General features: G+C 58.4%; 34 protein-coding genes, 1 other RNA gene and 1 pseudogene (1 of these 36 only partly in view). 21 read left to right on the top strand and 15 right to left on the bottom strand.

Annotation, left to right across the window (positions count from 1 at the left end):
* On the top strand, positions 1–579 hold the 3' portion of the coding sequence (locus EO156_RS11040; protein ID WP_003481985.1) for a cellulase family glycosylhydrolase. The gene continues 408 nt to the left of window position 1, outside the view; only the last 579 of its 987 coding nucleotides appear in the window; its start codon lies beyond the left edge, outside the window; the stop codon is at positions 577–579.
* Between the two features lie 187 nt (positions 580–766).
* Here the strand turns inward: EO156_RS11040 and EO156_RS11045 are convergent, their stop codons facing one another.
* Together EO156_RS11045 and EO156_RS11050 are read right to left on the bottom strand one after the other, a co-directional pair.
* Positions 767–1,333: a response regulator transcription factor gene (locus EO156_RS11045; RefSeq protein WP_003481988.1), complete on the bottom strand. Its 567-nt coding sequence runs from the start codon at positions 1,331–1,333 to the stop codon at positions 767–769.
* Positions 1,330–2,556, bottom strand: coding sequence for an ATP-binding protein (locus tag EO156_RS11050; RefSeq protein WP_003481990.1), 1,227 nt, complete (start codon positions 2,554–2,556; stop codon positions 1,330–1,332). The genes EO156_RS11045 and EO156_RS11050 overlap by 4 nt, the downstream gene beginning before the upstream one ends.
* A 169-nt stretch (positions 2,557–2,725) precedes the next feature.
* Here EO156_RS11050 and ispG point away from each other — a divergent pair, with 169 nt between their 5' ends.
* From ispG to EO156_RS11065, 3 genes are all read left to right on the top strand, one after another.
* On the top strand, positions 2,726–3,991 hold the full coding sequence (ispG, locus tag EO156_RS11055; protein WP_003481991.1) for a flavodoxin-dependent (E)-4-hydroxy-3-methylbut-2-enyl-diphosphate synthase: 1,266 nt from the start codon (positions 2,726–2,728) through the stop codon (positions 3,989–3,991).
* Entirely contained in the window at positions 3,972–4,703 is a 732-nt protein-coding gene (locus tag EO156_RS11060; RefSeq protein WP_016851275.1) for a phosphatase PAP2 family protein, read from the top strand. Before ispG ends, EO156_RS11060 begins: the two co-directional genes overlap by 20 nt.
* A gap of 62 nt (positions 4,704–4,765) precedes the next feature.
* A non-coding RNA gene (locus EO156_RS11065) (sX9 sRNA) lies at positions 4,766–4,843 on the top strand.
* A 3-nt stretch (positions 4,844–4,846) separates the two neighbouring features.
* Here the strand turns inward: EO156_RS11065 and EO156_RS11070 are convergent.
* From EO156_RS11070 to EO156_RS11115, 8 genes are all read right to left on the bottom strand, one after another.
* Entirely contained in the window at positions 4,847–6,130 is a 1,284-nt protein-coding gene (locus EO156_RS11070) for an MFS transporter (protein ID WP_016851274.1), read from the bottom strand.
* 194 nt (positions 6,131–6,324) lie between these two features.
* Positions 6,325–7,029 (bottom strand): aspartate/glutamate racemase family protein, encoded by a 705-nt coding sequence (locus tag EO156_RS11075; RefSeq protein ID WP_016851273.1) that lies wholly within the window; start codon positions 7,027–7,029, stop codon positions 6,325–6,327.
* Between the two features lie 139 nt (positions 7,030–7,168).
* On the bottom strand, positions 7,169–8,080 hold the full coding sequence (locus EO156_RS11085; RefSeq protein WP_016851272.1) for a DMT family transporter: 912 nt from the start codon (positions 8,078–8,080) through the stop codon (positions 7,169–7,171).
* The gene (gene murB / locus EO156_RS11090) at positions 8,074–9,126 is read right to left on the bottom strand and encodes a UDP-N-acetylmuramate dehydrogenase (RefSeq protein WP_016851271.1); all 1,053 of its coding nucleotides are present in this window, start codon (positions 9,124–9,126) and stop codon (positions 8,074–8,076) included. Before murB ends, EO156_RS11085 begins: the two co-directional genes overlap by 7 nt.
* Complete coding sequence (locus EO156_RS11095; RefSeq protein WP_005923429.1) at positions 9,123–10,178, bottom strand: quinone-dependent dihydroorotate dehydrogenase; 1,056 nt, start codon at positions 10,176–10,178, stop codon at positions 9,123–9,125. Before EO156_RS11095 ends, murB begins: the two co-directional genes overlap by 4 nt.
* A gap of 5 nt (positions 10,179–10,183) precedes the next feature.
* A complete protein-coding gene (locus tag EO156_RS11100) occupies positions 10,184–10,951 on the bottom strand; it encodes a class I SAM-dependent methyltransferase (RefSeq protein ID WP_015472255.1) in 768 nt (255 codons plus the stop codon).
* 2 nt (positions 10,952–10,953) lie between these two features.
* Entirely contained in the window at positions 10,954–11,238 is a 285-nt protein-coding gene (locus EO156_RS11105) for a DUF4190 domain-containing protein (protein WP_026007260.1), read from the bottom strand.
* Positions 11,239–11,756: 518 nt separating this feature from the next.
* Complete coding sequence (locus tag EO156_RS11115) at positions 11,757–13,289, bottom strand: aldehyde dehydrogenase family protein (RefSeq protein WP_016851269.1); 1,533 nt, start codon at positions 13,287–13,289, stop codon at positions 11,757–11,759.
* Positions 13,290–13,785: 496 nt separating this feature from the next.
* Here EO156_RS11115 and EO156_RS11120 point away from each other — a divergent pair, with 496 nt between their 5' ends.
* From EO156_RS11120 to EO156_RS11160, 8 genes are all read left to right on the top strand, one after another.
* On the top strand, positions 13,786–14,136 hold the full coding sequence (locus EO156_RS11120) for a hypothetical protein (protein ID WP_005923438.1): 351 nt from the start codon (positions 13,786–13,788) through the stop codon (positions 14,134–14,136).
* 147 nt (positions 14,137–14,283) lie between these two features.
* On the top strand, positions 14,284–16,167 hold the full coding sequence (locus tag EO156_RS11125; RefSeq protein WP_206429694.1) for a P-loop NTPase fold protein: 1,884 nt from the start codon (positions 14,284–14,286) through the stop codon (positions 16,165–16,167).
* Between the two features lie 45 nt (positions 16,168–16,212).
* Positions 16,213–16,989, top strand: a complete 777-nt coding sequence (gene qatB / locus EO156_RS24370; RefSeq protein ID WP_303046226.1) for a Qat anti-phage system associated protein QatB — start codon at positions 16,213–16,215, stop codon at positions 16,987–16,989.
* Entirely contained in the window at positions 16,986–18,272 is a 1,287-nt protein-coding gene (gene qatC, locus EO156_RS11135) for a Qat anti-phage system QueC-like protein QatC (protein WP_005916301.1), read from the top strand. Before qatB ends, qatC begins: the two co-directional genes overlap by 4 nt.
* Entirely contained in the window at positions 18,269–18,997 is a 729-nt protein-coding gene (gene qatD / locus EO156_RS11140; protein ID WP_011269864.1) for a Qat anti-phage system TatD family nuclease QatD, read from the top strand. The genes qatC and qatD overlap by 4 nt, the downstream gene beginning before the upstream one ends.
* A gap of 556 nt (positions 18,998–19,553) precedes the next feature.
* Positions 19,554–20,213: a hypothetical protein gene (locus EO156_RS23970; protein ID WP_154666344.1), complete on the top strand. Its 660-nt coding sequence runs from the start codon at positions 19,554–19,556 to the stop codon at positions 20,211–20,213.
* A 43-nt stretch (positions 20,214–20,256) separates the two neighbouring features.
* A complete protein-coding gene (locus EO156_RS11150; protein ID WP_228885007.1) occupies positions 20,257–21,540 on the top strand; it encodes a DUF790 family protein in 1,284 nt (427 codons plus the stop codon).
* Positions 21,541–22,209: 669 nt separating this feature from the next.
* Positions 22,210–22,605: an H-NS family nucleoid-associated regulatory protein gene (locus EO156_RS11160; protein ID WP_016851266.1), complete on the top strand. Its 396-nt coding sequence runs from the start codon at positions 22,210–22,212 to the stop codon at positions 22,603–22,605.
* 76 nt (positions 22,606–22,681) lie between these two features.
* Here the strand turns inward: EO156_RS11160 and EO156_RS11165 are convergent.
* Positions 22,682–22,849, bottom strand: a pseudogene (locus EO156_RS11165) (endonuclease); the annotation flags it as partial.
* A 264-nt stretch (positions 22,850–23,113) separates the two neighbouring features.
* Here EO156_RS11165 and EO156_RS11170 point away from each other — a divergent pair.
* The 7 genes from EO156_RS11170 to EO156_RS11200 all read left to right on the top strand — a co-directional run bounded on the left by EO156_RS11170 (position 23,114) and on the right by EO156_RS11200 (position 31,774).
* Positions 23,114–23,338, top strand: a complete 225-nt coding sequence (locus EO156_RS11170; protein WP_026007257.1) for a hypothetical protein — start codon at positions 23,114–23,116, stop codon at positions 23,336–23,338.
* Between the two features lie 400 nt (positions 23,339–23,738).
* Positions 23,739–24,215, top strand: coding sequence for a DNA repair protein RadC (radC, locus tag EO156_RS11175; RefSeq protein ID WP_016851264.1), 477 nt, complete (start codon positions 23,739–23,741; stop codon positions 24,213–24,215).
* A 633-nt stretch (positions 24,216–24,848) separates the two neighbouring features.
* Positions 24,849–29,087, top strand: coding sequence for an RHS repeat-associated core domain-containing protein (locus tag EO156_RS11180; protein WP_230577948.1), 4,239 nt, complete (start codon positions 24,849–24,851; stop codon positions 29,085–29,087).
* Between the two features lie 9 nt (positions 29,088–29,096).
* Entirely contained in the window at positions 29,097–29,453 is a 357-nt protein-coding gene (locus tag EO156_RS11185) for an ankyrin repeat domain-containing protein (RefSeq protein ID WP_016851262.1), read from the top strand.
* Between the two features lie 105 nt (positions 29,454–29,558).
* The gene (locus EO156_RS11190; RefSeq protein ID WP_016851261.1) at positions 29,559–30,209 is read left to right on the top strand and encodes a hypothetical protein; all 651 of its coding nucleotides are present in this window, start codon (positions 29,559–29,561) and stop codon (positions 30,207–30,209) included.
* A gap of 170 nt (positions 30,210–30,379) precedes the next feature.
* Positions 30,380–30,613 carry a hypothetical protein gene (locus tag EO156_RS11195; protein ID WP_016851260.1) on the top strand — a complete coding sequence of 78 codons (234 nt, stop codon included), beginning with the start codon at positions 30,380–30,382 and terminating at the stop codon, positions 30,611–30,613.
* 93 nt (positions 30,614–30,706) lie between these two features.
* A complete protein-coding gene (locus EO156_RS11200; RefSeq protein ID WP_026007255.1) occupies positions 30,707–31,774 on the top strand; it encodes an ankyrin repeat domain-containing protein in 1,068 nt (355 codons plus the stop codon).
* A 58-nt stretch (positions 31,775–31,832) separates the two neighbouring features.
* Here EO156_RS11200 and EO156_RS11205 read toward each other — a convergent pair whose 3' ends face one another.
* From EO156_RS11205 to EO156_RS11220, 4 genes are read right to left on the bottom strand one after another with little or no spacing between them, the layout of a single operon-like run.
* A complete protein-coding gene (locus tag EO156_RS11205) occupies positions 31,833–32,564 on the bottom strand; it encodes a hypothetical protein (RefSeq protein ID WP_230577947.1) in 732 nt (243 codons plus the stop codon).
* A 15-nt stretch (positions 32,565–32,579) separates the two neighbouring features.
* Positions 32,580–34,778: a DEAD/DEAH box helicase gene (locus tag EO156_RS11210; protein WP_016851257.1), complete on the bottom strand. Its 2,199-nt coding sequence runs from the start codon at positions 34,776–34,778 to the stop codon at positions 32,580–32,582.
* A gap of 3 nt (positions 34,779–34,781) precedes the next feature.
* Positions 34,782–36,080: an ATP-binding protein gene (locus EO156_RS11215; protein WP_014089894.1), complete on the bottom strand. Its 1,299-nt coding sequence runs from the start codon at positions 36,078–36,080 to the stop codon at positions 34,782–34,784.
* Positions 36,077–38,758, bottom strand: a complete 2,682-nt coding sequence (locus tag EO156_RS11220; protein ID WP_230577946.1) for a TerB N-terminal domain-containing protein — start codon at positions 38,756–38,758, stop codon at positions 36,077–36,079. Before EO156_RS11220 ends, EO156_RS11215 begins: the two co-directional genes overlap by 4 nt.
* Before the next feature lie 711 nt (positions 38,759–39,469).
* Between EO156_RS11220 and EO156_RS11225 the strand changes: the two genes are divergently transcribed.
* Together EO156_RS11225 and EO156_RS11230 are read left to right on the top strand one after the other, a co-directional pair.
* Positions 39,470–39,769: a hypothetical protein gene (locus EO156_RS11225; RefSeq protein ID WP_014089896.1), complete on the top strand. Its 300-nt coding sequence runs from the start codon at positions 39,470–39,472 to the stop codon at positions 39,767–39,769.
* Between the two features lie 46 nt (positions 39,770–39,815).
* A complete protein-coding gene (locus EO156_RS11230) occupies positions 39,816–40,409 on the top strand; it encodes a hypothetical protein (protein ID WP_124632061.1) in 594 nt (197 codons plus the stop codon).
* The last annotated feature ends 260 nt before the right edge of the window (positions 40,410–40,669 follow it).

Genomic DNA, 40,669 nt, shown 5'->3' on the forward strand with positions numbered 1-40,669 from the left:
AAGGCGCTGATCGGCAACGAAGACCATGTGGTCATCAATATCGCCAACGAACCGTTCGGCAACAGTCTTGCTGCCAGCGAATGGGTCAACGGCCATGCCACCGCCATCGCCACCTTGCGCAAGAATGGACTGACCCACGCCTTGATGGTGGATGCGCCCAACTGGGGCCAGGACTGGAAATTCTACATGCGCGACAACGCCGCTGTTCTGCTGGCGCGCGACAGCCGCCGCAACCTGATGTTCAGCGTGCACATGTACGAAGTGTTCGGCAGCGATGCCACGATCAACAATTACTTGCGCGCCTTCAACGATAAAAAGCTGGCGCTGGTGATCGGCGAATTCGGTGGGGACCATCGCGGTGCGCACGTGGACGAAGCGGCGATCATGCGCCGCGCGCGCGACTACAACGTCGGCTACATGGGCTGGTCATGGTCGGGCAACGACAGCAGTACGAAGTCGCTGGACATCGCGATCGGCTGGAATGCGGCACAACTGAGCACCTGGGGGCGCAACTTGATCCTGGGCACCGATGGCATCGCAGCAACCTCGCGTCGGGCGAGCGTGTTCGGCCCGCTGTGAGATTGAAGTCCTGCAGTCGGCGCCTGTAGTTTTCCGAAACGCATTGAAGCGCACTGCAAAGCTGTCGAACTGCGGCCCGTTGCGGGGCCGGTGCCGGCACCTGGGCGCGTGACACGCGTGTACGCGCGTCCCTGCAGGCCCTCGCGCGGCATCCATGCGGCGTGGGGTCCGGCGACAGGGGAGACGGCTAGCGTAACGGCCCCGGGCTCGGGCGCTTGGTCAGCTTGCGCTGCAGCGAGCGGCGATGCATGCCGAGCAGGCGCGCGGCCGCCGACACGTTGCCGCCGGTTTCGTGCAGCGCCTGCTGGATGTGCTCCCACTGCAAGCGGCTGAGCGGCGTCATCATTTCCTGCGCGCTTTCTTCTTCGTCCGGCTCTGGCAGGTCGTCATCCTCTTCGCCCAGCGCCCGCATGATGGTGGGGATATTGGCCGGCTTGGGCAGGTAATCATCGGCGCCGAGTTTGATCGCCTCCACTGCAGTGGCGATGCTGGCGTAACCGGTGACCAGCAGAATGCGCATGTCGGCACGGATCTCGCGCAGCGGCTGGATCAGGCTCAAACCGGAGTCGTGGCCGAGCTTGAGATCGATCAACGCAAAATCCGGCAACGCGCTGCGTGCCGTGGACAACGCACTGGCCGCATCGGTGGCGGTGAGCGTTTCCACGCCGCGGCGTGCAAGGCTGCGTTGCAGCGTGCGCAGGTACAAGGTGTCGTCGTCGACCAGCAGGCCGGTACGGATCGGGGGACTTGTCATGCGAGTGCCTCGTGGTCGGAGAGCGGCAGACGGAAACCGACGCGCGCGCCGCTGCCTTCGGCGGGCAGCATCCACAACTCGCCCTGCAGGCGTTCGACGGTGGCATGCGAGAGCGCCAGCCCGACGCCCATGCCGTCGTGCTTGCCGCTATTGAATAGCGTGCCCGGCAGCATCGCTTGCGCGGTGTCGAAGCCGGGTCCGTAGTCGCGCACTTCGCCGCTGAGATGGTCGTGTTCCACGCGCAGGGTCAGGTCGATCTGCGGGCGTCCGGCGCGTTCGCCGGCATCGGCGGCATTGTTGAGCAGCACCATCAGCAGGTGGCTGACGCCGGGCTGCAGCATCAGGCGCATTGGCGCGTCCTCGTTGCGGCGCAGCTCGATGGTGGGCCGCACCAGGCGCCATTGTTCCAGCACTTCTTTCACGGCCACCTCGCGGCTCAGATGGCCGTTGTCGGCAGGTGCTGCCAATGCCAGCACGCGCTCGTGGCACTGCACCAGCAGCTCGCGCAAGGTGTCCAGGTCCTCGCGCAATTCGCCCTGCTCGCACTGATCGGCGATGTCGTCCACCAGCAGGGTCATGGTGGCCAGCGGCGTGTTCAATTCGTGCGCCACCGAGGCCGCATGCGTGGCCAGCGCGACGATGCCTTCGTTGCGCGCAAAGCGCTCACGCAAGGTCGAGATTTCGCGCTCGCGCTCGCGCATCGAAAGAGCCAGCCGTGTCGCGAACGCCAGCACCACCACGGTGGACAGCAGGAAGTTGGCCGCCATGCCCCACATGTGCAGGCTGAGCGGGTCGAAGCCGCCGTAGGGCAGCGGCAGACCGAACGCTGCGCTGATCACATAACCGGCCACGCACGATGCCGCTACCGCCATCGCCCAGCTCAGCGGCAGCGCCAATGCGGCCAGCGCAATCAGCACCAGGAATAACGAGCCGAACGGGTTGGCGATGCCGCCGCTCCAGCCCACCATCCAGGTCAGCACGGTCACGTCGACCAGGATGTGGCCGAACTCGGTGGCCGGGCTGACTGCGCCGCGGTGCGCCACGCGCAGCTGCGCATACAGGTTGAAGACCGCCAACGCGGCCACGCCGGCCCACAGGGGTTGCTGCGGCAGGTTCAGGCCCATCAGCCCGGTCGCGACCAGGATGGTGGCGGCCTGGCCGGCAGTGGCCAGCCAGCGCAGGCTGCAGAGGGTCCGCAGGAAGGAAGCGTCGGAGCTGTTCATCACGGCAATGCTATGCGCTTGGAAAGACGGTGGCCTGCGACAAACCGTCGCATCGGCCTAGAGCGTGTTATGCACTTCGCACTCACCTCAACGTACATCACACGCTCTAGAGATCGGTGCGCCTCTCGCTTCAGCTGTGAGCGCACGGCGGACAGGCTAAAATAGCGCGATGCATGATGCCGTGACCCGCCCAACCCCTCCCGCCGACGCCACCGCCTGGCCGCGTCGCATCACCCAGGCCGTCAAGATCGGCAGCGTGACCGTGGGCGGGGGCCATCCGGTCGTCGTCCAGTCGATGACCAACACCGACACCGCCGACATCGCCGGCAGCGTCAAGCAGGTCGCCGATCTGTGGCGCGCCGGCTCGGAAATGGTGCGCCTGACCGTCAACAATGCCGAGTCCGCTGCTGCCATTCCGCGCATCGTCGACAAGCTGCGCATGATGGGCATCGAAGTGCCGTTGATCGGCGACTTCCATTACAACGGCCATCAATTGCTCGCTGCCGAGCCGGCCTGTGCCGAGGCGCTGGCCAAGTACCGCATCAACCCGGGCAATGTCGGATTCGGCAAGAAGAAGGATCTGCAGTTCGGTCAGTTGATCGAGTTCGCCATCAAGTACGGCAAGCCGGTCCGGATTGGTGCCAACTGGGGCTCGCTGGACCAGTCGCTGGCAGCGCAGCTGATGGACGAAAACTCGCAACGCGACACCCCGTGGGACGCCGGCCGGGTGCTGCGCGAGGCGCTGATCCGCTCGGCGGTGGATTCGGCCGAGCGTGCGGTGGAGCTGGGCCTGCCGCGCGAGCGCATCATCCTGTCGGCCAAGGTGTCCGGCGTGCAGGAGCTGATCGCGGTATATCGGGACATGGCCAGCCGCTGCGATTTCGCGCTGCATCTGGGGCTCACCGAAGCCGGCATCGGCAGCAAGGGCATCGTGGCTTCGGCGGCGGCATTGAGCGTGCTGTTGCAGGAAGGCATCGGCGACACCATCCGTATTTCGCTGACCCCCGAGCCGGGGCAGTCGCGCACCCAGGAAGTGGTGGTGGCGCAGGAACTGCTGCAGACCACCGGCCAGCGCGCGTTTACCCCGATGGTCACCGCCTGCCCGGGCTGCGGCCGCACCACCTCCGAGTTCTTCCAGGAGCTGGCCGGCGTGGTGCAGAACCACGTGCGCGCCAAGATGCCCGAGTGGAAGATCACCAACCCCGGCGCGGAAAACATGACCCTGGCGGTGATGGGCTGCGTGGTCAACGGGCCGGGCGAATCGCGCCACGCCAATATCGGTATTTCGCTGCCGGGCACGGGCGAGGCACCGTCGGCGCCGGTGTTCATCGACGGCGAAAAGAGCGTCACCTTGCGCGGCGAAAACATCGCGTACGAATTCATCGAGTTGATCGATCAATACGTCGAACGCACCTATGTCCGCCGCGCCGGCTGAATCGCCGGCCGGGTTCAAGGGATGGTTGCGTAGCAATGCGTGGCGCATGGCGTTGCTGTTTGCCGGGGTGCTGCTCCCATTGGGCCTGTTCGTGGACCTGGCCGACGAAGTCCACGCGCTGGAAAATGTCTACTTCGACGAGCCGCTGCTGTGGAGCATGCGCAGCATCGCCACGCCGGGCCTGGATGCGTTCTTTGGCGCGATCTCCAAGGCCGGCTACCAGTACGGCGTGATTCCGGCCGATATCGCCATCGTGCTGGTGTTGCTGGTCTTGCAGCGCTGGCGCGAGGGCACGTTTGCCGCGCTGGGATTCGGTGGCTCGGCGCTGCTCAACATGGGCGCCAAGCAGTTTTTCCAGCGCGACCGCCCCAGCTTGTGGGAATCGATCGCGCCGGAGAGCACGTTCAGTTTTCCCAGCGGCCATGCGATGGGCTCGATGACGCTGGCAGCGGTGGTCATCGCGCTGGCCTGGAGCACGCGCTGGCGCTGGCCGGTGACCAGTGTCGCCAGCGTGTTCGCGCTGCTGGTGGGCATCTCGCGCATCTACCTGGGCGTGCATTATCCGTCCGACATCCTGGGCGGCTGGTCGGCCGCGCTGGTGTGGGTGGTCGGGCTGTATCTGGTGATGTTCCGCGGCGCGCGGCGGCCGCATTGGCGCACGCCGGCTGGAACGGTAGTAGAGCAGCCCGGGCGCGTGCCGTTTTCCGATTGAGAGCAGCTAACAAAACCACTGCACAGCTGCCAGGCTGGCGTGACCGGTGTTCGGAATCGAGCAGGTACCACTCGAACACTCCGGATCTAGGCGCGTCGTCCACGCCCACCTGACGACTGCCCGCCCCGGTTTTTTCAGCCGCTCTACCAGCGACTGATACGCTCCCGTTGCGATAGCCGGGCGCCAACGATGGCGCCGATGGAAGCCAGCAAGATCACGTAGTACGCCGGCCCCATCGGGTGCAGCTTGAGCAGCATCACCACCAGCAGCGGAGTCAGGCCGCCGAACACGGCATAGCCCAGGTTGTAGGCGAACGACACGCCGGACAGGCGAACCACTGGTGGAAACGCCTCGACCATCACGCGCGGAATCGCCCCCAGCACGCCTAGCGCAGCGCCGAGCAGGGCATACAGCGGGAACAGCAGGTACGGGTCGCCCGCAAGGCGGTAGAACAGCCATGCGCTGACGCCCAGAAGCACGCTGCCGGCCAGCAGCACACGCCCATTGCCCCAACGATCCGACAGTGCCCCGGCCACCACCGAGCCGACCGCCTGCAGCAGCACTGCCAGAAGATTGGCCTGCAACGCCACCGGTGACGGGTAGCCGTATGCGCTCTGCAGCAGCGTAGGTGTCATCAGCGACACCACCAGCACTGCAGCGGCGATCACCCAGGTCAGCCATAGCGACATTGCCAGACTGCGCGGGTGATCGCGCAGTACCACCTTCAATGGTGTTTCGCGTGCCAGCGCGCGCATGGCAATCAGTTCGGCGAACACCGGCGTTTCATGTAGCCAGCGCCGCAAGTACACCGACAGCAGCCCGAAGATGCCGCCGGCCAGAAACGGCAGGCGCCAAGCGTACTCGGCGATTTGGTCCGGAGAAAACGCACGATGCAGTGCGCCTGCACTCAGCGAACCAAGCAGCACGCCGGCAGCCAGGCCAGCGGTCAAGGTGCCGCAGGCCAGCCCTGTGCGCCGCGCCGGCACGTGCTCTGCCACGAACACCCACGCACTGGGAACTTCGCCACCGATGGCGGCACCCTGCAGCAGGCGCATCGTCAACAGCAGCAGCGGTGCGGCCACGCCGATCTGCGCGTAAGTCGGCAGCACGCCAATGGCCAATGTAGGCAGTGCCATCAATCCGATGCTCAGCGCGAACATGCGCTTGCGGCCAAGCAGATCGCCGAAGTGGGCCATCACGATGCCGCCCAACGGGCGGATCAGGTAGCCGGCCGCAAAGATGCCGAATGTCTGCAGCTGCCGCGTCCACTCCGGAATGCCTGGCGGAAAGAACAGCTCGCCCAGCACCTTCGCGAAAAAAATGAAGATGATGAAGTCGTAGAACTCCAGCGCGCCGCCCAGCGCGGACAAGCCCAGCGTCTTGTAATCGCTGCGGGTGAGCTGTGTTGGTGGGGCATGGGTCGTCATGCAGTCGCATCCTGTCGCGGGTGGCGCGCATTGCCATTGAAGCCTGCTGATGCGCCGAGCAGGCAATGCTAGCTGCCGGGCGTGGCCGTCGCTACGCCGTTTTCGGCGATGAAATGCCGATGGCACCTATCAGGCCTGGCGCGAACACGCCTGCGGGCGTCGGTTGCCGCAGGCGTCCGGGCCTTCGCTGCGAATCAGCCGGACACGCTCGCCAGCGCCGCTGCCTCGGCGTGCAGTGCGGTGGTGTCGAACAACGGCAGTTGCGCATCGGTGCTGCTCACCAGCAGCGAAATCTCGGTGCAGCCCAGGATGATCGCTTGCGCACCGTGCTGGCCGAGTTCGGTCATGACCTGGCAGACGTATTCGCGCGATTCGGGCTGGATCACGCCCTGGCAGAGTTCGTCGTAGATCACGCGATGCAGCTGCGCGCGTGCTTCGGCCGGCGGCACCAGCACGTCCAGGCCACGTGCCTGCAGGCGCTGGCGATAGAACGGCTGCTCCATGGTGAAGCGCGTGCCGAGCAATCCGATCCGGCTGAGGCCCGCTGCGACGAGCGCATCGGCGGTGGCATCGGCGATATGCAGCAGCGGCAGTGGCGTCGCGGCGGTAATCGCGTCGGCAACGCAGTGCATGGTGTTGGTGCACAGCACGATGAAGTCGGCGCCTGCTGCCTGCAGCGCACGCGCGGCGGCTGCCATCGCCTGGCCAGCGCCATCCCAATCGCCGGCGTGCTGCAGTCGCTCGATCTCGTGGAAATTGACGCTATACAGCAGCAGTTTCGCCGAATGCAGGCCGCCGCATGCATGGCGGACGCGCTGATTGATGATGCGGTAGTAGGGCAGCGTGGATTCCCAGCTCATTCCACCGATCAAACCGATCGTTTTGCTTGGAACCGGCATGCGAACTCCATGACAGGACAGCGGATGAGGTTGCACAGCGACGGCACGCAGCGTGCGTTGCGCTTGGGGACTGAAGTGTATGTCGGCCGTCCCGACCGGATACGTTCCAGATCGCGCTCCGGCAGCTCAGGATCTCGGCTCACTCGCCCGGCTTGGCGCCTTCAACCGGTGCATGCGTGGCGGCGCGGCGTGCCAGCACGGTTTCGCGATGGGCGATATAGACGTTGGCACCGATGATGATGGCCGCACCGATCACGGTGTGGCGTTCGATCGCCTCGCCGAACAGCCACCAACCCAGCAGCGCCACCAACGGCAGTTGCATGAAGCTGATCGGCTGCAGCGCAGAGACTTCGCCCAGCTTGAGTGCGCGCGTCCAGAACAACTGCCCGGCGGTGCCGAAGATGCCAGTGGCCACCAGCCATACCCAGCCGATGCCCTGCGGCCATGTCCATTGGAACAGCGCCGGGATCAGCGACATCGGCACCCAGAACACGTAGGTGTAGAACACCACCGTGTCGGAGTCGTCGCTGCGCGAGAGCTGTTTGATCTGGATCGCGACGATGGCGCTGATGACCGCAGCCAGCAGCGCAATCAGCAAGCCGGGCGTGAACGTGGACGAGCCCGGCCGCAGGATCACCAGCACGCCGATAAAACCGGCCGCCACCGCCAGCCAGCGCCGCAGCCGTACCTGCTCATGCAGCCACACCACTGCCAGCACCGTGACGAATAACGGCGTGGAGTAGGAGAGCGAGATGGCCTGCGACAGGGGCAGATGGCCGATCGCCCAAAACCCGCACAGCATCGAGGCCAGGCCGATCAAGGTACGGGCGAAGTATTGCGGCAATTGCCGCGTGCGCGGCAGCGGCTTGCCCGGCCGCAGGATCAACGGCAACAACGCCAGCAACCCGAACGCATTGCGGAAAAATGCGATCTCGGCGGTGGCAATGGTGCTCGAGGCCAGGCGGATGGTGATTGCCATCAGCCCGAAGGCGACGGTACTGGTGAGCATCCACAGCGCGGCTCGCCGCGAAACCTGCGCTGGCGTCACCAATGCGCCCCGATGATGCGCGGTTCCGGCTCCAGAATCACCGAATAGCGCTCGCGCACCGACTCGGCGATGCGTCGTGCGAAATCCAGCAACTGCGCGCCCGTGGCGGTGCCGTAATTGACCAGCACCAGCGCATGGTCGGGCGACACGCCGGCGTCGCCTTCGCGCTTGCCCTTCCAGCCGCATTGCTCGATCAGCCAGGCGGCCGACAATTTGCCCTGGCCGGCATGCTCGCCCGGATACACCGCCATGTCGGCAAAGCTGGCCTGCAACGCGGCAATCTGTCCGCTCGGCAGCAATGGGTTCTTGAAGAAACTGCCTGCATTGCCCAGCACATCCGGGTCCGGCAGCTTGCGGCGACGGATGTTGATCACCGCCTGCGCCACATCGGCCGCGCCTGCCAGCTCGGCGCCCATGCTTGCCAGTTCCTCGCGAATGCCGGCGTAGTCCAGCCGCAGTTCGTGCAGCAGCGGTAGATTGAATTCCACCGCCACGATCAGATAACGCTCGGGCTGCTGCTTGAACACGCTGTCGCGGTAGCCGAACGCGCAGTCGGCCGCATCCAGCCGCACGAACTGCTGGCTATGCCGGTCGAAGGCCTCCACCACGTGGATGAAGTCGCCCACCTGCGCGCCGTACGCACCGATGTTCTGGATCGGGCAGGCGCCCACGGTGCCCGGAATCAAAGCCAGGTTCTCCAGCCCCGACAAGCCCTGCTGCAGCGCGTACAGCACCAGCGCATGCCAGTTCACGCCGGCGCCGGCCCGCACGATGGCGTGGTCGGCACGGTGCGCGATGATGGAGGTCTCGCGGTTGTCGAAACACAGCACGCAGCCTGGCGGATCGCCGGCCAGCAAGACATTGCTGCCGCTGCCCAGCACCAGCAACGGTTGTCCGGCGATCTCGGGCGCAGCCAATGCCTGCGGCAATGCCTCAGGCGCGTGGACATTGAGCAACCAGCGCGCGGTGGCTTCGACATGGAAGGTGTTGAGCGTACGCAGCGGCGCCTGTTCGCTCAGCTGCCAGCCTGTCTGCACTGCATCGCTCATAACGGCGACACCGCACCGCCGCTGGGTGCTTCGCGGCGGCGTCGGATGGCGTTGACGCATTCGCCGATGAGCTGCGGGCCGCGATATACCAACCCGCTGTAGCACTGCACCAGGCTCGCACCGGCTGCCATCTTGGCCACCGCATCGGCGCCGGAGTTGATGCCGCCCACGCCAATCAACGGAATCGATTCGGGCAGGCGCGCGCGCAGGCGCCGCAGCACCAGCGTGGATTGCCCCAGCAGCGGCGCGCCGGACAGACCGCCGGCTTCGGCAGCTAGCGGGTGATTGGCCACCAGCGTGCGCGTCACCGTGGTATTGGTGGCGATCACGCCATCCACCGCCAGGTCGGCCAGCACGCGTGCGGCGGCATCGATGTCGCGGTCGTTGAGGTCCGGCGCCACCTTGACCAGCATCGGCACACGTTTGCCGTGTTGCGCGCTTAGCGCTTCCTGGGTTTCGCGCAAGTCGGAAATCAGGCGGCGCAGCGATTGTTCTTCCTGCAACTCGCGCAAGCCTGCGGTGTTGGGCGAGGAGATGTTGACCGTGATGTAGTCGGCCAGCGGATACACGCGCTCCATGCAGTAACGGTAGTCGCTGGTGGCCTCTTCGTTGGGCGTGTCCTTGTTCTTGCCGATGTTGATGCCGAGCAGGCCTCCCGTGCGGCGTGCGCGCTGCACGTTGGCCACCAGCGCATCCACGCCCAGGTTGTTGAAGCCCATGCGGTTGATCACCGCCTGGTATTCCGGCAATCGGAACATACGTGGCTTCGGGTTGCCCTCCTGCGCGCGCGGCGTCACCGTGCCGATCTCGACAAAGCCGAAGCCCAGCGCAAACAACGCATCGATGTGCTCACCGTTCTTGTCCAACCCGGCACCCAGCCCGACCGGGTTGGGGAACATCAGGCCGAAAGCCGGGGTGGGCAGCGGCACCGGGCGCCTGGCCAGCAACGCCGTGGTGCCGGTGCGGTAGGCGGTGTCGATGGAGCGCAACGCCAGCGCGTGGGCGCGCTCGGCATCCAAGGAAAACAGGAAGGGGCGGGCGAGCGAATACATGCGGGTCAGTTCAATCTCCCGGCGAACACGCGGGTTTGGTATTGGAAGTCGATCAGCCCATCGTGCGCATACGCATCGAACAACGTGCGTAGCGCGGCGAGCATCGGGGCATGACGTGGGTCGTGCGCAAGCGGGGCGTACGAGGACGATAGCAGGCGGCCGCGCAAGCTCTCGAAATCCAGCCGCTGCACATTCGGGAAACGCGCCATGGCGCGGAAACCCTCGCCGAACCACGCCTGCATGGTGGCATCGTCCTGATACCGCTCGGCCACTGCGGAATAGTCGGTGCCGTAATCCAGCAGCAACTGCTCGTAGCCGCGCAGGAACGCGGTGCTGTCCAGTTCGCGCGAATTCCAGTACACCACCGCCAGCCCACCGGGTTGCAGGATGCGCGCCCATTCGTCGCGCACGGCCTGCATGTCGAACCAGTGGAAGGCTTGTGCCGCAGACACCAAGCCCACGCTGGCATCGGCCAGCCCGGTGGCTTCGGCGGTGCCGTCGATCGCCTGAAACTTGGGAAATTCCGCCAGCCACTGCAGCGCCGCTTCGCGCATGGCCTGGTTGGGCTCCACCGCCGTCACCGCATATCCGGCTTCCAAAAACAGGCGGCTGGAAATGCCGGTGCCGGCGCCGATGTCGGCCACTGCCGTTGCGGGCGTCACGCCGAGTTCTCCGTGCAGCCAGCGCAGCAACTGCGGCGGGTAACTGGGCCGGTAGCGCACATAGGCCGCCACGCGGTCGTTGAAGCGCTGGGCGGAGGAGGGCGTGGCCATGCTCAACTGTTGGCGGCCGCAAGCCAGGCCATGCCGCCGAAGAACAGCAGGAAAAACGCGATCCCCACAATCCAGAGCGCCACCGCCAGCCAGCCCATGATGAGACCACCGATGGCCAGGCCGTCGCCGTCCAGGGCCTGTGGATTGCGGCGGATTTCCGCGCGGGCCAGATGCCCGGTAATGATGGCGCAGATGCTGCCCAGGAACGGGATCAGCGTCCAGCCGAGAATGCCGGCAACCAGGCTGACGATCGCCATGGCGCTGGTCTGTCGAACGACAACGTTCATCATGAACTCCTTGAAAGGCGGGCAGCCGAAGGCTGGCGTTGCACGATTATCCCAGAGCAGCCGGGCAAAAGGCGTGCCGTTTGCGGCCAAACGTCGTTGCGGGGCTGGTTTTGCGGGCGGGACCGGCTCCAATCGCCGCTCGTGCGGGCAGGGCATGGTCGGTCATGCCGGTCGAGACGCGTCCTGCAGTTCGCTGGTCTTCGGTGGTGCCGACCGGGCGCGGTGCGGGTCGGCGGGTTCAAGCCGGGCCGGTGCCATGTGGCGACAGCGTTGTGCCACCGGGGCGAACGCTCCGCCTCGCGCAGACGTGGCGTACTTGCACAGAGCCGGATTGCTGAGCGTCGCCTGCAGCCGCCGATGCTTCACTGGCTGCCACTGCCACTGCCACTGCTGCCGCTGCCGCGAAAGCGAGAACCGCCGGGTTGCGTGCGTCGGGTACGCCACGACGGCCGTTGCAGCAGGCCCGTTGCGACCACGCAGCGCGCCGAGCATGTGCCCGGCGCGCCATGCAACCTCGATCAAAGATCGAACTTGATGCCCTGTGCCAGCGGCAACGAATCGGAGTAGTTGATGGTGTTGGTCTGGCGACGCATATAGACCTTCCACGCATCCGAGCCGGACTCGCGCCCGCCGCCGGTTTCCTTCTCGCCGCCGAACGCACCGCCGATCTCCGCACCCGAGGTACCGATATTGACGTTGGCGATGCCGCAATCGCTGCCCGCCGCCGACAGGAACTTCTCGGCCGCCTTCAGGTTCTGGGTGAAGATCGACGACGACAGGCCCTGCGGCACGCCGTTCTGCAGCTCGATCGCCTCATCCAGCGTGCGGTACTTCATCACGTACAGGATCGGTGCAAAGGTCTCGTGCTGCACCACCGCGTCGCTGTTCTGCAGCCCCGTGATAATCGCCGGCAGCACGAAGTTGCCCGGGCGATCGATCGCCGTGCCGCCCACTTCGACCGTGCCGCCGGCCGCCTTGGCCTTGGCGATCGAGTCCAGGAACTGCGCAACGGCGCCCTGGCTGTTGAGCGGGCCCATCAGGTTTGCCGGGTCGGTCGGGTCGCCGATCTTGCTGTCGAGCTGCTTGTACGCCTTGACCAGCGTCGCCAGCACGGTGTCGTAGATGGAGGCGTGCACGATCAGCCGGCGGGTGGTGGTGCAGCGCTGCCCGGCAGTGCCTACGGCGCCGAACACGATGCCCGGGATGGCCAGCTTCAGGTCGGCGGTTTCGTCCAGGATGATGGCGTTGTTGCCGCCCAATTCCAGCAGGCAGCGGCCCAGACGACGGGCGACCTTCTCTGCCACCACGCGGCCGATCTGGGTCGAACCGGTGAAGCTGATCAACGGCACGCGGGTGTCTTCGACCAGCTTCTCCGACAGCGCCGTGCCGGCATCGTTGATCAGGAAGAAGATGTCCGGGAAGCCGGCATCCTTCAGTGCCGCGTTGCAGATCTTCATCGTGGCGATCGCGGTCAACGGCGTCTTGTTGGAGGGCTTCCAGATGCAGATATCGCCGCAAATCGCAGCCAAAAACGCATTCCACGCCCATACCGCCACCGGGAAGTTGAACGCACTGATGATGCCCACCAGGCCCAGCGGCTGGTACTGCTCGTACATGCGGTGGCCGGGGCGCTCCGAATGCATGGTGTAGCCGTACAGCATGCGGCTCTGGCCCACGGCGAAGTCGGCGATGTCGATCATCTCCTGCACTTCGCCGTCGCCTTCGGGCTTGCTCTTGCCCATTTCCAGCGCCACCAGCGATCCCAGCGCATCCTTATGCGCACGCAGCGCCTCGCCACATAGGCGTACGGCTTCACCACGGCGCGGTGCCGGCGTGGTCCGCCACACCTTGAACGCGGCCTGCGCACGCTGGACGATCAGCTCGTAGTCTTCCGGCGTGGTGGCCTGCACCTCGGCGATCACCGCATTGGTGGTCGGATTGAGCGGCTGCAGCACCCCGGCGCCGCTGGCCTGCGACCAGGTCGCCTCGCCAAGATAGGTACCGGAATTGGACGCGGCGAGGTCGAGCGCCTTGAGCAGGTCAGCGGACATGGGATCTCCTGGAAACAGTGGCGGTCGTGGTGGCAGAGCCACCCGCAACACGGTAGCCGCCGATTTTAGCAGGCTCCGCCGGCCGCCTACCGCCACCGGCTTGGCAATCGCAACGATCGTGCGACAATGCCGCCCTTGGCCCCGTAGCTCAGCTGGATAGAGCGTCCCCCTCCTAAGGAAGAGGGGAAATTGAGGGTCTACCTTTATCTGGTCTAACCTACTGTTTCATAAGGCCTACGGCTGACCACTCAATGGGCGCGACGCAGGTCTAGACAACCTAAAGCAGCTTCTAACAGCGCTTGTTCGCCACAGCATTGCCACGGCTTCCAAGGTCTCCTAGGCTGCGCTATAAGACAGTTGTAATGAGTCTAGGGATGGCCCATCGCACATGTCTGCAAGCGCGCTTCAAACGCTTCGAGAGTTGTATCCGCAGCGATATGCACTTCGGCCCGAAGAGGTCGCACATGTGCTTCGTGGTCAGAGCACGAGAGGGGTGGTGCAGCGCGTGCGTGAAGGGATGCAGTCAGGGCGCTATCCGGGCGCCCGCAAGATCGACGGATTGATCCAGATGCCCCTTGAAGCGTTGGCCGAGATCTTGGATCCAGCGCCCGCACCTCAGCCGGTTGCCCCCATCATCACTCCTTCATCCTCGCGACGACGATCCGCCATTGGGCCGCGTCTGGGTTTCGTGCGGGCGGCAGGTTTCTGGGAACAAGTGATGGGGGCCATTGGCGAGCAGGCATTGGCCGATGAGCTGGGGGAGGCTACGGCGCGGGTGCTGAGGGAACTTCGCTATCAGGAGGCTGAGGCCAGATCACGCGCTCAACGCTATGAACTTATGCGCTAGCAAGGTCATCATCTTTCGTACGCACATTTACGCCTGCGCGAACTTGAATCGTCTGTCTGACGCTTGCTTGCATGCAAGACGATCCGCAAGTTGAAGCAGTAATTTGCGAATAACAGGAAGGGTTGTCTCGCCAATTTCCAATAGTCATTGAACATCTTTGAATTTTCTAAGGTTGAGGTGGACATGTGGGCTGACAACGAGACAGAGAGAGATTTTCTTAACTTCTCTGGAATCGCAGATACGGTTGCAGAGATCATCGCGCAGGCCAACGGGCGCCCAGTATCGATTGGGGTATCGGGATCATGGGGTGTGGGCAAGTCTTCTATGATTAAGCTTACCCATGCCTCGCTCTCCGCCCGGCCGAGACAGGAAGGCGATAGAGAATTCGTCGTCGTTGAATTCAATGCGTGGCTGTACCAAGGCTATGATGACGCGCGTGCTGCACTCATGGATGTCATCGCGGATAAACTTGCGGAAGAAGCCAAGAAGCGTGAGACGGCGGGGGATAAGGTCACGGAATTCGTCAAGAGGATCCGGTGGCTTCGCCTTGGCAAGCTCGTGGCGACCGATGTGGCGGCATTGACATTGGGGTTGCCGCCAATTGGCGTTCTTGGCGGGGTGTTCAATACTGCCGGGGATATGGCCGATGGAGTCAACGAGGATGAGTTGAAGGCTGCCGATAAAGCAGTCAAGAAGGCAGGAAAGGAAGTCGCTGGTCTATTGGACCCTCGACTCGAAATCTCGCCACCAAAGGAAATTCAAGCGCTACGCAACAGCTTTGAACAGGCGCTAGAAGAGCTAGGAATTACGCTGGTTGTTTTGATAGACGATCTCGATCGGTGCTTACCGCCGACGACGATCTCTACCTTAGAAGCAATCCGATTGTTTCTATTTCTTCGCCACACCGCATTCGTGATTGCAGCGGATGATGGCATGATCAAGCACGCCGTCAGGCGCCACTTTGACGGCATCACCGATGACCTAGTCATCAACTATTTCGATAAACTGATTCAGGTTCCCATCCGCGTTCCACCTTTGGGCACCCAGGAAGTTCGCGCTTACATGATGCTATTGTTCGTAGACAACAGTAGCTTGGATCAAGAAGATAAGAATAAGATCCGTTTGGGTGTATGCGAGCAATTGCGGAAGACATGGCAGGGCAATCGGGTGGATCGAGGTTTCGTTGCAGGTCTGCATCCGGATTTGCCAGGAGAACTTGTCGGTAAGCTAGACACGGCTGACCGGCTCGCGCCCTTGATGGTTGGCGCATCGGGAATTTTGGGCAACCCACGTCTGATCAAGCGCTTTCTAAACGCACTCTCCATCCGGATGGCCATTTCCAACGCGCAAGGCGTTGGTGTTGACGAAGCAGTATTGGCCAAGCTGATGTTGTTTGAGCGGCTGGGGGACAGTAAGGCTTTCGCAGATTTGGTGTCCAAGGTGAGCACCAGCGACAACGGAAAGCCAGCGTTCCTCGCGGAGTGGGAAAGATCCGCAATTGCAGGTGCCGAGTTTGCTCTTCAAGATCCCTGGAAGGCGCCGTTCATCGAAGAGTGGTTGCGACTGCCTCCTGCACTATCAGATATTGATTTGCGTGGGGCTCTCTACGTAAGTCGTGAGCATGCGCCGCTAATCTCACCCGAGGACCGCTTGTCGTCGGATGCCGCCGAAGTTCTCACCGCTTTGCTTACTCAGCCGGAGATGGCAGGCAGCTTGAAGGCGCGCCTATCTGGCTTAGCTCGGGCAGAGACGACCGTGCTAATGGATCGCGTGTTAGAGAAGGCGCGCCAGGAGCAGGAATGGGGCGTTCCTGCCATTCTTGAATCTGCCGTGGCGCTGGCTGAGTCCGACCCTGCGCTGGGAGCGCGCCTAGCTGCGTTTCTGCGAGATCGACCTGTAGCTCAGATCCGTCCGAACATCATTCCGAGAATCGCAGATTACTCTTGGGCGAAAGACGTATTCGGCGCTTGGGACGCTGGGGACACGAGTAAGCCTGTAAAGGCAGCCATCAAAACAAGGACAGTCAAGTAGATGGGCACTTCTCAAAGTAGCGGCGGACCACCCGCCAGCGGGCCAATGATTCCACCCTGGGCCGATGCGCCTCCCGCTGGCGGTGGCGACACACCTGCACCTCCACCAGGCACCCCACCTGAACCGGACGCTCCGTCGCCGCAAGCGCAGCCCCAGCGATGGACGGGTGTGCGCCGGAACCTGGGGGATTTTGCTAGAAACGGCGATGGCCGCTCTTTAAGACGAGCCGTCAAACACTATGTGCGCTCTGGCTATGGAGGAGCTGCAACAGCGTCCCGCCGTATGAGTAGCACTGGCAGCACTGCAAATGCGCTCGGCAATGCGCTGGCAGGTCTAGGCGCTGGTGGTTTCGCGCAGACAGGCACGCTTCTTGAACGATCTCTCCTGACGGGTAGATCCGCCGAAGAGGTGATGGATCGTGTAGTAGATGCGGTTCGACCCGTCGATGGAACACAAGATGCCGAAGCTTCACGCGCGGCCATCCGAGACGCTCTTACCGACTTGCTGACGCAATATCAGGATGCAGATCTGATGGAACTGTCGATGGACCAACGAGAGTTCGCGATTGAACGATTCGTTGCATACGACGTTTTTCAACGCTTTGAGCTAGATGTCGGCCAGCATATTCAAGACAACGCTCCCACGGTTAGTGAGGGGCTTGCCCGTTTGAAGGAGGTCAAAGACTACGTGAGGCAAACAGTGTCCGCGTCGTTTCGTAAGCTACGCGAGTCTGGGAGAGGGCTGACGGATGCGAACGTGTCGCAAGCGGTAAGAGAAGCGCTCAGGGACACTTTTGAAGTTTTCGAGGGATACATGGAATGAAAATCTTCTCTGCCCCTCGGGGCGTTGCAGTGCCAGCTGTCTCCGATCTTCAACTAATTCTCTACGGTCAGCCAGATCGGCACGCTGATGGGGCTCGCTCTGTTGGGAGTGCAGGCGCGGCCATCGAGACACGAATACAGCGTTTGCGATATGCGCCTGCTCCAAGAGCATGGGACTTTCTTTCGCTTGCCCTCTCTGTCGTCGTGGCGGATCTTAGTGTTCATAGGGCGGGAAGTCCTGATGGCTGGACTCGCCAAATCGATTTGATAACAGCAGTTGGGGAGCCAGATTTCTGGAACTCCGAGGCGCACACAATCGAAGCGGCGCTTCGGTTCTTGTCGACAGACCTCTGGACGTTGGAGTTTGTTGGCGAAGGGCGGCGTCCTGATCCTCCGGACGAACTGTTCCGACCGACTGAAGACAGCGTGTGTCTGCTCTCGGGGGGGATGGATAGTCTAATCGGTGCTATTGACCTCGCTGAATCGGGGCGTCGATCAATCGCGGTCAGCAATACAGTGCCTGGCGATGGCCACAATCAGCACAGTTTTGCTGAGGCCGTAGGTTTCAAACATCTCCCTCTGAATCACAATGCGAGCCCGCCTTCTGATGGGAGTCGAGAACCATCACAGCGTGCTCGGTCGATCATCTTTCTGGCATTCGGAGTTCTAGCTGCGACCTCTTTGCAGGCTTACCAGGATGGGGCGCAAGTTCCGTTGTTCATCTGTGAGAATGGTTTCATTGCACTCAATCCGCCACTGACAGGGACGCGGCTTGGCAGTCTGAGCACCAGGACAGCTCATCCAGAGTTCCTTCATGGCGTTCAGTCAGTGCTAGATGCCGCAGGTTTGCGCGTCAATTTGATTAACCCATATCAGCACAAAACGAAGGGTGAGATGTCGCGCGAGTGCGCAGATCAGGATTTATTACGTAATTTGGCAGCGTCTTCCGTAAGCTGCGGACGCTATCGTCGATATGGATACAATCAATGCGGGCGTTGTATTCCATGTCAAATTCGTCGTTCAGCCTACCTGGCCTGGGGGCAGCCAGATCCTACCGATTACGTCTTCAAGGACATTGGCCGTCGAGAAGCGGATTACGCGCATTTCGATGATGTGAGATCGGTTGCAATGGCCATCTCGCGAGTCAATAGCGAAGGTTTGGAAGCATGGCTGCGTTCCGCATTGTCTTACCCGCATGCGGGGCCACGAGCACCTCTTCGAGATGTGATACAGAGAGGGCTTGGTGAATTGATGGCGCTGCATCAATCGGTAGGGTTGCATTGATCGATTTTCACTGCCACCTAGACTTGTATGCCGACCCTCGTCAGGTTGTATCGCAATGCGTCGAGAGAGGTTTGTATGTTTTGTCAGTAACCACAACGCCGTCAGCTTGGGAAGGAACTTCTGCCCTGGCTGGCGCTGCCCCTCGTATACGTACCAGCCTAGGCTTGCACCCGCAGATTGCGCACGAAAGGAAGTTTGAGCTGCCGTTATTTGAGAAGCTCATAGGTCGAGTGAGATATGTCGGAGAGATCGGATTGGACGGCAGTCCGGAGTTGAAACAGCACTGGCATACGCAACTGGCTGTGTTCGAACAAATTTTGGATTTGTGCGAGGGGGTTGATGGTAGGGTCATGTCTCTGCATAGCAGGAGGGCCACAAAGGCGGTCTTGGATATGCTTGAAAAGCATCCAAAATCAGGTGTTCCGATCCTGCATTGGTTTTCAGGCACTCAACGCGAGCTGGATCGCGCAGTCGAGATGGGGTGCTGGTTTAGCGTTGGGCCTGCAATGCTGCGCGGCGAGAAAGGTAGAAAACTTGCTGCGGCTATACCGCAGGACCGTATTCTTACTGAGTCGGACGGACCTTTTGCTAAGATGGATTCTCGGTCGATTTGGCCCTGGGAGGCCGCGCAGGCTGTGGTTAGCCTTGCTGAGATTTGGCAGGTCAATGAGCAAGCCGCTGCAACACGCCTGAAAGCAAACTTGAAGCAGATTGGCGAATCATAGGGAGCCAAATCTAACTTTTAGCTGGGTTTACGAGGATCTCTACGCATTTATTCGCAAGCGCTAAAATCTGATCAGTGCCAACAAGATTCTTGGGGATCAGTCCTAGTCATGACGATCCATAAATGCAAACGCATGGAGTTCCGAAGCATCTTTTTGTCTTGCACATAGTGGGAGAATTTGTGGGGCGATCAAGCCGAGGAATAATACGGCAAGCATGACGACCGGTAACTTGAAGAAGCTTGCGAGAGACCTATCTAACAAAGTGCTGGGTGAACCCATCCTTCCGTTAGCAGAGGAGTTTGGAGCTGTCGTGGGAGCTGCGAAACGGGCTGCTTCACGCCAGGCCCGGCACGGCTCCTGATCGGGCTCAGCGGCTATTTCGTCATGGCCACGTGTGGTCGATCGACAATACCAATGAATTTTCGGATCGGTGCATTAGGGCGGGGCAATCGCTGAACGCGCTTCTCCATGAACAGCTGGCGCAGCCGGGCGGGAGTGATTAAAGCACCATTGACAGGCCCCACTTTCGCCCTAGGTTTCTGGGTGGAGGTGGTGAATGTACGGATCGAACGATGTTGGGAGTAGAGTGCCATCCTCCATGGCGGCGGCTCGACATTCGATTCGGCGAAATACTAAGCCTCATTCGCTGGACGCCTACTTCGAAGAACAAGGTGCTCGACTGGATCGGCGCATGGTGTGCGGGAAGGAGTGTTTGTCACTGACTGTGATCAATGGCTCGCGACTTTACCGGGTAGGAAACGGGCACTGTATTTTTGGATCAGAACGAGAGCTTTGGCGGGCATGGTGCCGCCAGCAGCGCCAATTCGCCTGGCAGAAAATCTGTGCTAGGGCGTTGATCGATCAGGCGTTTGGGCAAGGCGGGCAAGCACGCTTTTCTCTTCAACGCTGGGTGGAGAGCGAAGCGATCTTGCCAGAAGTCGCCACGCCGTCTCCCTGGCCTTGGTCTGTCCTCTCACGCTCTGACTGGCGTTCGGCGTTCAAAGTGGCCGATGACCTATGGACTGACGTTCCAAAGGCCGGCATTGAGATCTCGATCTTAGAACTTCGCGACGTATGCGTTGAAGATCAATTCAACATCGATAGGCCACAACAATATTTGCGCGCGTTTGCCAATCTCCTTCATGAGGCTGAGCGAGAATGGCTTGAAAGCGAGACCCTGTTCGCACAAGGTAAAAGTCAGCCAAGAAGGTTGTAGCCCCGCATTGACGATGCGCTTCGCCATTGGGCAAAGTTCGAAGATGAACTTTGATCCCAGAGCTATCGCTGTCGTTGATCGTTTTGATGAAGACCAAGAGCCGGTTGTGCTTGAAATGCTTGACCCGGTTTGGTTTGGCTACATTGAACGCTTTCTTAAAAAAACCGCTCTTGGGACGAAGGAAGACGCGCTAGTCGTGCACAAGCTTCAAGAGCTGGCTTTGCAGAAGCGCTGGCTGGTCTGTGGGTGCCAAGGGATGCATTCCACAAAGTCCCCTGTCTTCTTCCCCAAGCAAGTGCCCAACGGCACCATTCGAAAAGCGACGCTGGTGCACCTTTACGACCGCCCGGCCCATCATCCGGATTGCAAATTGTCGCGCGAGCGGCCTTTATCGTTGGGTGGGATTTCAGGCCTTCCGCGCGTCAAGAAGGTCAGGGGGCTTGCTGTCCTAAAAGCCATGGGACTAGGAGGTTTCGCTGCCGCGAGTTATAAGCATCAGCCAGCGGAGCGAATGAGTCACGCCCAGAAGATGCCAACACTGGCGCGGGTTCTGTTCACTGTGTTGGAAGGAGCATCACTCAATCGAATTGGCATTGAGACGAAGCCCATCAGCGACCAGATGAAAGCGTTGTCCTCTTACCTCGATAATCAGTTCCTCGACTCGGATAAAGCGGTTCCAGCAAAGCCTTGGTTCAGGCTATCGTTTAGCCATCTCGATGAGTTGAAAGCTAAGATCGTTGCAGGGCAAGCAGCTTTTGGGAAGGTGCAACCACAAGGCTTTGTGATAGATGTCGTCGATGATCACGACACCACTTGCGGTGAGCATGTTCTGACCAGGTGCAAACAGCACTATTCCTTCAAGGGGCGATTGCTTATTCCCGGAGAGGGAACGGCTGGCCCATGGCTTGCCATAGCGTTGGTGGCATTGCTCCCAGGACAGTCTTTGCCGCAGATCTATCAAGCCTACTTGCACCCCTTGGCCAAGCTTGGAAGCTATGTGCTGGTTGACTCAGGACTTGAAAGAAAGACGCTCGATCTGCTTGAAAAAATGCTCTGGAAGTTCAACAAAATGAAGAAGCCCTTCGAGATCATCAAGCCGTTGATCGACTTGAAGCAAGAGGGCCAGGGTGTTCGTCCTGATTTCATCTTGGAGGCCAAGGGCAAGCGCTTGATCGTTGAAATGATGGGCTTTCAGGATGAGGAGTATCTGGAACAGAAAGAGCGTATGCACGAGCTGATGCGAAAGCTGCCCGGCGTGGTTGATCTGTTTGCTCACGACGGAAGTAACGACCGCGAGCTCAAAGCCTTCGTCAACCAACTTGCCTAGAAACGGCAAACTAGTGGCCGGCTTGTTCAGCCGGTCACTGGCTTAGCGATTACTTGCTGATAAAAGTCAGCAGGTCCTGGTTCACCCGATCCTTGTAAGTTTCAGTCAAGCCCTGCGGTGCGCCCGCATAGACGATGATCTTGGCACCCTTGATGAGGCTTGTCAGCGATGTCGATCGGAACGTCTGATCATCGTCTTCCGATGGATCGCCATAGCTCCGGGTGATGTCGCAATCATCCCCGTGGGGTAGGGCGTAGAAGTGAGCGACCTTGCCGCGTCGCCCTGGGCTAGGTCTGGATGCGGATCTGAAATGAGCCGTGGCCTCGCAATAGGGACAGCGCAAATGGGGCTTCAACGCTCGGCGAGCAGACGGATCCAAATCTGCCACCTGTTGGGCCGTATAGTCCTGGTCGCTTCGACGATCCCTTGCTTTATCCATAGACACCCCCTGTCTTGACCTACATGCTTTCAAGGGTTGTGGCAGTAGTCAAGCTGTTCAAGTTGAGGAGGCCCGACCGGCCTCATGCCCTCCCGATATCCAAAAAAGACAGAGGTCGCTGCGGAGCAATACGATAGAATAGTAGAGCTTTTCGATAGATCGCCGTGCAGCTTTACTGCAATAGATTTCTCCCGAATAATTTGCTAATCAACCGATTGGAATAGTCCTGAATGACAACCGCGTCTTTGAGTGCCCTTGCCGCTGCTAAAGAAAAATTGGCAGAAGAAATTCGGAAATTGGAAGAGCAGGAAGCTCAGCTACGCCAGCAGCAATCATCTGAAGCCTATACAGAGATCGTCAAGTTGCTCGACCAATACACCGATCATTTCAGTGCAAAGCAGAAGTCGGAGATTGCGGCTCTGATCGGCGCTGATGTGGCTAAGCCGAAGAAGGCTGCTTCCAAAAGAAAGGAAGTAGCGCCCAAGTATTGGTTGCCACACAACCAAGAAACGTGGTCGGGGCGCGGTCGTCCGCCTAAAGCCTTCACCATTTGGCAGGGCAGTGCCTCTTACAAAGAATGGAAAGCCAAGCATCCGGATGAGAAGTTCCCGGCTTTCCCGGGCTGAGGCTTGCGAATGCGAGGCAACGAGTGCCCGAAGAGACCTCGGGCACTCATTTCTTACGTCTGCGGATTGCCGTCTATTAGCTCAGATCACAACCACTCGTCTGCGGCCAAGTGGTTGCCGGCAGCATCGCTTTGACATTGGCTGGCGCTGTGATGCCAATCGTGCTGGCGCCAAAGGTGTCTTCCAGCTCATTGATGCTGACGATGTAGCTGCCCAGCGAGCCGAGCGTTGCGCTGTTCGGAAGACGCGGGACCGGTGGTCGCTCCCCCGCGCGACGCTTGAGCAGCGTCTTGCCGGCACCCCCACAAGAAGTTCGATTGTTCGCTGCGCCCAAGTAGGTTGGAAGCATAGACGCCCGACGTGCTACCTCCGATTAGAGCTGGACGTCCATAGGTGTGAAGCATCTAGTCAGCCCCGCGCTCAGTCAGCGCACGATCGTGTGACTTCTTCCGTATCAGGGTGAGGGCGCGTCTCAAGCAGTGCGACAGCGCTGCGGATACTCCTGTCCATGGACCGAGCCGAGCTACGCCTTCACCTCGAACGCCTGGATGCAGCAGTTCCCACCCTGCGGGCCTCAAGTCCTGATCGCCGCCACTTTTGGCGAGCTTTTACAGTCATGGCTGCCGCCATCGAGAGCAAGGCAGCGACGAGCGAAGACGCGCAGTTCGTCGGCCGTCGGGCCGAGGAAATCTTGTCCTGGCATGGGCTCGAAAACACGGGCGAACACGTCTGAGTCCATTCATGCCGACCAGCCCATCCCGATGCCTGCGTGCTGCTCATGCGCAGCGATGCATGCGTAAGGCAGCAAGCACAGGTCCGCAGTAGCCCATCACTGGCTGCAAAGCCCAGCCATTGCCTGCTGACATCAATCGACCCCGTCCATCCGAATACCGTTTAGCCCGCAGGTCTTGTAGGGCATGCATGGTGCTGTCTCCACCAGCGCTGGGCCTCTGAAAGGGACCTTAGCTCCGCTGTCCCGACCGCAAGGACAGGCCTCCTTCTCGGCGCTGGCACTTTGTTGCGGCCCTTCACTGTGCGCCGCTTGCGCGGTGCTCGCTCTCGGGTGCGATAGGGCCGGACGCTTCGCCTGTCGGTTCCCACGAGGCGCACAACGCGCTGGTGGAGAAGAACCGATGAAGCGCACCAAAGACATCAAGGCTCAATACCAACTCCAGATGGACGAGGAGGGCATCTTGCTCGCCGCAGCCACCATCCTGGAACGACGCCTTCAACGCCAAGGCCGCATCCACAGCCCCGACCAAGCTGGCGATTACCTGATTGCCCGCTGCGCTCACCTGCCGCACGAAGTCTTCGGGGTCGTCTTCCTGGACATCAAGAATCACATCCTGGCAACCGAGCATCTCTTCTTCGGCACCATCGACGGCTGCGAGGTGCACCCTCGGGTGGTCGCCAAGCGCGCCCTGGATTTGAACGCTGCGGCCGTCATCCTGTTTCATAATCACCCAAGCGGCAATCCGGAGCCAAGCGAAGCTGACCGCAAGGTCACCGCGCGCCTGCAGCAGGCATTGAGTCTCCTCGACATCCGGGTGCTGGACCACATGGTCATCGGTGGGTGTCAGCACACCAGCCTGGCGGAAGGGGTTGTATAGCCCCTTGTGTAGGCTGACAGCACCGGCCTACAGCCGGCGCACCCCAGATCAGGGCCCTACCTTGCCTCCGTTCCGGCCATGGCCCGCGTGCTTAGCGAGCAATGACAGCGCTTCCTGCCGCCAGGCCCAAGTGCTAAGCTGTACGACCTGTGAATCGCCGTAGCTCACGTCGAAAGTGGGTTGGCGAAATAAATATTTGAGGGCGGAATGGAATCTACTTCGCAGCGGTTGCGTGTTGACGTAAAGCGTATAAGTTTAAATTTGCTACTTATATGCCTTGGTTTTTTTGCCTTCAATCACGCTGCGCAAGCAGATGGCCCAGATGCGCATTGTGCTAGCAGAACCGATGATTGTTCGTTTGCACGTGCCAGCGCGGTCGCCGATGGTTGGCTGAAATATTTTAGTGATCCTCAGAACTATCCTCCAAGTATTCAGCCGTATTTGGTTGATCTGCCAGCCCCGCCTGGTGACGAGTTCGCATCCTTGTGCGTTCGCTGGAAAAATTATGGTGATAGCTGTTGGTGGTTGTCATTTTACAGGGCGCGCACATTTCCGCCCTATCCGGGAGATGCTTGCAGCGGTAGACCCACGAAATGCACTCGCGCAATTGCAGCTGCGCTTGCTAGGAAAGCCGTGGACTATCATCAGCAGCGAATTCCCCAAGCAGGGGCTTATTTCAAAGAGTATATGGAGGGGGATAAGGTTGCGGGTTATTGCTCCCAATGGTCAAATCCGGACGGGTGCTTTTACCTTGCTCTATTTGCACAGGACGAGACTGATTACGAGCCTGCTTTAAGCCAGGGCCCGCCTTCCTGTCAATCGCCTAGTCTCAGCTGCGGCAACCCGATCAATGTCGGCACCGGGAATAAATACCAGGTAGAGACAGATTGGAACGATGCTGGTCTGCCTAAGTTTGTGCGTTATTACAACAGTGATCGGGCAGGTTCGGCAAACAGCGACTTGGGCGCTTTTTGGACACATACGTATAGCCGCAGCGTGGTGTTGAAGACTGTCGATGGTGTATCAAAAGTCGAGGTCTACCGACCAACTGGCGGAGTTGAAGTGTTTTCGCTGTTAGGCAGCCAGTGGGTGCCAAATACCGGAATATCAAGCTCACTGACGGCAGTCGTTGACTCCTCAGGAGCAACGATAGGTTGGGAATACAACTCGGCTAAGAAGGTCGAGATTGAGAAGTATGATGCATTTGGACGTTTGACCGAGATTTTGCAAAGAGGTGGGCAGCGCATAGGAATTAGCTATGCCTTCCCAGGGGCCGAGCAGCTTGGGAAAAGAATTTCTCAAGTCAAGAATGACGAGGGAAGGTGGCTGTCGTTTCAGTATGACATCAGTGGGATGGTCGCTGGCATCTCGGATTCTGCTGGAAACGGTGCTGCCTATGCTTACGACGGCTCTTCTTTCTTAAGTTCGGTCACGCGTTCGGTCGGTTCTCGGAGGTATGAATACAACGCCCGAGACTACACAGATGGCGCAGATCTTCCGGGCGCTCTGACTGGAATATTTGACGAGAATGGGGACAGATTTGCGACCTACTTCTACGATCAGAAAGGGAGAGCCGTTGCAACCCAGCATGCCGGTGGCGTAAACCGCTTTTCTGTTGCTTATGGTGACGGCGGCGGTAGTCACGTCCAGACAGCATCAGGCAGTTCCGAGACACGAGGGTTTAGTTCTGTCAATGGACAGAAGAAAGTCACCACTCTTACGGCAGATTGCACAAACTGCGTTCAGCAGGTAGAGACCTATTCCTATGACAGCGCAGGGAACTTGGACAAAGTCTCACGCGCGGGTAGTTATTTATATGACTACGATTATGATTCTAATGGCATCTTGATCAGGAAGTCCGAGGGCTCAGCTGATAGCGGGGCTGTGTTGCGATCCTCAAATTACGAGGTTGATCTCAACTCTGGTTTGCCGCTTGCTTACACGCTGACCGAACAGGGCAAACTGGTCCAGAGACAGGAGTGGTCCTATAACGCCAGAGGCCAGACTCTGACCTCGGCGCAAATCGATCCCACTAGCGGTGCAGCTCGGATCACGACACATCGCTATTGCGAAGATGCGGATGTCGCGGCAGGCGCATGTCCTTCGGCTGGCTTGCTGCTGTCCAGTATTGGCCCGCGCAAAGATATCGCAGACAGCACGACTTACAGCTACTACATCAGCGACGATCCCGGCTGTGAACTTGTGCCTGCTGTCTGCTCCTACCGCAAGGGCGATCTGTGGAAGATCACCGATAGCCTTGGGCGTGGCACTGAATATCTTGCTTATGACGGTGCTGGTCACGCGTTGTCGACTAAGGATGCCAACGGCGTCATCACCGATTACACCTACAACCCGCGTGGATGGCTCAGTGCCATCAAGATGCGCGGCACTGATGCGTCGAGCGAAGCTGACGATCGTATTACTCTCATCGACTATTGGCCCACTGGCTTGGCTAAGCAAGTCACTCAGCCGGATGGTAGGTTCACTTCATTCACTTACGATGCGGCACATCGACTGACTGACATCACGGACAGCGCTGGCAATACAGTCCATTACACATTGGACAATGTCGGAAAGCGGATCAAGGAAGATACGAAGGACGCCTCAGGTGCGCTCAAGCGGACGCTTTCGCGGATCTACAACGAGTTGGGTCAGCTGAAAACACAAGCAACGGCGGCGGGTGATCCGACAGATCTGGGGTATGACGCCAGCGGCAATGCTAATGCGGTGATTGATGCGCTGGGCGTCGCTACTCAGAACAACTTTGATCCCCTCAACCGCTTGTCTCGCACATTGCAAGACATCGCTGGTATCAAGGCGGAAACCAAGTTTGAGCATGATGCCTTGGACAACCTGACTAAGGTCACTGACCCCAAGGGCTTGGACACCAAATACGAATACAACGGCTTCGGCGATTTGGTGAAGCTCACCAGTCCAGACACTGGGGTGACTGCCTATACCTACGACAGCGCAGGTAACCGGGCTACTCAGACCGATGCGCGAGGCAACACCAGTGCATACAGTTACGATGCGCTTAATCGCATAACCAAGATCAGCTATCCAACCAGCAGCCTCAACGTCACTTACACCTACGACGCAATACAGCCCGTTTGTGCGAGCGGTGAGACGTTCGGCATTGGTCGCTTGTCCAAAATGCAAGATGGCGGTGCGATCACCCAATATTGCTACAACCGCTTCGGTGACTTGGTGCGGAAGGTGCAGACCAGTAATGGCAAAGCTTTGGTGTTGCGTTACGACTACACCATCGGTGGGCAGCTGCGACGCATGACCTACCCAGATGCCACGGTGGTTGACTATGTTCGCAATGCACAAGGTTTGACCATCGAGCTTGGTGTCACCCCACTTGGCGGAAGCCGCCAAGTGCTGCTTAGCAATGCGAGCTACTATCCTTTTGGGCCAGCGGCAAACTGGACCTACGGCAATGGCCGTGTGCTTGAACGCCGCTACGATCTTGACTACCGCCCGCAAGCGATTCAGGACACGCGCCCTGGCGGACTAGAAGTAGGCTTCGGCTTCGATCCAGCTGGCAATCTCACCGTGCTGACACCGGCTGGGAACGCAACGCCAGAGATCGGCCTGGGCTATGACGCGCTGGGCCGTCTAACTGCCCTTAAAGATGGCGGCACTGGAACGCTGATCGACGGCTATACCTACGATGCCACCGGCAACCGACTGACCGCAAAGGTGGGCACGGCTACCCAGGTCTATATTTATCCGGCGACGAGCCATCGCTTGAGTGCAGTGGCAGGCGTCACACGCACTTACGATGCCGCAGGTAATGCTACGGCCATCGGCGGCACTGCCAGGCAATACACCTATGACACCACGGGTCGCATGACCCAGGCCCGCCGCGCTGGCGCGGTGACGATGAACTATCGCTACAACGGCCGAGGTGAGCAGGTTCGCCGGTTCTTGGGAGCTACCAACACCTACACGCTCTACGATGAATCAGGTCATTGGCTAGGCGACTACGATACCAACGGCATTGCAAGGCAGCAGGCAATTTGGTTGGACGACTTGCCGGTTGGTCTTCTGACTGATGCGACGAAGTTGCATTACATCGAGCCCGATCACTTGGGAAGCCCGCGTGTTGTGATCGACCCGGTGCGCGATGTGGCGGTTTGGAATTGGAGTCTGAAAGGCGAAGCATTCGGTAACACCGCACCCGATCAAGACCCGGATGGCGATGGTGCAGCATTCGTCTTTGATATGCGCTTCCCAGGGCAACGCTACGATGCAGCCAGTGGGCTAAATCAGAACTACTTCCGTGACTATGACGCTGCCACTGGGCGTTATGCACAGAGCGACCCTATTGGTCTTGCTGGGGGAATGAACTCATATGCCTATGTTGGATCGTCACCAATTCAAATGACGGACCCATCCGGGCAAATTGCAGTGCCAATGCCAATTCCGCTGCCCGGGCTTCCGCCTCCCCATCCACTCGTGTGGGCAGCGCTCGGCGGTGCAGCCATTGGTGCGGGCTTCAATGCGGGCTATGAGTATTTGTCCGGAGGAAGCAGTCCAGGAACTGACTTGTATGATCTAACTCATCCTCAGGCATCTGTTGCAAACGATTCTGCCTCAGGTGTTTCGGATAAGGCTGCGCAAGCTACGGAGCGAAAGGAGTACAGTCGTGTATGTAAATCGCCTATTCCTCCTTCCGGCGATAAGTGCCTGGACGCAAAAGCAAACCTAGCTCGCCTAAGGCAGTGCCTGCAACTAAGAGAGGCATACAGTAAGAAATGGTTTGGTGACCAAGACCCTGGCCACATGATAGAAATAAGCAACACGCGTAAAGCTATTCTGAACCAAGAAATGGATGTCCGGATTTATTGCAAAGACGAGTGTTGATGAGGACTTATGTTAGTTAGCGAATTATTTGAAGAGTATAGTCAACTGCCTGAGTATGTCGGTATAAGGCTGCTTGATGTTAATCAAGTCAGCTTATTCGGGGATAGGCCCATAAACATCGCTGCAACCAGAGGGAGTATTCCAGAGATGGAAGTCCTCGTCTCCCTTGGTGCAGACGTCAATAGCGCTGGCGAGCATGGCTATACGCCACTTCACAACGCAGTTGAGCAGGGTATAGTTGTGGCCGTAAAGTGGTTGTTAGAAAGGGGCGCTAACAAAGAGGCAGTCAATGATGCGGGCATGACTCCGAAGGGCCTTGCGGTGGTATTGGGCGAAAAAGAGTTGGTTGAAGTATTGAATACTTAGTTTTGATCTGTGGTGGACGAATAAATATAGCCGGAGGGTTGCAATATTCGGCTATAAGTTGGTGCTAGCTAATCTTAAAAAACAGCGTGGCTGGTCTAGGTGACTATGACAAATATCAGCAAGGCGGAAAGCTTCGAAGACGGATTTTTGCGGGCTGCGCTTGAAGTCATCGCAAAGCGCGATGAGCGCGAGGCCATCATCACCAGCCAGGATTTCGATGGCCTGAAGCAACGACTTGATCGCTCACCGAGCACGACGCGCTTCACCCAAGCCATGGCGGAGTTTTACCTCAGCATCCCAAGGCGTCAGTTCGACAAGCTCAAACGAGAACACGGCAATCCGTTTTTGATCAGCAAGAGCACGCCGAGATCTATCCCCAAAGTGCACCTCTTGACGTGGTATGCGCAAGTCACCAAAGCCCGGGAGAAGATTCAAGATCCGATCTCGGGCAAATTCGGTCGAACGGGGAAGGGCATCCCCTTCATTGTGATCCGCGAGTCCTCAGAAAAAATCAAGAGCGTGATCTCGCATGCGGGCATCACGGGGCTCGATATGAGTGTGATCGAAGAAGCTTTCCAGCAAGGCGCAACGATCTTGGCTCTGACCATCGATCAAGCCTTAGCGCTACCTTGGCAGTCAAATGCCGAGAAAAAGCATTGGCGAAATGCCTACCGCTCTCATCTGATGACGGTCCATGCATCTAAGATGGCATGGCTGGATCGCCAAGAGTTAGACGAAGACACGAAGCCCGTTTAGCGCGGCGGCCCACCACACGTATTGGCTGCCTGGTGCATCCGGGCGCTGGCGTTATCGGCGCCGGATGAATGGATGTTCAGCGATCGTGGCGATTTCGTCCTGTAGCGACGCGTCTGCGATGCATAGATTGCGTTCCGAAGCTTGGCAAGTCGTCAAGCGCGGAGAGCAAGATGAAATACACCATCGAGATCAATGCGACGGTCCAAGTCGCCCACTACATGACAGTTGAAGCAAGCTCGCCGCAGGAGGCGCTTGCTCAATGCGATGTCGACACGATTGCGAACAGTGACTTCGATTTCGAAGAATGGTTTAGTGCACCCGAAATCCATCGCATCGAAGATGAAACCGGCACGCTCATTGCGTGTGACTACGAGGACCGTGTTCCTGACATCGACGATCTGTAAGTCCCTTCTCGGCTTGTCCAATCGACTGATGCTGTCACGCTACGATCTTGACGAAAGGCGTTTCGGCCTTAAGTTGAATGGAAAGGAGACGAAATGGACCAATCAATTAGAAGAAATATTAGACAAGCAGTGAAGCAGGGAGGCGAGACATATGTGCAGTCGCTTTGTCAGGCTCAGGGTGACATCGATGCTGCGGCACGCTACGCCATTGAGGTGGCGATCAAGAGCGGCAAAGAAAGCTTGGTTGATCAGCTGGCGCCACTGCTGTCAAAGTCGTTTGCGGTCTATCCGCTTGATGTCGCCGCCAAGGCGGGTTCAGCGCGGGCAGTTGAGCAGCTCATGGCGTTTTGCGACGCAGAAAACGACGAGGCATTGGTGCTTGCTGCCAGGCACGGGCACACGGAGTGCGTCAAACGCCTGCTCAAGGAGTGTAGTCCTTTGCAAGGCGATTCTCAGGCGCTGTATGAGGCAGCGCGTCATGGTCACGCAGATGTGGTCTTTCAGTTGGTCCTTTTTTCAGATGCTAAAGCCCAGGACAGTCGAGCGCTGATCGCTGCGTGTCGGGAAGGCCACTTGGAAGTGGTCAAGCATCTGTTGCCGTTTTCATCCAAAATTCAATGTGCGCAGCATGGCTTTGCGGCGGCGGCCGAGAACAATCATGCCGAGGTCGTTGAGTTCTTGATCGAAGCTGGTCTTCCGGATCCGGAAGACACCTTTTCGCTGGGGCTCAACGTCGCTGCTGCCAAAGGTCATGAACAGCTGGTGCGGACGATACTTTGGGCGATCGTCAGAACAGGGTATGCGCCGCGCGACTTTGGCGAGAAAGCACTGTTCGCTGCAGCAACGGAGGGCGATGCAGGAATGGTCAAGTCACTCTTGGAATTCACCCATAAGACCGCTTATCCGGAGGCAGGCTTGTTTGCTGCACTCCAAAATGGCCATGATGAAGTGGCGGATCTTCTGGTTCGCCGAGTGAACCTAGATCACGTGCGCGAATTGATCTCGGACGAAGAGATCGAAGCCAAGCTTGATGAAGCGATTGCCAGACTTGACGCTACGAAGCAGCACGGAGAGCTTCAATCCAACGAGCGCAAGAGATTTGCGCAGAGCAATACGTCAAGTTCAATAGAGAAGAGCCCTGCTCGCGGCGCACGCTTGTAAGCGAATGCTGTAGGAATACGCCTGGATGTCATCGGCATCCTCACTCCGTTGCTTACTTCTAAGGGCCTGCTCTCCGTATCTCCCAATCGCCACGCGATAGGGTTCGGACCTGATGGAGGTCAGTGTCGTAGATGGCGATCAGGTCAGAGCTGCTGGCAATGATGTGGCCTCGGATCTTTCGCTCACCCTTTTCCCAGAGTTCTGAATCGCTTGTCGACACTGGTCCAAGGAGGCGTCGCCTCTCTTTGGTTGCTTTCTCTTTCCCGGCTCTCTCTCCGACCAAGCCTGGCATGATCGCAACAAGCAGGCCAACCAAGTAAAGCATCACTCCTAAATAAACGACAGATGCGGCCATGCCGGCTGAGGACACGATGCCGCTTAGCCATGGCCGTTCCCGAATGAATAAAGTGATGCGATTGTTGACTGCTGGCCCGGTAGGTAGACGGTAGAGCCAGATCGCGAACCAGAGCATGAGAAAAAACGTGATCGGAACGCGCCACGGGACAGATCGGAGAATGCCAACGCCTTGAAGCATAATGGCATAGTATCCATTCACAATTTTCCAATCGGTAGATTGCGGGAAGAGATCAGCTTGAACACCCCATGCATCGAGATAGGTGGTGTATGAGACATGACCGCAGCCATGAAGGACAACCCCAGCCAGAGTTGTCATGGCAGCGAGGCTGCCGACGAAACGGGTGATGGACCACGATCGCTTAGAGAGCAACTTGCCTTGCTCTTCCGGTGGCGTGATGGGACGGTTTGATTTGACGATTTCTGTATGACGCATGGTTCTCGAGGTCGATTAATTGCTGGAAAAGAAGGTTTTCCTTAGCCAATCCATTGCTTCATCGAGATCGAGGTTCGAGCTGGCATAGGACACTTGAAGCAGGTGAGGCGAAAGCAGACTGTCCCACTTTTGGCTGGCCAGATTTTTAGCACCTGCCAATAGCACTTCAATGGACGGGGCTGGTGCAGCGGCAATCGCCTTGAGCGCTGTCTCGATGTTCTCAAGGGCACTCGGACCCCGAGTGATCTCGACCCCCAGTCGGCTCCCCTGAGCCTTGAAGTTCCTGGCATTGAGCAAGCAAGCGATTGCATCGTTGGCCGCATCGCCCAGCCAAGTGAGAAGCAGGATGTCGCTTCCCCTATCCAGAAAGAGTTGATCATCCAAGCTGTGTTGCTGGTAGCTGGTCCGTCCTTCATCGATGAAGCGCTGCGCACACGCATCCACAAACGTCGGCGTCAGTGTTCCCTGATAGATCGCTTGCATGGTTTGACGCACTTTGGTATGTACGCGTCCGCCGCCGCCGCTGAACAACGGTGGCGCGCCACTTTTGGTGGCAGACACATAGATTGTTTTCTGGCCTTCGTCGATTTGCTCGACCAGCCAGGTGCGCCCACCAAACAAGATACGCTGGCCGGTCGTGAGCATCTGAGAGACGGGCAGGGTGCCAAGCGGTTTGCCAGCGGCGACAATCCGAAATTCTTCGTCGACCGTGAACGCTGCATAGAACGAGTAGTGGTTGACGATACGGTCACCGACAGATCCGTGCAACAAGAGCCCAGATCCGTCTTGAATCAAGATGTTGTGCTGCCCCAAATGGCGCAAGAGCTCGACAAACGCATCACGAGACACTTGATTGAAAGGGGCATTGGGGGCGCACAGCAACTGGAATGCCTGAGGTGCAGTCAGGCCGCCATACTGCGCAATGGCGGAAAGGAGCTGCTGGATGAAGGTGGAAAGATGCGCACCTTTGACCACAGGCGGCTCATACCATTTTTCGGTGAGCAGCATGACTACGGCCAAAGTCTGGAAGGTGTCGAGCCTCAGGCGTGTTCGGAGATCCGCTTGCGAGTCGATGGCGTCTTCAATCACATAGCCGCGCAAGATCGCAGCTTCACCTTTGCGTCTTCCGGATCTGCCCATGCGTTGACGGAGACTGGCAACGGTAGGGGGCGTTCCAATCTGGGCAACGCTCTTGACCGCGCCGATATCGATGCCAAGCTCCAACGTGTTGGTGCAAACGGCAGTCGCTGGCTGATTCTTTTGTTTGAGCGCAGCCTCAGTGTCGTAACGGATTTCTTTGGAAAGACTGCCATGGTGAGGCCAGAACTCGCGCGAAACGCCGCTTTTCTCGCAAAGCTCATTGAGCAGGTGTGTATAGCGCTCGACCTCACGGCGGCTGTTGGGAAAGACCAGGTTGTTGCTACCTCGAAGGATTTTGAACAAATGCTCGGCCACAGCCAATGGTGCTAGTTCTTGCTTCTCCTTCTTGTCATCAGCTTCGCCCTTTTGAGGAACAGGTTCTTCAAAGCCTTTGATGATAAGGAGAAGTTCTGACGCATCGGAAGGGGCATCGACAATCGCAGCGGTGCCCGCTGGACGCAGAAAGCGCGCCGCAGCCTGCATGTCACCCAGTGTTGCCGATAGCCCAATGCGAGGCACCTTGCGTCCAACGACGGTATCGATCCGGTGCAGCAAGGATTGAAGTTGTTTGCCGCGCTCGCTGCCGATGAAGGCATGTAGCTCGTCGATCACAAAGTAGGCAAGGTGCTTGAAGATGCCGGCAACCGAGGTGCCTCGATTGCATAGCATCGCTTCCAGCGACTCTGGTGTAATCAGAACGACGCCATGTGGTTTCTTGAAGAAGCGTTGTTTGCTTGTGCTGCTGATGTCGCCATGCCACGGCCACACCGGAATGTCGAGGTCTTCGCACAGTCGCTCCAATCGACCGAATTGATCATTGATCAAGGCCTTCAAGGGGCTGATGTAAACGATCAAACCTGCTGGGGTTTGCTGTTCGAGATACGTCAGCGCTGGGAGAAAGGCCGCTTCCGTCTTCCCCGAGGCGGTGCTAGCAGCCACGATCACATCTTGATCGGCAGGCAGGATCAGTGGGATGGCCATTTCCTGGACATCCCGCAGGGCTTCCCATTGCTCTGCCCACAAGTAGCGCTGGATGCCTGGCGAAAGAAGCGAGAAGGCGTTCGACTGGCTCATGGATTAAAGCTTGAACGAAGCCAATTCGTCATCCCCTTGAACCGCGAGATCTTCGTCGCCGCCATGGTCTTCCTTGACTTCGACCTCTCCGATCAAGGTTTGCCAAGCCGTGCCGGGATTTTGCTCCAAGACAGCCAAGAGATTGATGAACGCGGTAATCGTGGTGCGAGGCGTGCGGAAGAAGCTGTCACCAATCCGATTGGCGCAGTGCTCCATGAATTGCTGGATCGCTTCGTCAGGCAGCAAATACTTGTCCGCATCGCCGCTTGCGTAGACATGACGGATCTTGGTCAAAAGCACATAGAAGTCTTCTGCAGTGAGGCTCGAAAGCCGGACCACAGGTCCGGAGAAGTCGACCAGCCCTTCCTTGGCAAAGGCGTTTTGGGCCAAACGGCTTTGAAGGGCCTGATAGCTGTAAACGCCACGCCGCGTGTCCATCAGGAACTCGGGCGTGCCACCCAATACGAAGCCAAGACCGACTGCCGTGCCTTGGAAGGAATCATTGAGCATGCGCAAGATCTGCTCGTAGTTCGAGTTGCGCGCTTGGGCATTAGCAAGCTTATAGAGATTAACGAGCTCGTCTAGGCAAACCAGAAGGCCGCTAAAGCCGGCCAGGCGCACAAAGCGCCCCATCAGTTTGAGCTGATCGTAGACTGAGGCATCATCAACAATCGAGCGCACACCCAGCGCAGCTTTAGCGTCGGTCTTGGTGGAGAACTCGCCACGCAGCCAGCGAATGGCAGCGGATTTGAGTTGCTCATTGCTTTCTTCAAAGCCTTTGCAGTAAGCCGCAATGACATCAGCGAAGTCATAGCCGTTAACGAGTTCCGTCAGCTGTTCAAGCTTGGCGCGGATGACTTGTTCGGTGGGAACATCTTTTGCTTTGGCTTCGGTCTTAGCGGTCGCGATGAATTTCTCAACGACTCCTGGCAGCGCGCCACCGTCAGGCTTGGTGCGCGTGGCCAAGTTACGCATGAGTTCTGCATAGAGAGAGCGCGCCTGACCACCGGAGGCATGCAAACGCCGATCGGGATTGAGGTCAGCGCTTGCCACGACGAGCTTGCGCTCCATCGCGATGGCGCGCACCAGGTTGAGGAAAAAGGTCTTGCCGGCACCGTATTCGCCAACGACCAGTCGGAACGAGGAGCCGCCATCGGCCAAGCGATCAATGTCGCTGACCAGCGTTTCGACTTCGCGAATGCGCCCAACCTGGATTAGGTGCTGACCAGCACGAGGCACGACACCTGCACGCAACGACTGGATGACCGCATCACGATCCTTGGCACGAATAGGGTTGCTCATTGCTCTATTTTCTCGATGAACTCTGGGTTGATCTCCACCGGATCGTCTCCTTCAGAGAATGGGATGTCATAAGCATCAAACGATGCATCATTGATGTGCTCAAGTGCGCCGTCGAGCATTAGTTCTAGATCCGAAGCGCCATCTTCGAGTTCCGAGCGCGTCCAACTGGGTCGGGAGAGCATGAGGCGCAGCAGTGCGCTGTGTGCTTCATCCAAGCCCAACATGCCAGGAGTAGCAGTAGCTTCTTGACCCGGGAGCGTCAGTGCTTGGGGCTCGATGATGAGCTCAGGCACATCATCGGTAAAGATGCCAGCCAAGAGGGCAGAGACCTTAGCGGTATCCCGTTGAAGTTCGGCGATGCGCTTGGGATCCAGGCGAAACTGCTTGGTTGGCTCTGCTTTGGGGGTGCTTCTGCCCGTGCCAACTGCATGGACATCGCTAAAGACTCGTTTGGTCTCCACACCGAGCGTCTTGTAAACCTTCTCCAAGAAGCGCATTTCGTCCGGCGAAACCGTGCCGTCACTTTGCGCAAGGCTTGCCATTGAGGTTGCGATCGTTTCCTTGGTGATTTGATCCAATGGATCAAGCTTTTTCTTGAGCGAGGCCAGAGTGATGGGTGCTTGGCTCAGCCACACAAGATGCGCACGAAGGCGCTTGTGGTCGGCGGGACTGAGGTGACTCCATGCATCAATCTCTCGGCCAAGATGTTCGATTTCGTGTGCACTGAAATCGCCATCGGCCTGAGCAACGGTGGAAGCAAGTTGCAAGGTCAACAGGGCGATTTGATACGCGCTGCTTTGGGCCTGATGGGTTTGGCCGGGCAGCAACGCAAAGAGGGCAACAGGATCAGTGTCGCCAGGCGCCCGCGCGCCTTCGAGCACGTTGGGCTCCATGCCGATGTGAGTGGCTTCGAGCGTCCTGGCAAGATCTCGGATCTTTTCTCGGTTGAGCGACGCTCCACCATTGCCAAAGCGATCGGCAAGCTGGCTCAGGGGCAGGGTGATCGCACGACCTTGAACCTCGTCCACCAGCAGTTGGAGCGCTGCTTTGCTGGGGGCAGGCCAGATGCTGGTTGGCAGGTGTAACAGGCCTTCCAGCGTGGTTCGAGCTTCGGGATTTTTAATCAGAAGACGACTGAACGGGCCGAGTTCATCCGTGCATTGCTGGACGATTTCGTTGAGCTTCTTGATGGGCGCTGTGAGCGCGGTGACATCCGGTGTATCGCCAAAGGTCTTGGGTTTGAAGCTGCTGCCATAAAAGGCAGGGGAAAATGTTTGTCTCGAAAATTTCAGCTTGGTGCGGTTCTTGGGCAGGACCAACCCCGCGTCAAAAAGCTCCCGGTATCGCTCAACAAAGAGCTGATCGAACTCCTCTGCGCAGCGGACAGTAGGAGTGCGCATGGAGACTTCTGGGCTGAGGCGTGCCCAGGCAAGGGCCAAGGGTGCGGGAACCGGGGCACGATCCAAGGAGCATTGACCCAAGGCTAGGCGGAGGTAAAACGGAAGCTCATGTGTGCGCTGAAAGCTGGGGAGCGGTTTGGTGTAAAGCTTTTCCCCAACGTCATCAAGTTCCATCCAGTCCAGCAAGCTGTTGATCTGGAATCGGATAACGGGGTAGATCTTGCCGTAGGCGGCTTCTAGCTGTCGCAGTGCTGCCTTGATTTCCGGCCAACCCTGCTTTGACTCTGAATCGTCGGCTCCATCGATCAAGACCCGCCGTTCAATGCCATACAAGAACAACATCACGTATCGATAGTTGCATTCGGGATCGGATCGATCAGAAGCGAGCCAATTGATGTAGGCACGACGTTCGGTTGCAGATAGGTCAGCGTAGTTTTCTTGATAGCCGACTGGCTCGCGGTAGTTGCCAGTTGGTGCAACGGCGAGAACGCCATTGACCAAGCTGGGTTCATTCCCACCCCTTGGTGTTGCGAGCTTGACCCCAGAGTAGAACAGTCCGCCCGAGATTTTTACCCCGCGAATTTCAATGATCTCGCCCGGCTGCACCCAACGCGTGTTCTCCCAGCCCGCAGGAGGCTTGGGCACCAAGAATTCCTTCGCAGGTGCACTGCTGGCGATGCTGGTGCGATGAAGTTCGTCCGGGGCGTTCGCCGGCTCCGTGCGGGAGGCCGCAGGCAACGGTGGCGGAATGGATGACACCTCTGTCTCGCTCGACGGAACAGGAATAGGCTGCAATGCAGCTGGCAGTGCTGGGATCGTCTCAACTCTTCCAGCAGTTGGCGTTGGCGCGATCACGCGTTGACTTTCAAGTGTGGGGTCGGAAGCCGTTTGGGCGGGTGGAGGCATCGCAGCTCTAGCAACGACTGCACGCATAGCGTCGAGAAGATTGCTGTTCAGTTGCTGCGGCGATGACGGGGCTTCCGTAGGTGCCGAGGCGATGGTTTGCGCGTCTGGTGTCTTGTTTGTTCCTAGATCGCTTGGACTAGGCGAAGCAGTTGGGCGTGGGCGGCTCGGTGTGGGCACGATGATGCGCGGAGCGTCTGATGCGGCATCAATGGCAGAGTTCGCTTGCCGGCTGATTGATGATTGCTCAGCCACAGCGCGCATTGCTTCAAGCAAATTGCCGTTGGGCCGCTGAGGAACGGGACGATCTTGAGGATTTCCGGTGGCGCTCGGTTCCTGTGTGGCACGTGTGCCTGACAGAATGATCGTAGACATTTCCGCCTGCCCAGGAGGGGCAGGAGTCTGTGGTGCTACTGGTGTCATCGGGCCGTGCTCGGCAATATGCGCCATCGCGGTCCGCAAGTTCCCCGGTCGGTAGGTTGCAACCCGAGCTGGGTTCTGTGGAGGTGCCGCCTGGGGAGCATGGGGAGCTGATTGGCTCAACGCTGCGGTCGGTGCCGCAACGCGCTCGCTGGCAACCCGGTTGCTCTGCGAGGGCGATGGAGCGATCGGTGGTTGAGCGGCCTCTAGCATGGAAGACAGGATCTTACGGTTGGCGCTGGCGGGAGCAGATGCTGCTGAGCCGCGAGATGTGCTTGGGGCCTTCTTTGTCCCAGTGAGTTCCGCGAGGGTCGGCTCACGCACGATTGGGGCGGGTGACTTCCTCTGAGCCTGCCACTTCACGAAGAGGTAGACCCCGAAAGCGACCACAGCAGTAATGCCGAGAGCAATCCATACCTGTCTCGGCACCATCGCAATGATCACCAAGGCGACTACCAATGCGATCACGGTAAGGTCCGCGCCTTGCTTTTTCCTGCGTCTCGCCACGTGGCCCCCTGCCTCTGGCACTCCTCCTGGGGGATGTTAACCGGACATCGTGCTAGATGGATATGAAGCTTTGGCTCAGCTAAAAGATGGGTATACGGAGGGCATGCCAGAATATATGCTCAAGCTTGGGTAGACCAAAATCGGTCCAAAGGAGCTTCAATGATTGATCTTGATGAGGTTAGAGTTTTACTTGACGAGTGGAACGCTGAAGCCAAAGAGCGAGTTGCTAAAGAAAGGATCAGCGGAGGAGTTAGTGAGCTCGATTTTCTAATAAAGAATGACATCCGTGAAAGGCATAGGCGAGAGCTGATTTCCATGGATGATGCGCTTGAGTCCTTAGAGGTAGAGATGAATTCAATTTCCGAGGATGAGTTTGCTTCGGAGGAAAAGGAATATGACGTAGGTCTTGCTGAGAAGATTACAGAGTTGCGCGAAGAAATTTGGTTAATAATTAAATAGTTCGGCCGCCCTATTTTTTGAACACTCCGACAAAGAATTGATTTACATGCCAAATTTAGAGGTGATAGAAAAATATCTTCTGGCGTTGTATCGCGCCATAAGAAAATTTGCCAGCCGCTCCCGTCTAACAGCAGCAAGGCGGCTATTTTTTATAGCGCTGGCTGGTGTAGCAGTAGCCATAATTTCAGTGTTTTCGTTTAACGGTTTGATTTGGTATGTCGATCAGGAGTCTGCTCAGCGAAACAAGGTCTATACCAGTAAGATGGAGAGGTCGAGAATTGACCGGGCTATAGATGCGGTAAGTATTTGTTCAAAAGAAAAAGAGAAGCAAAGTGTGAGTGCGAATTTTTATTGCAATGAGGCAGTATGGCGTTATAAGAATGTCATGGGGCGTTACGAAAGTTCGGAGCGAGTAATTGAGCTTGTGAAAAATAAAGCATATGAGGCGATGCAGTTAGATATGCGACAGCATCTTGAAGATGTGGAGGCTGCAACGTTGAGAGATGCTGAAAACTTTCTAGAAAAACTATTTGCGGAATTTAGTGCGAATCAATGGCAAATTTTTGTTGCTTCTCTGATTTTACTGGTCCATTTGATAGCTAGTTGGGCTATGTATAAGAAAAGGTTGTGTGGATTTTGATGCTTGTTCCGGTTTGTCCTAATTGTTGTTCTAGTTTTTAGATCCGCCACGGATTTTATGGGAATTAAAAGCCGTGGCGAATGCGGTGACTCAGTGTGGGGCGAATTTTGTATTCTTAGCATGTTGTCGATACATAATTGGCAGGTTGCGATTACATTGATACGCCCAGGATTTCCTAGACATCTCAAGGCCATGGAAAATGGCTGATTCGGAGGTGTCCATGAGCAGTAAGCGGTATACGGATGAGTTCAAGATCGAGG

The sequence above is a fragment of the Xanthomonas sp. DAR33341 genome, assembly GCF_003992815.1.
GTDB classification, from domain to species: Bacteria; Pseudomonadota; Gammaproteobacteria; order Xanthomonadales; family Xanthomonadaceae; genus Xanthomonas; species Xanthomonas cissicola.

Coding starts and splice junctions, on each gene's coding strand:
- EO156_RS11115 (WP_016851269.1), bottom strand. CDS start 13,289: ATGTCCGCTGACCTGCTCAAGGCGCTCGACCTCGCCGCGTCCAATTCC.
- EO156_RS11185 (WP_016851262.1), top strand. CDS start 29,097: ATGTTAGTTAGCGAATTATTTGAAGAGTATAGTCAACTGCCTGAGTAT.
- qatB (WP_303046226.1), top strand. CDS start 16,213: ATGATTCCACCCTGGGCCGATGCGCCTCCCGCTGGCGGTGGCGACACA.
- EO156_RS11075 (WP_016851273.1), bottom strand. CDS start 7,029: ATGCCGGTTCCAAGCAAAACGATCGGTTTGATCGGTGGAATGAGCTGG.
- EO156_RS11215 (WP_014089894.1), bottom strand. CDS start 36,080: ATGAGCAACCCTATTCGTGCCAAGGATCGTGATGCGGTCATCCAGTCG.
- EO156_RS11210 (WP_016851257.1), bottom strand. CDS start 34,778: ATGAGCCAGTCGAACGCCTTCTCGCTTCTTTCGCCAGGCATCCAGCGC.
- radC (WP_016851264.1), top strand. CDS start 23,739: ATGAAGCGCACCAAAGACATCAAGGCTCAATACCAACTCCAGATGGAC.
- EO156_RS11045 (WP_003481988.1), bottom strand. CDS start 1,333: ATGACAAGTCCCCCGATCCGTACCGGCCTGCTGGTCGACGACGACACC.
- EO156_RS11200 (WP_026007255.1), top strand. CDS start 30,707: ATGGACCAATCAATTAGAAGAAATATTAGACAAGCAGTGAAGCAGGGA.
- EO156_RS11230 (WP_124632061.1), top strand. CDS start 39,816: ATGCCAAATTTAGAGGTGATAGAAAAATATCTTCTGGCGTTGTATCGC.
- EO156_RS11190 (WP_016851261.1), top strand. CDS start 29,559: ATGACAAATATCAGCAAGGCGGAAAGCTTCGAAGACGGATTTTTGCGG.
- EO156_RS11050 (WP_003481990.1), bottom strand. CDS start 2,556: ATGAACAGCTCCGACGCTTCCTTCCTGCGGACCCTCTGCAGCCTGCGC.
- EO156_RS11220 (WP_230577946.1), bottom strand. CDS start 38,758: ATGTCTACGATCATTCTGTCAGGCACACGTGCCACACAGGAACCGAGC.
- EO156_RS11170 (WP_026007257.1), top strand. CDS start 23,114: ATGGACCGAGCCGAGCTACGCCTTCACCTCGAACGCCTGGATGCAGCA.
- qatC (WP_005916301.1), top strand. CDS start 16,986: ATGAAAATCTTCTCTGCCCCTCGGGGCGTTGCAGTGCCAGCTGTCTCC.
- EO156_RS11225 (WP_014089896.1), top strand. CDS start 39,470: ATGATTGATCTTGATGAGGTTAGAGTTTTACTTGACGAGTGGAACGCT.
- EO156_RS11160 (WP_016851266.1), top strand. CDS start 22,210: ATGACAACCGCGTCTTTGAGTGCCCTTGCCGCTGCTAAAGAAAAATTG.
- EO156_RS11095 (WP_005923429.1), bottom strand. CDS start 10,178: ATGTATTCGCTCGCCCGCCCCTTCCTGTTTTCCTTGGATGCCGAGCGC.
- murB (WP_016851271.1), bottom strand. CDS start 9,126: ATGAGCGATGCAGTGCAGACAGGCTGGCAGCTGAGCGAACAGGCGCCG.
- EO156_RS11060 (WP_016851275.1), top strand. CDS start 3,972: ATGTCCGCCGCGCCGGCTGAATCGCCGGCCGGGTTCAAGGGATGGTTG.
- EO156_RS11205 (WP_230577947.1), bottom strand. CDS start 32,564: ATGCGTCATACAGAAATCGTCAAATCAAACCGTCCCATCACGCCACCG.
- EO156_RS23970 (WP_154666344.1), top strand. CDS start 19,554: ATGTACGGATCGAACGATGTTGGGAGTAGAGTGCCATCCTCCATGGCG.
- EO156_RS11100 (WP_015472255.1), bottom strand. CDS start 10,951: ATGGCCACGCCCTCCTCCGCCCAGCGCTTCAACGACCGCGTGGCGGCC.
- EO156_RS11105 (WP_026007260.1), bottom strand. CDS start 11,238: ATGAACGTTGTCGTTCGACAGACCAGCGCCATGGCGATCGTCAGCCTG.
- EO156_RS11070 (WP_016851274.1), bottom strand. CDS start 6,130: ATGACGACCCATGCCCCACCAACACAGCTCACCCGCAGCGATTACAAG.
- EO156_RS11150 (WP_228885007.1), top strand. CDS start 20,257: ATGAACTTTGATCCCAGAGCTATCGCTGTCGTTGATCGTTTTGATGAA.
- ispG (WP_003481991.1), top strand. CDS start 2,726: ATGCATGATGCCGTGACCCGCCCAACCCCTCCCGCCGACGCCACCGCC.
- EO156_RS11195 (WP_016851260.1), top strand. CDS start 30,380: ATGAAATACACCATCGAGATCAATGCGACGGTCCAAGTCGCCCACTAC.